A 56,458-nucleotide genomic window follows, 5' to 3' on the forward strand; every position below is an offset into this window, starting at 1 on the left:
TCAGCAGGCTGGAGCAATTGCTTCCCTGGAATTGGAAACCCAAGACGCTAAGTGCTCAAGCGGCCTGAACCGCGGCCTTCACCGGATGCTTACGTCTTCCCTCAGTCCTGGCCAGCCATTGCTCGGAGCTGGATGACAATCTCGCCGCTGAGCGGGACACGAACACCGGATAAGAGATCCAGAAGCAGACGTCCAATTCTCGATCCGGCCGAGGCATTCGACTTAAGGAAACCGTCGATAGACCGCATTGCAGCCTTGGGATTTGCGAGTTGAAAACCTCTTTGCGCCACGACCTTGCTCCAGGCCTCCGCAATCCAGGGCAGAGAGAGCGCCAGCAACGTGCCAGACGGATCGAATGGCGCGAGCTCCACCAGTCGATAACAGGAGATATACAATTCGAGTGGCACCATCGGCGTACCGGACATGGTCATGTTACGTATGGCGCCCATGGCGCCCCAGTAGGCATGCTCTTCTGAGGCCGATATGGTGCCACTACGAAAAGCCTCGAGTTCCTGCTCGTCAATGATTGGCAAATGCGCGTTCGCCTGGGTTAGGACCGCGTCAGCCTCTTCAAGCCGATCTCGCATGACAAGCATCGTGACGAACACCAGCGTGACCTTGGAGATTACCGACCGCCAGCCGAGGAGTTCTTGCTCGTCGAGTCTAGGCACGCGGCCTCGAGCAACATTCACAAGGTCGAGCTCACCGCCATCGTCGGCACTGATTTTCCATGCGCGCGCGGCGACAAAGTCGATCAACTTCTCATCAAACGATGCCGTTTCAAGGGATTTCAATGTCGATTCAAACTCCCCTTCCAGCAGAGCTGCGTCCACGACAGTCGGAATCCGTTCATCCCACCTGCTCGACGTCAGCATCGATCCGATCCCAGCGTCGATACCAAATAGTCTTTCGACACCTTCGAGGATAAGCCACACGAGGTCTATGTCACCACGGCGCAAATCACCTACCTGGCTGTCTGGATTGGGATTGCTGTTCATACCAGGCGGCACGGCAGCATCGACTATGCCGGCCTCACCGCGAACCTTCGAGTTCAGCCAGGAGATCGTATGTGGAACGAAAACCTTGAGAGCAAAATTTCTCAAGCTTCCTTCGGAAGGGGCGTCCTCCAGTGCGAACAACGCGTCGCGGAGGAGCATGACCGGCTTTTCTTTTTCGCCGCCTCGATATCGGGCGATCGCCTCATCTACGCTTAGTCCGATCGCCATCAGGGTCATGTCGGGCATCTCCGCCGCCCTCGCCTGTTCTCCCGCTCGCTCGAAAAAAGATGCGTCGGTCGGATGTCGTCCGAGTTCGGCCGCGCCTATACCTAGCTCGCGAAGAAAATAAGCCATCTCGACATTGCTTGCGCTGGGCGAAGAGATCAGGAGTTCGCCGACCTCAATCTGCTCGGCGTACCTTTTAAGATGAAAGAGTATCCTGGACTTGGCCCTGTCTAGTCTCCACGTCTGTCCACTTGTCTGCTGTTTGGCAATTTCGATGACGTCGAGGGCCCTCTCAGAATCTTTAAGATCCTCGTCGTAGATTACCGCCGCGGTCTCCCATGCGGCCGCGGCCATCTCGTCATCGCCGAGCGATAGCGCCTTAGTCGCCAGCGCCTCGTAGCGTTGGGCCATCTCCGTCGTGGCGGACCCGCCGGCGGCGACAACTGTCGTCCAGGGCTTTTTAAGCGCGAGCGCTCGATCTAGGGCAGGATGATCGAACGAAGAAAGCCAGAAGTCCCTCTCCTCTGCTGATATCGCGGACAGCTCGTCGAGCAGCCTATCCAGCGTTTCGATATTCTTTACCGTCGAAAACTGCCAGCCGAACATCATTTGAAGCCCGTCGATTAGCCTTGGAGTTTCCGGGGCGTCGTAGGCTTTTTCGGCCGCAAACCCTTCCTTCCGTGCTTTCGACAATCGTCCGATCATTCCCGGAAACAAGTCGAACGAGCCTGCTATCAGCAAGAGTTTGCCGAGCAGACCTTCGACAAATCTTCGCGCCTCGGGAAACGATTCCGCCTCGACGTCGAACGCCGCGTACGCTTCCGGGGCTCGTGCTGAACCGCTTGCTGCGAGGAGCAGCACCTGCATCATGCGGAGCTTGCAGGAAAGTTCCGCGCTCGTTGGGAAGATCGGCCGCGTCAGGGAAAAAGATTGCAAAAGTGGAAGGGCGGTCGCAAGCATAGGCAATTCCGCGGCCCCAGTCGTAACGACCGCCGCAAATATCGCTTCGATAGCGCCCCTCTCTTCGCCGGCCATCGCATTCAGAAGAGCGCCGTCCATCTCTAATGCTTCGAGACCTGGTCCCTTGGTTCTGAATCTAGCGATGGCGGAGTGCGCGGCTTTGGCCGCATCGGGGCCGAGAGCAGCCGGTCCGAGATTGGTTACGAGCGAAGATGGACGGTACCGATCGTTGCCGACGACGTCGATCCACGGCCCGAGAAGGCGCTCCAGAGCGCGTCCAGGCAGCGAAACCGGAACCTCCAATTCGCCCAACGTTCTAGCAAGTTCGCCGTTGAAGTCTCCGACGACCAGCGTCAGACGGCTAAGTAGCACCAGGTCGTCTTGAGGAAGCTCTGCGAAAAGCCGTTGACGAACGTCTGCACGCTCCGCCTCGATGTCCTCGTCTTGTCCCATAATAGCGGGAAGCGTTGCCAGATCCGTATTGGGCCACCCTTTTCGCTTCAGGCCGAGTATGAGCGCATGAACAAGTTGGGGATGCCCGCCGCCGGCACCATAGTATACGTATCGACCGAATGCCGATTGATGACCTTCGTGGATGGCGACCAGCTCCTCCACCTCTTCGATTGAGAAGGACGTGATCTCTTTCACCGCCGCGTCCGCCAGTTGAAGGTTTCGCCGTAGGGAAGCGGGCGGAGCCTGAGATGATGTAAACAACAGTTTCAGTCCGCTTGAACTTCGCCCCGACCAAAGTAGCTCGATAGCCCGGCGGACCTCAGGAGCTCCCAGATTTTCGACGTCGTCGAGCATCAACGCAGCGGCGTCGGAGAGGCGAGCGTCCGCGGCGGCACGACGAAGCTGTTGCGAAGTCTGGGCCGCGTCGAGCCCTCTAAACCGGGCAACCTGCCAGTCCGCCAATCCATCAGCCGCTACCATCGATGCAATCGTCGTCTTCCCATATCCGGCGCCGGCATGAAGCCAGGCCACCCCGAATTCGGCGAGCGCGTTCTGACAGGCTTTGACCAGGTCACGACGAGGAGCTAGTTCGGATACGCTAAGCGGGGACAGAGGCTCGGTCGCCGCGCTCGCCTCTACCCGACGACTGATCCCGGAGAGTGCCGCCAGCTTTTGATCGAAAATCTCCCTCGGTACCGAGACAGTGGTGGTGTCATCAAACAGACGAACGAGGTCGGCACGACGGAGCGCCCGGTCTTTTGAGACGATGACCTCCAAAACGCGCTGTAGCATTCTGGAGACTATCGATCGGGCGCTGCTCGAACTCTGGTTTCGCCGATCGCACCACGCGACAATGAGGTCCTCGAGTTGTTCCCGGAGGCCATCCAAGCTGGGCTCTCCGCACCGCCATTCGATCCGTGAGAAAAGGCCCAGACGGAGTTCTTCATCGGACGCCCCCCTTATGAAGGTCTTGGCACGATCGGAAATTTGCAGTGATAAAAGCCGCTGGCGCAGCGGTTCTGGAGCCGCGCCAAGAGCGGCTAGATGCCAATATGCAAGTCCCGACGTGCCGTTTATACGGTCTTCAAGGCGTCTTTCGAGCCCGACCTCTGAGGTTGTGAGATACTGGATGTTCACGATCCTGCCTGGATTTCGATCCTGTAGATCGAACAGTGCGTCGATCGTTTGCGCGACACTTGCGGTGTTGAGAGTGATGGCCTCGCCGGTTGCCTTGACTTGGCGAGCGTTCAAAAGATCGTGCACGGCCACCGAATAGTCTTCGGCGACCTCAAGATGCAGAACGGCGTCGTCCTGAAGCGAAGCCCAGGCTAATGCGCTCGCATAAATCTGGTAAATGTAGCCCCGAAGGCTTTCCACGGCCTGCCGGCCGGTGTCGCCGGCAACATCCGCAAATGTCATCTACCATACCTCGAATCGGATTCACCCTGCCCCGCAGGTGTAGCCAACAGCAGAGATTGGGCAATCTCGTGATAGTAGAATTGCCGTTTGATGAAACCTGCGACTACATCGACGATGTGCATCAACTGCTCGAAGCTGGGTTCGTAGCCGCGATGAGCCGACGCGTTCCCGGCGTCGGTCATCGCCTGGACCGCATCTTTGTCGGCCACACTCATCATTCCTCGCTCTACCAACGCGTCTATTCTCAGAATTGCCGGCTCCGTGAGCGTGCACGCGGCGTTGAAACGCGTGCGTACACATAACTTTTTGTCGTTATCCCGATCCCGAATCCAAATATCCGCCAGTACACACACGAGGTTCTATCCCGACTATCGACCATTAAGCAAACGGGTAGACCGCTCCCACGCCTGACTTTCGCTAGGGTCTAAGGACAAAGTTCATTCTGTTGACGCAGACAGATCATGGCCGCGGCGAGATGAACGAATCCCATGTAGCTTTGGGCGGTCTTGTCGCGTCGCGTAGCGACGCGCATGAAGTCCTTCAGCCTGCAGAAGAAGTTCTCGACGGCGTGGCGTCGTCTATAGAGTTCCGGATCGACCGTGACCTGGACGCGGCGGTGCCGCCGCGTCGGGATGGAAGCCGCGGTTCAGCGGCGCTCCAGCGCCGCTCGGATGATCGTAGCGAGGTCCGCCGCGTTGTGCAGATCGCTTCCGGCGCCGCCGCCGGAACCATCGAGGTGCTCGCCGTAGATTACGATCTCTGCGGCCATTCCACCTAGGTTCATAGCAATCTGGTCGAGGAAATACCTACTGGAGAGGAGCCGCTTGTTCTGCTCGAACACGGTTCCACCGCCGACGCCTGAGTCCTGACTAAAGCCTTTCCTTACGACGACGCCCGTCAGTGTACCGACGTCCAATGCAAGCCCGGCCGCGGCATGTCCCGCCTCACGGACGGCGATCCGCTCGCGCAGCTCTCCTTCGATCGGGCTAACCGGCGGTAGGTTCGCGCGCAGATCGTCAATGCTCGGCTCGTCGCCGCGACGGCGCGCGCCCTTTGCAGCGTGAGCAAGATCGGCACCGGTGACCCCGTCGCATTCCCGCGCTGCCGCGTCGAGCTCATTGTCGGTTACGCCATCGGCGAGATGGCCGCGCAGAGTGGCGGCCCGCGCCCTGGCGTCCGGCAGGCCGACCCTAATGTGAGTGCCAAGCCTAATCGAGATCGTGTGCGCACGGTGTGGTCGCTGCGACTTGCTGGAGCACAAAGCTTCGGTCGAACGGTTCGGCGTCGGAGTCAGCGTCTCACGTTTGAGACGAAGGCTAGCGATGGGATCCGAGCGTTTGTGCCACACAGACGGCGATCAGTGTGGAACACGGTTTCCATGTCTGGATACATCTGTGAACGAGATGGAAACGCACACATCCATGGATAGATCGATCTCACATTTTTGATCGTTGGCTTCAGGTCGGCCTTTCCTTTTGGAAAAAACATCGCGACGGCGTCACCGACAGAAGAGCTTGGCGTGTTGATTTCTGCACCCACTGGATCTCGATCCTGCCTTCGCGGACGACGCGATATCCCCTTCATCGTTGGCTGTGCGCCGGAGAAAGGGGCAACACGGCGCCGAAACGTCGTGCGGGAAAGCATTGGCCCAGCTCAAGGCTTCGATGGTCAAGAGCGGGCTCTATCGATACGCTGACATGACCGCGCTCGCGTGGCGCCCTCTCAGTGAAAACCCGGCTCTCGCCGAGCGGCTTCGCGATCGTTTCCCGCTCATCATTCTTGATGAGGCGCAGGACACCCATGGCGAACAACTCCGGCTGCTGGAGCACGTCTTCAAGCAAGACGGGGCAGCATTCCAACTCCTCGGGGACAGCAATCAGACGCTCTATGAGGATGATGGAACGGCGCCAGCCTATTGGACACCGGGCCCCGGTTGTATCCCTCTCGATACGAGCCGCAGGTTCGGTGGAGAGATCGCTGGTTTTGCAAGCCGGCTGACTGCTCGCCAGGCTCAGACGATTGTAGGCTTGGGCATACGGCCCGCGTCGAGGGTGATGTTTCTGTTCGACCAGGGTAAGATCGGCGGGGTTCTCGGAGCCTTCGCTGAAGAAGCGCGCGCGCTATGGGGCGACGATTGCAGCAGGCGCGATGTCTGGGCGGTCGCATCGCGTCACGATCTGCCCGGCAAGAAGGGGGCGTGGCAGCCGAAGAGTCTCGTCGACTATCATCCAGCATATCGCAGCGAGGGTGGTTCTCGCGGGCAGGCCAACCTCCTTTGCCGACAGCTTCAGAAGGCTGCGGTGCACCATGCCGCAGCACGCCCTCCCGCGGAGGTCAGCGAGATGCTCGCGGTCGGCATTGCCGGTTTGGCGCGTGCCCATGGGTGGAAAGCGGCGAATGATCGTCCGATCACTGCGCACAATGTTTGGGCGGCACTATCGCGTCGCGCCCTCGCTTTGCCGCGCGCAGTACGGCGAGTTTTACGGGACCATGTGCTTGCCGGCGATGCCGTGTGGGATCAGGCGGCATGGTTGGTGTTCATGGAACAGTTGTTGCCGCTCTTCAGTCCGCATCCTCAGGGCGCTGAAGCGGAAATCGCGGACTTTTGCGGTTTCGTCGCCGAACAAAAGGCCGATCCCACCGACCCCGAACGCCGCTCCACGAAACAGGTGCAGTTCGACGAACTTACATTGCGGCTGGGATCGATCCACTCGGTCAAGGGCAAGAGTGTCGACGGAATTCTCGTCGTCGAGAGCGAGGTATGGAAAGGCAGCGGAGCAGACCAGCAGTGCATCGATCTGACCACGGTCCTTCCCCGTGCCTTTGGCGTTACTGACCAGCCATTTACGGGTGTAGGACTAACGGCCGCGACGAACGTCTTCGTGGATGTGACCAGGCCGCGCGAGTTGCTTGGCCTTGCGCTGCGGAAATCGCATTCGGCGGCAGTCGCGCCGGCAGCGCAAGCGCAGGGATGGAAGGTCATCGACCTAACCACAATTTTGGGCAAATTTGACGGCAATCGGTAGATGTTTGTTCGCTTATTCTCGGGTACATGGGAGTTCGTCGGTGGCGGGTCGCCTTGGAGCCGACCAGATCGAAACGCCTTCGTGCAGGCGGCGACGCAGGCGATGCTGTCGGCGCTGAAGCGGTCGGATGTCGACTGGCGGGGCGCTCTAGGGCCACATCAGGTCTTTTCAAAGGCTCAAGCTGACGCACGTTCATCCGATCGATGGTTCTGCCGAACTCTGACAGAAGCAAAATATGAAAGTGAAACAGAATGAGAAGCGAGATACTTGCGGTCGTCTCCGTATTTGGTCGAGTGAGATTCTATTTGAGCAGTGTGCTTGGAGAAAGCATCAAGACGGACGACGACGTCATATATTGGGCAATCACGCCATTTGGTGGCGTATTGTCGGGCCTAAACAGGGACGGTCTTGACAAGATTCTTGCTGAATTGAAAACCCTTGAAGATCACCTCTCTCTAAAACTAGAAGATGATCTAGAGCTGATTGCGACCAACTTCGACGAACGGATTGGTCTTCGTACGCTCGACGTTATCCTCGATGATGACGGGTTCCTATATCGCGTTGAAGCCATGATAGACGGCCTGTGGCACACGACGGTGTTCCGGAACGTGCTCGCCGCGGTCGAGGCAAATTTCGAGCTCCCGGAACCGCTGGATCGCTACGACAAATAGGATGAGTTCAACTTTTGCGTGTTTCCCACCATTTCTGGCGTGATGGGAGTGCGTTTGAAGTTCATCAGCTCGATGATCCCAGGGTGCTCTAGGTGCAAAGCGGCACCAGGCCCATGATCAAGCTCAAGCAGCTCCATCGCGTCCAAGGCTCGGTCGAATTGATCGAGTTCTACGGCCAGTGGAAATTGAGATCGAGTTTCCGCCAAATACCTCTTCAAGGCCGATGGGAGACCCATGTCACAACACTGCTGCAAACGTACGATTCGTCGCTTCAAGGCCCTATCTGTGTCTTCGTCCATCATGTTGAAAACTTCCCTCCATGCGTCCTTGAAGGGTGGGCGTTAAAAGATGCCGGCGCAATATGGGCATCCGAGTGGATGGCATCGATAGATAAGGTTATGTTACTACCGACGACTGCCGTCCGAAGCGCGAAGGGATTAATATGCGCCGCCGGCACATCATCTTCTTAGCGGCCTTGCTTGCGGCGCCGATGGTAACCGCTGCAGACTGGAAGCCTTACACCAACGGCCGCTTCGGATATAGCGTCGACCTCCCGGCCGGCTTCAGGACAATCCTTGTGCCGGAGAACGGCGACGGCATCCGCCTCGAGAGTACGGACGGTCAAACGAAGCTTTCGGTCTGGGGGAACAACATTACAGAGGGCGGCTTCTCCGAAGAGAGCGATCTTCGCAAGAAGTTCCAGATCGACGATGGCTGGAAGCTCACCTACGGGAAGCGCGCAGCGTCATGGGCGAGTTTCTCCGGCACGAAGGGCGACCGCATCATCTACATGCGTCAGATCGCCTTATGCGACGACGCGATGGGCAACTTCACGCTCGAGTACCCGGCCCGGCAGCAGAAGCGGTACGGACCCCGATCATCGACAGGATGGTGAAGACGCTAAAGGCGCCGAAGCACTGCGAGTGATTGCAGTTGCCTCGTAACCGGTGTCCCGCTCCCACGTTGTCCTCGCCGCCCTGATCTGTGATCGGCTTTCCATTGAAAGCAACCGGAGTTTCTCCATGGAGACTACATTGGAGTTTCTCACAACCAGGAAGTCTGGACGTGAGAGCCACGGACATTGGCCTGATAAGGTCAAGGCGCAGATCGTATCGGAAAATCTTCGGCCTGGTGCGAAGGTGAATGAGGTCGCCGAACGCTTTGGATTGCGGGCGAACCGTCTGTCGACTTGGCGGACGATGGTGCAGCAGGGCAAGCTTATTCTGCCTGCACCTGAGGATGCGGTGGAGTTCGCAGCGGTAATCGTCGAACCGCCTGTTTCGGAACCGCCTATCAAGAAAGCCAGCCGTCCCGAGATCATCGTCTGGTCTGTCACCATTCGGCTGGAAGAAGGTGCGTCTGCCGCCCGCATCGCCGCTGTCGCGCGTGCCCTCTATGCTGCGCTCGAACGTGTCGAGTTGGACATGGAAGCGCTGCTCTGGTCGGACGAAAGTCGCAGCGGGAGGGTTCCGGTGGAAGCGCCGAGCTTGGAGCCCGCGTTCGATCATCGCGAGATCGAAACCGTCTAGGGTCCAGAGGGAGCTGCAATTGGCGTTGGAGACGCTCTTTGTCCGGCTAGGCGCATCGGAATTTTGCTGAACGAAGATCGCTCGCGAAATGGTGCTTACAACTTAAGAACGGCGCGATTTCGCGGGATAACAACGCAATCGGAAGTAGTTCCAGTTGCGGACGCCGGTCGCCTCTATATATTCACCTTGGAAGGTACGATTCACTTGGCAAACACGATGAATCTCACAGTAAATTTAGCTCCGATCTCGGTGCAAGGCGACTGCAGCGTTCTGATCGGTCGGCAGAGGTACGATGAGCAGCGGCTGGCGGAGCTAAGGTCGGACTTCCGAGGTACGCATGTTTTCCGCCGTGACGGACCTGACAGCATGATCGACATTCCGGTCGTTCCCGACGCCGCACCGCTCGGAAACCTCCGTGAGACGATCGACCTTCGGCGTTACCAGCGACTTTGGCCGATGCTCCTACAGGAATCTCTAATCCAGCTCCTGGGAAAACGCCCAATCCAGTCCAGCAAGCCGCTGAAGTTTCTGGGAGCCCGCAGCCCGCTGATCGAGCACCCGGACCTTCCCGAGTGGCTGCGTCGAGTGTCCGTGACGGAGATCCACACCCGGCACATCACCGTAGACGGAAAGCAGATCTACGGCATCGTATGCGACGTTCGCGCCAAGTCCTTCATCCTAGCTACGTGCTCCGAGTTGTTGAAGTTCGGCGTCACCATCTTGGGGCGCTATGTGCAGATCGAGCAGCCGGCGATCGACGAGCGGACGATGCCGAAGCGCAAGCTGATTGGCCGCGTCCGGAGCATTCAAGGGGACGACCTCCTACTTGACGACTGCGAGGCTGGTTTCGAAAAGGTGGCTGCAAACGAGGCTTTTCTCGAACCTCGCAAGGAGAACTTCGAGGACTGCGTCCGCCAGGTCCTGAAGCGCGACGCCGAGAGAGTTCTCGAGCGGTCGGCACGGGCGTCGCAAAACCTCGCAGCGGGACCGGGCAAGCTGGAGCATATCGACGGCATCATCAGGTATCTGCGGGAGAAGAAGCCGGCCGCGGTTCCCGGCTGTCATTTCGTCATCGATGCTATGCTCAACACGAACGGCCACATTTTTCCGCCGGGCGAGACGATGGACAAGCCGTTCCTTCTGTTTGATCCGAGCGGGAGCCGCAGAGAGGACTGGCCCGAGAAGGGATTGAAGGACCACGGCCCGTACGACGAGCAGGTTTTCAGTCCGAAGAGCTTGAAGATCGCAGTGGTGTGCCAGTCGAGACTCGAAGGCCGGGTCGATGAGTTCCTGGCAAAATTCCTGAACGGCATGCCGAAGGTGTTCCAACCGGGCAAGAGCTTCGCGCGCTACGGAGACGGCTTCGTCAAGCGCTTTCGCCTTAACAAGCCCGAGGTCCATTTCTTCCTTGCCGATGGCAACTCCGACGAGGCCTATGCCGTAGCCAGTCGCGAAGCGCTCGACAAGGCCCGCGACAGCGGCTTCGAGTGGGATCTCGCGATCGTCCAGATCGAAGAAGAATTCAAGTCGCTCGCCGACGGATCCAACCCTTACTACACGACGAAGTCGATCTTTCTTCGGCGCGACGTCCCAGTGCAAAGCGTCCGACTGGAAACGATGTCGCTCAGCGACAACGACCTCGTGTTTCCAATGAACCACCTGAGCCTGGCGACGTATGCGAAACTCGGCGGAACTCCATGGCTTCTTGCGTCGAGCCAGACGGTGGCGCACGAGCTGGTCATCGGCCTGGGATCGAGCACGTCATCAGAAAGCCGGCTTGGCTCGCAGATGCGGCATGTCGGAATCACGACCGTCTTCTCCAGTGATGGCAGCTATCTGCTGAGCGACCGTACCGCAGCGGTACCTTTCGAACAGTATCCTCAGGAGCTCAGGAAGACGCTCAGGAAAACCATCGAGGCCGTTCGCGCGGAAGACAACTGGAGAAGCAGCGACAAGGTCAGGCTCGTCTTTCATTCGTTCAAGCCATTCAAGGATTCGGAGGTGGAGGCGATCGAAGCCCTCACGACCGATCTGGGTCTCGGCGACGTCAAGGCGGCCTTTCTCCATATCGCCCCCGATCACCCGTTCCTGATCTTCGATCACGATCAAATGGGTATCGCGGCCCGCGGGGGCAAGAAGGGAGTTCTTGGCCCTGCCCGTCAGCTTCATATTCGTCTGAGCGACGCCGAATCCTTGGTCGTGTTTGCCGGCGCATCGGAACTGAAGCAGGTGACGGATGGAATGCCCCGTCCTGCGCTCCTAAAGCTTCATCCCAAGTCGACCTTCAAGGATATGACCTATCTCGCGCGCCAAGCTTTTGCTTTCTCCGCCCACTCCTGGCGAATGCTCTCTCCCGAACCGTTCCCGATCACGATCCGCTATTCTGACCTCATTGCAGACAGGCTCGCGGGCCTCGCCTCCGTAAAAGGATGGGATCCGGACGCAGTGACGTTCGGGGCCATTGGCCATAAGCCATGGTTTCTGTGATGATTGGTCTGGCAACCATACGCCAGGAACTGGTGCGAATCCTTGCCGAAAGCGAGGGCGCCATCCATGTGGAGGCCTTCAGTCACTGGATCCGGGACGATGACGCGGCGCTACGAGACAACGTGTCCAAGGCTTCGTCGACACCCGACCAGAACTTGCTGCCAGATCAGCTCGCTGCTCTTGGATATGGCAAGGCCGCCAATCTTCTCAACCAAGAGCAGGAAGACCTTCTGCGCAGAGAACTCGCTCACTTTTCCGGAAGGCGATTCTTTAGCGCGGGACGACCGCTTCGCGTGGAAATCGATGGCATCGCGCTGCTCGGCATCGCTTTTGCGGCCAGAGAGCTGCCTGACAGTACCTGGCTTGTCGAGCTGCTTGCGAGGTCCGCAAGGGAAGTCGGTGACGCCGCGTGGAACCTCGGTTTGATTTCCGCGGCCAACCATGTGCTGGGGGCCGGTCAACTTGTCGCCGAACCTGCGGACCTTGCATTCGCTCTGGCCCTGCGTGGTTTCGGGACGGTTACGGACGAGGTCGTCGCCAGTGCTTGGGACACCGCATCGCAACTTCCTTTCGGGCCGGGCGTCGGCATCGATCGGCTTGCGACAAGGCTGGCCGCATTCGACGGCGTCGTCGCGCTAAGCACACATGTTCGAATCGCTTCACCAGGCCTGACCGATCTGCGTCTCGCTCTCCGAGGCGTTCCAAGAGCAATGAAGCACTGGGCCTTCGAAAGCGCGCCGCGCACTCCGCGTTCCAAGATCGCAACGTGGCACATCGAAAACGAGTATCATGTCCAGTCGCTGCTTTGGACAATCCTAGCCCCGATATTTCCCGACCTCGAAGACGAGGAAAATCTTCCGTCGGTGGGCCACAAACGCCCGCGCGTCGATCTTGCCGTTCCTTCGATCCGGACGCTGATCGAGGTCAAGTTCATGCGGGGCGGCTCGCAATCGGACTTCGCAAAGGTCATTGAGGAAGTAGCCGCCGACGCCTCGCTTTATCTTAGCTCATCGATCCCATACGATCGCATCGTCGCGTTCGTATGGGACGACTCCTCGCACTCCGAGCAACACCACGAACTGCAGGCCGGCCTCGAACGGATCAAAGGCGTCGAGGCGGCCATTGTCGTTTCTCGACCGGGCCGGATGGCGCGCACGAAATGATCGGTCACAAGTATTAGTCGGCACTTCCATGAGAGAGATGCAACCGAACCGCTAAGCCGAGTGCAGTAAATATCAGTGAAAGATCGCGTGAGTTCAACTTCAAGTGAATCCGATTATCGCCGATCACTTTCTGAGATAGCTATTCGTTCCATCGTCACACCTCCGTCTGTCCACGTCCGGGCTTCCTAGGGCCTAGAGCTGATGCATCCATCACCTGCGCAAGCGTCGGCCCCCTCTCGACAACGATGTCCACCAGATCATCGAGGGCAATCATACAGATCAACCCGCACTCCCCCTCGATCATTGTGGGCCGACCTCGGGAGGCTGACGTCGTCAAGATGAGGAGTTGTCGCCGCGCTTCGCGGACGCGAAGCGGAATTCCGCTGGCCTGAACGATTGCTTTTTTCACAAGCGTTCGTCCATCGGGCGTACCACGAACTTTCACACTACGCACGACAAGCCTCCAGTCGGCATCATCGGCTGTGTATTCCGGTGTCATCGCGATGCCTCCTTCAGAATACGCCGGACGTCCTCACCCGTGACAGACGCCTCCTCGACCAGAACGTCCGCGATCTGCTCGACAGATGGTCGAAATCTTCTGATGATTTCTCGGCTTCGCGCCATCTCCCTAAAAAGCACCCGCTCTACACGTTCGGCGACTTCAGGATTTTTGCAGCGAAGGGCGTCACGCTGGGCAATCGTTCGCAAGTTATAATGCGCAATTCCCTCACCCATCCCAAGTTGAAGTTCCAGTACGGTTGCGACGTCGGTTGCTACGTGAAGATCAGAGCTCTCGGCCGCGCCGGCGCCTTCATAAGCGTGACCAAGAATTTCCTCTTCGGCGGCCCGACCGGCGAGTGTCATAGCGATATGATCAAGGAACTGTTGCCGATGCCAGAAGCTACGCTGATCAATCTGGAAGATTGCGGCACCGAGAGGCTGCGGCGGCCTCACTTCCCATGGAACCGCAACCACCTGCAGGACACCAACCCCAAGGTGGGCACCGACAACGGCGTGACCTGCTTCATGAATAGCCACCATCCGCCGCTCTTGTCCGACAATCAATTTAGGCTGCGGTAAGGCGCCCAATACTTCTTGGACAGAGATGATGCCGTTACCGCGGCGCGCAGCGCGTCGGGCATCGCGACCGGCCCTTTCGAAATCGGCACCCGTGAAGCCCGCCGTCGCCGCAGCAATCTGATCAAGGTCTCCTTCAGATAAGCCGCTTCCGAAATATGTTCTTGCGAGTTCACGTCTCGCGTTGGGATCGGGCAATGGAATCTCGATGTGTCGATCCAGCCGTCCCGCCCGTCTCAAGGCAGGATCAATACGGTCAGGGTGATTGGTCGCTCCGACGATAACGACCCCTTCTTGGCGTTCCGAACCGTCGATAAGCTCCAAAAAGAGATTGATGACCTGATTCCAGTATGTCTCATGTTCATTGCCGAAAAGGCGGCTGCGGTCGCTAATGCCGTCGATCTCATCTACGAACAAAATAGTCGGTCTCGCGGCGATCGCATCGGAAAAGCTGCGACGCATGGCAGAGAGAACGTCGCTAAGATACCCCGATGATTGCCAACGCGCGACCGATGTTGCGATCAAACTCGCTTCACACGTACGAGCCAAGGCCGCCGCGAAGGTTGTCTTGCCAGTCCCAGGCGCCCCGCTCAAAAGAAGGCCTCGGTCGACGTCGGTCCATTGAAGGGTTCCGTTCCTCCAGTCATGCAGGTCTTTGGCTAGTGACAGGCCCCAGGATTGGGCCTCTCCATAGCCGACCATATTTTTCAGCGTTGGCCCGGTAGGTACGGACGTTTGTGCTGTTGTCTCGGCAAGCCTCTGAACCACGTCTGCTGCTGACCTTCCAGGTCGGAACGCCGAGAACATAAGGGAGATCGGATATTCCAACATCTTCTTTGCATCGGCTAGATCAATGACCTGCCCTGAAAGCGATTTGGCGGCCGCAATGAGGTGTGCCGGTCGCACTGCATCGACATCAACGATCCGGTCGCATGCAGCCGCGACGTTGCTGGGAACGTCATAATCGTAGGGCCACAGAATCACCAGGACAGATGCCCGCCGGAACATGTTTGAAATTCCCTCGACCTCGAGTTGGCGGCGTCTACTGATCTTTGGTCCGGTCACTACGGCTTTCGCGAGTTCTGGAATGCCGGCGAGTAGGATTGCGGCAGCAGCCTCATATTCCTCCACTCTTGATCCAACTGGCAGGCGAAGAACGGCCACGACTTGCCGCTGCGATACGTTCGGGATGAACATTCCACTAAGCCTAAGAGCCTTTCTCAGTGCGATCCCGTAAGTTAAGCGTTCAAGCGTTACCGTTCGGCGACCGATTGTTCGAAGATCCATGACCGCCCCCTCACCGCTGAAACCGACGAATGACCGTCTCTGGGCACAGCATCGCATCGTCGAGTTCGACCGCGATCAGTCTATGCAGGACCATCCAGGAGACGCCGGTCATCGGCTGCACCTCCCGGAACACTCCGAACGACTCCGCGATTGTCATCGAGCCGACCTCCTCCAGAATAGAAAGCAGTCTCAGGCGATCGTTAAGCGGTGTCCTCGTCCTTGCGTAACGCAGCATGTCGCGCGCGTTCGCCAAACGATAGCCAGCCTGAATTTCGGCACGCGACACGCCGCGATAGCGATGACCGGCAAGGGCGGCCCCTTCTCTGATTTTGGGGAGCTCTAGCTTTTCAACCGCATCCAGGCAAAATTTTAAGCCTCCCTCGTATTCGACAAAGAAGTCCGGCACATGTGGTCCGAGTTCCGTGTCGAACTGCAGCGGGAGGCAGAGCCACGCGATGACATTCGGGTCAACGTCAAGGATGCATCCAAGATCTCGAGCGAGGCGCGAGCGGAACATGGGATCGGCGGAGCAACGAACTGTGCTCCTTGGATAAAAAATCTGCTTTGAAGCTTGTTCATAGGCGGCATTGAGCGCGGCCCGGATATCGATGTGCGAATAGCTCATCATGATCGTCCTGGAATAACAAAAATAGAAGCCGGTTGCCGCTCGGGCGGCTTTCCGTTCAACCTATTCGTGCTATGTGCCGGATCGTAATCATGGCGAACAAAATAAGAACAAATTCAAAAAAGTCAATTCCAATTCGTTTCAAGCCTGTAAAAATCCGGTATCGGCTCTTTAGAGGAACCGTCCACCTCAGTACGAAGACGTTACACCTCTACCGACTTCAAGCCCGACATGGTGCGCAAAGCGGAAATCATTTCAGGAAGGGGGCCGTGAGCCGACTGGCAGCTATGAGCCCGAAAGCCTGTAAAGTAGACGGTTTTGCGTCTCTCGGATCTTCACCACTGGCAGGGTCAGCATCACAGCGTCGATTCTGAGACAAAGGCACAAGATGTGCCAACGGAGCTGGTGCTTGGGGTGTGCGGGGTACGCCACACTAGGTGACGCGCGCCATACAACTCTGACTGATAGTTGATTGACTCGAATCATCTTCGGCTGTGGAATCGACCTCGTCCTGCGTCTCGGAAAGACTGCGGACACGGGGACCTATGGCAGATAATATCATCGACAAGGTGCGCGCTTCGCGTGATGGACACCAATACCACGAAGCATGGCTGGCAAGGCGCGCGCTCGGATTACTGTTGCCGCGCGACGAACTTTGCGGCATCGCAGTGGAGGGGCTTTCTGTAGAAGATCAGAAAGGTGCCAGCCAAGCCACCATCGAGATCGCGGATGCCACGTTTTACTACGGCCCTGCGCCAAATTTTGGCGATGCCACTCGCATCGAAATTGCACAATTCAAATACTCGATCGCTAAAGAGACTACTAGGTTCCTTGCCTCTGATGCAGTCAAGACGTTTGGAAAGTTCGCGAAATCGGAAGCGGCATTTCTCTCCAGGCCAGTTCAGGGAAGTTGGGCAGGCAAGGTCTATTACGCGATCTACACAAACCGCCCCATCGGTCCCGAACTGATCGAAGCCATTTCCGCTTTGGTGGCCGGAACCGTGCCTTCGAAAAAAAAGGTTCGCGCTCAATATGAGCAACTCTTGACGGTAATTCCCCTCGATGGGGAACAACGCAAGGCGTTCGCAGCTAAGGTGTCTCTCGTTGGCCAAGGCGGTAATCTGAATGCCATCGAAAAGGGAAACGCAAGGATCATAGCGGATTGGTCAGCGTCGAACGATGCTCTGGCACGTGCGAGGCTCGGCGAACTCAGGCAACTTGTGCGCAACAAAGCCGGTCATGTCGGCCAGCAGAATAACCTCATCACCAACATCGATGTATTGGCTGAACTGGAAATCGGCCAGGAAGCTGACCTGCTCCCAACTCCCCAGGCCTTTGCCGAACCCGGCCCGATTGTTGAACGTGAACAGTCGCAGCAGTTCATCGATGGCTTGGACAGTTCGGCCTTGTGGATCGTTCACGCCGCCGGTGGCGTCGGGAAGACCGTGTTCGTACAGAGCGTCGCATCCCGCCTAAGCGCGACCGATGAAATAGTGGTTTTTGATTGCTTCGGCGGCGGCGCATACCGTTCACCTCTGGATGTACGCCATCGCCCGGAACGGGGTCTGATGCACATTGTCAATGAGCTGGCTTGTCGAGGCTTGTGCGATCCGATCCTCCCCGGCGCCACCGACCCAACCGAAGTGGTGAGGCGGAGCATCCATAGGTTCGCCCAAGCGATAGACGTCCTGCGTCGCGTCCGACCTACGGCGCGTTTGATTCTCATCCTCGATGCGGCAGATAACGCCGCGATGGAGGCACGCGACCGCGGACAAGCGTCGTTCCCGCAGATGCTGCTGGAGAGCCTTTCACTCATATCCCCGCCTATCGACGGTCTTGTGTGCATCACCACGGCCCGTTCCGAGCGACGTGCATTGGCTATCGGCAGAAGCCTCTGCAACGACTTCGCCCTTGCCCCGTTCTCGGTTTCGGAGAGCCGATCCTTTATCAAGGAGCGTCGTCCCGAGGCCACGGCCACGCAGATCGAGGCGATTCACCGTCGGTCAAACGGTAATCCTCGTGTGATGGCGAACCTCATTGAGCCCGATCGCCTTTTGGCCGACGTTGATACCGCTACTACTGGCATCGACCTCGACGATCTAATCCGACAGCGAATTGAACAGGCGATCCGGCTGGCCGATGACAAAGGCAGCACTCGCCAGGAGATTTCAGCATTTCTCTGCGCCTTGTCGGTGCTTCCCCCACCTGTCCCCATCGATGAGATGGCAGCGGCATTTGGAATTTCTGTCTCTGAGGTAGAGAGCTTTGCCGCAGACCTCTCCCCGTTGTTGGAACGCACGCGACACGGGCTCATTTTCCGCGACGAGCCTACCGAAACGCTGATACGACAAGCCTATGGCCAGCAGCTCTCGCTTCTTGACGGCGTCATAACGCGACTGACGAGCGCACAGGCCTCCTCCGTGTATGCTGCCCGATCGCTTCCCGGCTTGCTCTTCGCGATGGGAAGAACCGACTTGTTGCGCGCCTTGGCATTCGATGCGCGATTTCCGCCCGAACTCGATAGCGATCTCGCTAAGCGAGCCATTCGCCTCAACAGGCTGCGAACAGCCGTAGGGGCAGCAGCCACGGATCGGGACTTCAGCGCAACGGTCGATCTATTGGTAGAACTGTCTTCGCTCGTAATCGTTGATGAGCGTGGTGAAGATTATTTACTTGAGCAGCCCGACCTTGTGGTCGGACTCGGCGATCCGGAAGCACTACGCCGCCTTTTTGAGGCACGCACCGGCTGGCCCGGTACACGCCACGCGCGTTTGGCCACTGCCTATGTCGCGGACGGCGATACGGCCGAGGCGTTCGGGCATGCCGTAAGGGCAGATGACTGGCACCGATGGCACTATGATCAAGATGAGGAAACACGCAGGCATAGCGGGCCGGACCATGACGACTATGCTTCGATCGCATTCTATCTCTTTGCCAACGGCCGTGCGAAAGACGCGGCACGCTACATTGCTCGCTGGAAACCCTATTACGGGTTCCTGATTGCAAGTCGCTTGTTTGAGCATTGCGCGGCGACAGAAGCATTCGGGAACTTGGCGAAATTCGGCGATACCCTGAATCAAGTTGTTTCTTTCGCCAACGCTCCCCCGGCATTAATCGCCGCTTCACTCACTTTCTTTCCCGACTTTCCATCACGCTCGACAGCACGAGCGCTGTTGAAGAAAGTTGCGGCGAAGCTGAAAACTGCGAAAGACCTGCCGGAGGAATTTGCGGAAACGCGACATAAAGATACTTATACCAAAGCGTTGATGCGATGCGCCATCCGTATGGCCAATCTCGGCATGGCAAGGGAACTCGGCCGCACATTGTCAGTCGCGGCACCGGACCGTTATCACATCTGGTTGCTGGGTGAGGAATGGCATATCGAACAGCTTGTTCCGTTTGCGTTGGGCCTCGCCGCTCGTTGCGCAAGTGAGTCTCGGACTGCTGAGTTCTTCGATTGCCTGCCTCAGGAACTCTGGGGACTGGTTGAAGACGACCCCCGACCTTCGACCGAGAAGGCACAACGAGACCTGCTCAATGAGCGTCTGAAGGACCTGGCAAAACCCAAAAATGAGACGACTCCTGAAATCGAAGAACGGCGCAAGAAAAGCACGCTGTCGTCTTCGGCACGGCATCATGCAGCAGACAGAATTTCCCGTGGCGTCACGCCCTTGCTTGCCCTAGTAAGGCATCTAACGGCGATGATCTCGGCCGTGAAACTTTCCGACAGGAAGGTTGCTACTTCCGCGTTCTTCGGGGCTTGGAAAGCATCTCAGTCTGCAGCAGTTGAACGCGGCTCTTACATCCCGAAAGAGCAGGTGCAGTTCACCAACGCGCTCTACAAAGGATGCGCAGTCGAACTGTTCACGGCACTCGACCTCCTCACGCCTGATTCCGCTGCGCAGTTGGCGGTATGCCTGGAGAACAGCCAAATACTGGCGCCTGAGATTGTCATTCATTTTATCAAGCGGCTGGCCGAGCGACGAGATTGCCACGCCAAAGCTGGCCAGTTGGCGGTTCTGGCTGTGCGATTGATCGAACGTGAAGATGACGTTCAACGTCGCAGCCAGTTATTCGCGCGGTTGTCGCGAGCGCTGCTGCGCGCGAACCGCCTTGAAGCGGCGCTGATTTTCAAACGCGGACTGAAGGAGCTCGACGCCATAGGCTCCGGAGACTACGACTTCGCCTATGAGTTGTTGGATTTTGCCGCCACCCTGCGCCACGGAACTTTGCCGCCGCCACTAGCGCTTCGGCTGGCCAAGATATGCGAGATCAACGTCTATGATTCGCACAAGTGGCATTGGCCACTGACAGCGAAGGCCTTTTCGAGGGTCTCGGGACCAGCCTACCTTGCGCAGATCGCTCGCTGGCACGACCGCGATAAGGTTGATCTGAGTCTGACCCTGCCCTCTGCCCTGACGCATCTCGTCAAGGATGGCGCCTTGCGCCCAGACGTCGCGGTATCACTCCTTTGGTTGGTCGATCCGCAACCTATGTGGCATTGGGGATGGAACGATCTCGTCATGGCGCTGCTTGATCAGGGTGCCAGCAATGCGATGCTGCATGAGGTGCTTGATCAATACGAGCATTCGTCCCCGGGGAGGTCGTCCAGCCGCTATCTCTACGAACTTCGCAAAGCGTTCGACGCCCATCCGAAGGTCGCCATGGCATTCACCGAACGCCTGACATCGTTCGAGCTGCGAGGTCGCTTGCCGAGAAAAATCGAAACTGAAAATCGGTCATCATCACCTGTACGTGGCGACCAGGACAGCATTCGCAGGAAAGAAGAAGCCAAGCAGCAGGCCGCATTACAAGAAGCGCTAGAAAAGGCGGATCCGCTTGATGCCGCATCGTTCGAGAGCTTCGTCGAAAAACTGGAAACACTCTCCAAGGGGCCGTTCAACAGGTCACAAGCTTACAAGACGCTTCGTGATCGCGTCGCGTACGCCGATCGCACGAAGCATCTGGAAGCGATCGTGGCTGCGCGCAACTTGGATTTGTCGGACAAGAATTCCATCTTGCAGGCAATTAAAGACGAGTGGGCGAAAGATTCGCCAACCCGACTGGCATCTCTTGCCGAGTATGGTTTGAGACTAGTTCGGGACCACGCGGAAGAGCTGCTCGGCAAGAAATGGGGCTTTGCTTCTGACCTCTTCAAACTGTCAGAAGTGACGGGCACGCCGACGGACGAGCTCGCTATCGCTTTGGTTGAAACGGCGACGACCCGAGAACTAAATGCCGCCGCCATGACGTGGCTGAGTACCGCAACCTTACTTTCAAAACGCGCCGATGCCTCGGCGCCGCGCTCCGCGCTCGAGCGATTACTTGATAGCGGTGCCGCCAGATTGGCCGATGAAATTGGCGATGGACCGTGGCGCAATGAACTTCACCCAAGCACAGACGCCGATGAGGTCGCCGCCGGGCTTTTATGGTTCGGTCTTGGCTCGCCAGTGACCAAAGAGAGGTGGCGTGCCACGCATGCGATACGATCGGTGGCGCGAAACGGGCAATGGAGAATCATCGAGCGCATGTTCTCATTGCTTGCAGCTCCCGATGCCGGAGCGTTTCAGGATCGGTCACTTCCATTCTTTAAACAGAATGCGCAGCTATGGTTCCTGTTGGCCATCGCCCGGATTGCCCTCGACTTCCCGCGCGAGATAGCGCGGTTCCGCCTCCATCTGAAGGCAATCGCATTGGATGAATCTTTCCCGCATGTCGGGCTTCGCGAGGCCGCGCGCGAGGCTCTGCAACATTGTCTTGCGGGTACGCGCAGTGCGGATGCCAAGAAGCTTCTGGTTCAAATCGCCAAGATCAATACTTCGCCGTTTCCCCTTGCCAAAACACGGGGCAGCAAAGTGCGAGATCTTCCTTGGGAACGTCCGAAAGATGCGCCGGAGCCAGAGCCTCATTTCTATGTCGATTACGACTTCGAAAAATACAAAATCGACAATCTGGCCAGGGTCTTTGGGCTCCCGAAATGGCGCATTAACGACCTGTGCCGAGAGTGGGTTCACACATGGGCGCCGAATGTGACCTCGATGAGCGATTTTTCGGGCAGGCAACGCCCCTACAGCCGGCATGGCTACTATCGACCAACCGAGGAAGCTTACCAATCGCACGGCACGTATCTCGTGTGGCACGCTCTGGCAGTTGTCGGCGGGAGGCTGCTATCTGAACGCCCGGTCACCGACGAGAGTTACTACGATGACCCGTGGCAGGACTGGCTCTCAGAGTACCGTATCACACGTAGGGACGGGTACTGGATTTCCGACGGAACCGGCCGCTATCCTTTGGTGGCGTTAAATGATCTGAAAACCGGCACCGGTTCTGAGATCGAGCGCAACCTGCCGATCAACGACAAGGCATTCCTCGCGGCGCTCGCTGGTCTTGGCGAGCCCGTGGCGGAGGGCGTTCTCGTGCAGGCTTCGTGGTCTTCACCGGACGGTGTGGATTGCAGCGTTATGTCTGGGCTCGTTAGTCCTGCACGAGCCGATATGACGGCTCTCGCCGTTGCCACGTCTCCTCCTTTTCATATGTGGCTTCCGTTTCATGAATCATATGAAGATGAGGACGACCCGAGCTTCCGTCGCGATGGCATGGAGCCCTGTGAACCGTGGGTTACGCATATACAGCGATCGGAAAACCTAGACGAGCGCGATCCGTTCGGGGCTTCTTCTGCGCTATCGACATATCGGCCAGCGCAATCCATCATCACCCTATTCCAACTTACCGCCATCGAACCGTGGTCGCACGCATGGTCAGCAAAGGATGGTTCGCTGGCATTCCGATATGATGCGTGGGGCGGTTGGCAAGGCGAAGGCGAAAATGAAAATCGACATGCCGGACACGCGCTCTATTGCGACCGGGGATTTCTTTCCAAACTCCTGACCAAACTCGATCGATCCCTTATCGTCCTAGTGAAGCTCCGCCACTATCAGGAAAAGAAGCGATACGGTGAAGAAGCAGGTGAGGATGGAAAGTTCAGGCACTCGTTCATGGTTGCGATTCTCGACAAGCACTTGAATGCTCGCTTCATCGAACCGACGGCCGCGCAAATAGAGGCCGTCTCGAAACTCGGCCAGTACGACATCCACGATTTTGCCAAACGGCTCCGGACAATTGCTGAATTGGCGCAAGGCAAAAGCCCGAAAAAGGGCGCACGTCAAAAAGCTTGATTAATTTGCGCATCCGGCTTCGCCCGTTGGGCTCTACTCGCTTCGCTCACCGAGGCGTACAAGATCCCGCTTGGCGGGAAGCGTGTCTCTGCGTAAAAGAAGGGTCCGGCTGTCTTGAGCTTGCCACCGTGGGAGGCGCGAGGCCGCCATCTGGCTCGTTGGAGGAGATCGTCTGCTTTCAGGCAAAGGCAAGCTCTGCCTGGATGTCCGCGATGGAGGCGCAAAGGGGAAATCATTTCCGCAAGGAGGCCGGTGAAAGAAGCGGCTGCGCGGTAGGGGGTCTGGGGTGTGCCTCAGCACTGAAGTTTGCTCCCGCATGCCGTAAGAGTGCCTTGGACCAATCTCTATCGGATTGCTAAGACTCCGAAAACCCACAACCGCCGCCCAAAAGAGGGAAACTGTGTTCAATACGTCAAATGCCTGCGGATGCTAGCCACTCGAATCTCTGAGGTGGGAAGAGTAACCAATGCACAAAATCAGCTATAGCTCGTCGGAATCCTCAAGTGTGCCGGGCAGATTTGCCCATTCCTTCACCGGCCTCTTTACTCCACGATCATAGGTCAGGATAAAGCGCCCATCGGTGTCTTCTACGATCTGAGGTGTTTTCTTCGCGGCGTCCAACAATGCACTGGGTTCGGTTTCCGCTTGCAGCCGAGTCCATGTATTGCTCATTCGGTTAGTGCCCTTGTAGCCCGGTCAGAGCTATTAATGTTTTGACGCCCGTTTCAATATACGGTTTTCTTCCGGTCGGTGCAAACTGATCTTTGTGTAGAGGATGCTAATCCAGCCCGACCAGTTCGACTACCCCAGCAAACGAATGCTGCTCCTGGACACGACCATCCTGAGCGCACGTGCTAAAATTCGTCCGCCCGTTGGGTTAAGGCAATGGCTAGAAGACGTTTCCAGTCTTGCCCGCTTATGCATATGTTTCCCGATCCTCATCGAGATAAAGCGCGGACTGTTCATGTCCAGAGATGCCGCTACAGTCGCTCGGGTCAGAAAAGTGATCGAAGACATAGAACAGTCCGACTTTGTCTATCTGGCTCTGGGACGCAATACCGAGGACATCTTCGCGGCAATGATGGCCACACCCGCACTGAAACGGTTCTGGTACCCAGATCCTAAGCAGAAACATCAGCGAGTCAGCCACGACCTGATGATAGCCGCGATTGCGATCACATACGGCACGCCCATCATGACCACCGATGGCGACTTCACCGAAATCCATGAACACTTCGAACTTCCTGGTGTGTACAATCCTTTGAAGGAAGAATGGTTGGTGTCGCCCGAGCCACACATCGAACTGCCGAGGCTTCGATCAGCTCCACCGGAACCTAATTTCTGAGTTGGTCGCAAACCTACCCAGATAACATCTATCGAAGACCTTCCGATACGGCAGTCTTGCGCCCGTATGTGAGCAATAAGGCCTTTCAGTTAACACTGTTCACGGGAACAAATCTTTTGCCGTTTCCAAGGTGACCAAATCAAACGCAGCCAAATGCCCAGATCAGTCAGCGCAGGGACAAACCAGACCGGCGAAATCACGCCGCTGAAATAAAATCAGGTATTTAACTATATGTTTGGCGACCCCTGCAGAAGTGGGAAACCCTAGATATTTCATGGCCTTGTCCAATGGTGGGACCAAATGTCGCCCCATTGTAATCATTTGGGAATTTAAAATCGCTTGTCGCACCATTTTCCACATTTTGAGACGCCCCCCAAGGCGGACGCACCGTCCGTAAATGGGAGGCTGGTGACCGTGACATTCCCGGCCCTGTAGCCGTTCTGGTCAGAGCGGCCATGGAAAGCGATGCGGTTCGTGGCTACTTTGGCTTGACGATCAAAGGCGATCAGGCGACGTGAGCGACCTTCATGATGATCCGGATCCTGTAAGCCTCGTGCCGTCTGGCATCATCGGCTGGGCGCCTCGATGCTACGCCGACCCGGGTGGAAGTAAAGCGGTTCACTTCTCAGGAGCCGCCGCAATCTTCTGCAACACCGCCCGCGCCAATCCAAGCGCCGTCCATGCGCTGAATGCCGCAGCCCCATATCCAAAGGCCAAGTTTTGCGCGGTTTCGGGCAGCGACATTTTCCAGAGCACGAGATGCCCGCAGCCCGAACCGAAAATTACGGAAACAGCAAATCGCTGCATGGCGCCGCGCCGGGTGCGCGGCGGGTTATAGATCAGGCCCAGCATCGTCCCGCCGATCACGCCAATGATTTTCGCCATCAACTCGGTCATTGGCTGCTTTCCCAGAACGGCGGTTTGCGCCTGGCGGCTCCCCCAGGGATAATATTGCGAACACAAGCAGCGAGGCGAGGATAACTAGGAGCCAGTCCATCGGCCAGCCCCTTGCGGCCTAATCTGCCGCCAATGATCAGGAGCACTAGCCAGTTGCATGTCTCCAGCCCCACCACATACATCCGATGATCGAACTGCCCTTGCAGCAGACCGATTTGCCCCAACGGATCACCCATGGAGTATATCAGGCTCAGCAGCAAACTGAGCCGGAATACGTTAAAAATTGCGATTTCCCAGGCCGTATTCGCGCGGGCGTAGAGTGCAAGACACACCGCCGCGTCACAGCAAAGCGTAAAAATCGGCGCCGACGACCAACCTGTTCTGGCGTAGGCCGTCGACAGCACAAAGCTGGCAGCAGCCACCTCGATCCAGCGCCGCCCGCGCGGGAGGCCAAAGCAGGCCGCCCATATAGCGCCGGCGGCCAGAGCAAGAACGTGCTGCCAGAAACCCATGGCTACCTGTCCCCGCCGCCCTGCACCGTCACGAGGCTTGCCGTGGCCGTTTCCGTGGTCGCATATGCCGAAACCGCAACAGACGAAACACCCGTGACAGCCTCCGAGAGCGCTACACCGGCTACCGCCGTGGGAATGCGCAGCTCGCAGCCGTTTGCAACGCAAATGCGGGATAGATCCTGATGGAGAAACACCACATCCGCCAGCAAGCCCCGCACGCGGCCCGGAAGCTCATGAGCCCGGTGCACGATCTCCTTGGATTTCAGCGCCCGGGCCATGCCAGCGGAAACGCCAGCCTCGACGATGGCGGTCAACTGGTGCAATTCCTGCACCAGTTGCAGGCCTGCGGCGTCGATCCGCACCATGCACTCTTCGCCTGCCGACGCGACGGTCTGCTTGTTCGTCATATCCTGCTCCATGGCTGTAAAATCGGTCAAATCTCGGTGACGCGCAGCCATGTGCTGGCCGCATAGAGTGTCGTTGCGTTTACGGCAGACAGGCAGCGCAATTGGATGGTTTTGTCCGCGGATAGCCCGCGCAGCGTTGCCATGGCGATGGGCTGATGCGCGCCATTGCCAGCGCCAGATGTTGGGTACATGATCGAGGCTTTGCCCATCCATGCGCTGTCAGTCACGTTGTAGAACTGCAAGCGGGTATCGCCGCTGCTGCCCACATTGCCCGCCGCCGCCGCCATCAACTCATATGACCGGCCTGATCGGAGAACGACATTCTGGCTGCTGGTGACAGAGATGTTGCCAGCCGTGTCAAATGTCGTCCCGAAATTGATGATGGTGTTCGCCACCACGCTGTCCTGGTCGATGGAGCCGCCAGCGAAAAAATAATCGTTCGGCCTCGCGACCAGATTGCCTCTGATAGGATAGGACTGCGTGCCTTGCGCTTGCGCCGGCATGAGACCCGCGCCGCCCTGGCTGGCGGCGCTGGCGCCAATAGCGACAAACTCCGCATAATTGCCGTTGGAACCCAGAAACGGGACCATGCAACCGGTATTGCTCAATCCCGCGGCCCTGGTGGTGTCCACCAGAAGCCCTGTGGCGGCGTGAGCAATAGCGGCGCACATTAATGGCGAAGCCATTGAGGTCGAGTGCACCGCCACATCATTGATCGCCATGGACATGCCGCTGGCATAAACGCCGCGCCAGTTGAAAATCGCTGGCAGCACTGGTCGCCACGTCGCGCCGGTTGTGCCCCACGAAAATGCGGTGTTGGCGGGAATGGCAGCATTGGCCATGGCAATCATGCCGCCGTTGGTCACGACAGGCTCATCCGCCGCATAGGCGCGGGTCAATTGCCATGGCAGCGCCACGCCGAACCACACGCCATCGCCCCGCAGAACGCGCCAATGATCGCCAGCCGCTGGCGCTGGCGCAGGGCCGGCGCGGCCGGGCGCCGAAGAGGTTGCGCCTATAAATGAGGAAACGCTGTTCCACCCTCCAAAGCTGACCATGTCACGCCACCCACACCGCGAGTGTCAGCGCCGCCGCTCCATTTGGCTGAAACCACCAATAATCTGCCGCCGCCGCCGCCAGATTATGCAGGGGCTCATAACCGGCCAGGTCAAACCACCCCTGCGCATCATTTTTAGCAGCCGGGCTCGTACTGCTCGATGTCGGCAGGATGACGCCCGAGGCAAGCTTGTTTCGAAATTGAATACCGATCGCGCTCGTTGCGCCACTCGCAATCAATGTCCATTGCCCGGCCGGGCAGTTCACAACACTCTGCGTCGTCATTGTCCCTGCTCCTCGTTCAGCGGGGGAGGTCCATAGGCCGCCCGCACCTGGTCATAAAAATTCCCGCAGAAATCCACGCGCCGGTCAGCGGCGTCAGCGGCTGCCTGCCATTGGTCCTCGCGATGCCGGGCCAGATCATCCGCGCGCGGCAATGCCGGGCGCGTGAAATGCTCCCTGCAAATTGCGGGGCGTTCCGGCAGATTGGTCGAGGCCTGCGCCACGGCCCGCGCGGCGGCGGCGTGGGCGATTTCAGCGCGCGCGGCGCTGTCGGTGACGCATCCACTCAATATCCCGGGCAGTGTAGCGAGCGCCATCAGCGCCATCGTCGGCGGACTGCGCCGCAGCGATCGTCTTTGCATCGTCTTCGTCCTGTTGCATGAGGGCTGCCACATTGCGCTCCGCCATCTGGCGCAGCGTCTCGGCCCGCGCCAGATCCTCCGCCAGCTTTTCCGCCTCGGCCCGGGCGGCTGCCAGATCGGCAACGGCTACAAGATCCTCCTTGGCAGCGTTCACGGCTTCAGCGACCCGGCCATCAATCACCTGCCCGATCAGCGGCAGGCGCAGCCCCTCGTAAGACGTGATGACAATCAGCGCCGAAATGGCCGCGCCGATCAGCAGCGCAGCCGGGATTTTGATGATGTCAGAGAGGCTGGTGGACATCACAGACCACTCACGCAAAGCTCAGCCTCGCCCATGCGGGCGGCATCGCCGTTTTCTCGACGGTTGACGAGACCCGTCACAACGTTGCCCCCAGCGCGGTTAAACCGGGTCATCGCATCGCAGCTACCGCGCCAATCCTGGCGCCGCGCCAGCGTGGCTGCTGTCGAGGTGCAGACAGCGCCGGTCCCGACATTGTATGCCAGCGAGATCGAGGCGGCGCGCCACGAGACCGGCGCAGCGTCAAAGGTTGCGATGCAGCGCCGGAGCGGAGCTTCGTAATCCGCCTTCAGGCGCTGCCACAGCATCTCCTCACATTCCTGTTTGGAATAGCTATCACCCATTTTCACGCCCTTGGTCTCGCCGTAACAAACCGTGGCAACGCCAACAATGTCGCGATAGGCGGACGTGCGCAGGCCTTCCCACGGCTGCACCAGCGCAGTGCCGGCCAGCACAACGGCCACCCCGCCGGATGCAGCAATGGCCCGCTTTGCCCGGGCCGTGGGCTTAATCTTGTTGATCGGCATCGGAAATACCCATGTCCTGTTTGATGAGGCGGAGGATCGGGATCAGCGCGAAAATGCCCGCGCTGATCATGAGGCAGGTCCACGGGTCCAACGCTTGCTGCAATTGCGGCACCAGAAATGGCGCAGCCGACAGCAGCGACGAAAACGAGGAGACGAGAACGACAGCACTACGCCGCGCCACGCGCCGCCAATGCGGCACGAGCTGCGGCCTGCGCGAAGGCAAGCGGTTCATAAGATTTTACCTATTGATTTGCCGAGGTGCGTCTAATTGCGCACGTTAATAGACCACCATGATAGCGCCGGTTGAAGTGCGGTAATTCATTCCCGCCGTTAGACCAGCAGCCGTGGCCGCAGCGTTGTCCGCATAGGTGGATAGATTGAGCATCGACGGCCGGTTGATTTCGGCACGGCCTGTACCAGAGCCCTGCACACGCAAGGCTTGGTTGGAGCCCGTGGCGCAAAGGCCAAGAACGGACGTGCTGTTGATCAGCGACATGTTGGCGGTTCGGCCAAGCCACAAGAAGGCGAGATGCGATCCCGTATCAAAGTTGGTCTGCGCCGAGTATACTACCCCGGCTTTACACCACCTATCGCCACGGCCCATGATGTGACAGTAATCAGCCTCAACGCGCACTGCTGTTGCTGCTGCGTAGACAATGAAAAGGTTTTCGTCGGTCGCAATGCCCGTTGTCAGAGTCACAGTATCGCTGCTGACGGTATAGTCCGTGTTTAGCGTTAGTTCGGTCGTACCTTTGACCACCTTAATGTACGATCCGGCTCCCGAAACGCACGAGAAGGTCTTTTGACCAGAGGTGGCATTCCCCTTCTTCGTGCTATACAAATCGTAATCCGATTGAACATCTACATCGACCGAAGACGTTGGTGCCGTCAGATGCACACCAATGGCGTTGCATCGCGGAATAACAACAGCTCGAATGCGAGAGCCATTTAGAGGCGCGTAGGGCGTACTGCTTTCTGGCGTGGTCATAATCTTGCACCAACGCGCCACGCCGGGGCCAATATCACACGCCTCTGTGGCGAATACCTCCAAGCCAATCGGCAACGTCCCGGTACTGTAGCGGTTTGCGGCTTCGCAATACCAATCCACCATGCTGACTCGATTTGCTGAGATTCGGTAATCCTGATTGGTCGAGTTGGCGATACCCGGCACTAGCTGAATGCCAGTTTTTCCATCGGCAATCTCGTACACCCGGATGCCGTTGATTTGTGCAGGCCCGCGAAGACCAAGACCAGTACTGGAGCTGCCAGTAATGCGCAAACCAAACCGACGAATTTCAATGTTCTCGAAATAGACACTTTCCGAGTATGTAGCGGCCACAGACGACGATCTTACTTTCCAATCAATACCATCTGAGCCTAAGTCATGCAGTACGATATCGCGAACAGTGACACGTACAGGTAATCCGTAATTATGCCCGATGCCATACGAGCCGACATCGTGGATATACAGTCGGGACAGCTCAATGTCCTGATTGATATTGTCCATTGAAGTGACAGCAAACCACACACCTTGCGCGGTGTTGTTTGCGCTACCGTACCCTTGGATTTCAAGGTCGGATACTCGGCCGTTCTTGTAGTCGTAAAGCGTAATTATTGCGCCAATTCCCGCCGTGGTCACAGCGATCTTTGCCTTTCGGCGCGTGGTAGCTTCATCACCAACAAGGCTAACACCGGCTGGCAGCGCAATAATCGTCGTCAAGGTGGACGATGCAACAAATGCGCTGCTTTGGACCTCGCAGCAAGTGATGGTTTCCGTCGAGGTAGCCACATTATCGCGGCCAGTCACATAAATCGTGCCGCCACCCAACGAAACCACATAGTCACGCGCAGCACGAAGGGCAGGACCACAATCGACAGCCCACGCAGACGTGAAGTGCCGCATATTCACTTTGCCATACGGCAGCCATCCCGGCATATCGCTGATGGCGGTCGCCGCAGACGACCTTTGGTACTCCAACCCTCCCGCAAATATAACAGCTCCGTCATTCAATGACGAAATAGACGACAGCGCCGACACTGCGGCGGCACGGGTCAAAAAACATCTCGGCACATGCAGCAGGAGACTGGCAGCCTCATCTGCAGCGGCGACCGCTTCATCCCTCGCCGCCTCTGCCTGCGCCACCAGATCGGAGATATCTTCATCAATCAGCAACCTGAAACTGCTGTCGCTGGAATCGATGATACCAAAAACCCACATGCCGGCGGAAAGTGCGCTGGCATTGGTGCCCTGGTTGGTCTTAATTGAGTATGCCGCGCTGCCACCATTGAAAATCACGGTGACAGGCTCTTCGCTGGTGGCCTCAAACAGCTGCCAGCCGATCAACTGATAGGAGGAGACACCGACGCGCGTGGTAACTTGAATGGCATTGGCAGTGCCCGCACCCGTATCGACGCCCCAGTTGATGCCGACAGGCAGCGGCGCTTTCCAGCTCCAGCCGCCTGTGCCGGAAGCACCGATCTTCTTCCAGTAGCCATTGTTTTCCGGGCTGGAATCGCTCCAGACAATCGCAACTGTTCCGGCAGCATGCGCCAAATCCGCATCAATCTCGGCCTTGGTATCAACCGAAAAAGTAGTGCCGGACACATTGGTGAGGGTTTTGATGGCCTCTTCCATTTCTGCGCCCCACAACTGCGCATCGAGCGGCACCACCTTGCGGGGATCACCATTGACTGCATAACCGGCAAACACCTGCCGCGCCTGTCGCGTGAACATGCGGATTTCCCTCTGGTTTAGAAAATTGTCTGAAAGGTGCGAGGCGTCAGCTGCTGCCGCCGCTGTTGTCGCTGATGAATTGCGAGAAGCTGAGCCCGCCGGATGCATTTCCATTGGTGGTGATGGCACGAACCACCCACACCACGTTCCCGCCGGATGGCCCGAGCGGGATCGATTCCGAAAAGCCGATGACGCCGCCCGGCACATAGGTGTAGCTCTGCACGACAGAGCCCCCGCGCAACAACTGCACGGCAGCCACGCGGAAATCGACAACGCGCACGGTCACGCTGAGAATAGCCGTCTGCCCATCGGCGGACGTGCCGCCGCTGACCAGTGTTGGCGTGTTGGGCGTGCCGTTATCCACTCCAACAGTCAGGGATGCAACATCGGAAAAGTCCGAGCCCTCCCCATCCTCGAATACGCGCAACCGCGCGTCGATCTGCTGCCCCAGCAGCGATGACGAAAGCACCGCATAGGCAATGCCGGACGCCTCGGTCATTGAGCGCCAGGAGGTTGGAACATCATCGGTATAGCTGCGGTAATTCGCCTCCACCGTATCCGGCGATCCGCTGACAGTGTAGGGAATGCGCAGATGCCGCGTGCCGTCGGGCGCCGTGGTCTGGATGGCATAGGTGGGCGCGGAGGGTGCGGCGATATCCGCCACATAGTTGAGCGTCGGCGTTTCTTCCGGCGCTGCGGCCTCATCGGTTTCCACGTTCCATGCCGGAAGGTCCGGCCAGATGGTGAGCGGCAACGTCACCTTTCCATCCGAATCCTCGAAAGCAATGGGGTCGATCCAGGCGATCTGCGCCTCATCGTCATATTCTGTCTGGATGCTGCAAAAACGCTTGCCCCAGGCCGCCAGCCCCACCATTTGCGTCACCACGGAAACCGTGTCCGCCCGGGCCATCAAAAACTTGCGCCGGGCAATGCGCTGCGCCTGCCCCGCATCCGGGCAATATTCCAGCTCCACATCCAGGTATTTTTCGCCGTAACGCGCCACCTCATCCTCAACAATGGCCCAGGCAATGCCGTCCATGTTGATTTCGGAGATTTCAAAATCGCGGTTCTGGCAGCGGTATTTCACCCGGCAGATGTTGGGTCGCTCTACCGCCTCCGGCCCACCCTGCCACGTGTCCTCGATGATATCGCGATCAGTAAAGGCGATTTCCGCCGTGGGCTGATCCTCGATCATGTCGAGATAGATCAGGCCATCGGCATCGAGGCGGATTTCAAGGCCGGAGCTGTCCAGCATCTTTTGCAGCGTGTCGCTGCGCTTGTCCTCGTAGGACCATGTTCCCCACAGCCGCGAGCGCTTCTTGTTGCCGTCCTTCGTCGCCACCAGTGCATCGCACTTTGCGGCGGTTTCGATCAGCTTTGTCCAGTTATAGAGCGCCGGGTCATAGAGGCGGCTGTCACGCCGCATCACATGGATAATTGCCCAGGTGCTGTTATCGTCCCACGTCCAGGTGCTGGAATCTGTTGCGCTGTGGCCGGATTGATCGGCCTGATAGACCCGCGATCCGCGATAAACCAGCTCCAGCGATGGCGTTCCGCCCTGATAGAGCGAGAGGTATTTCTTTTCCTCCAACCCAGGATTGTAGAACGTCACCAGATTTTGAAAAATCCCCAGCAGCCGGTGGCTTGAAGTCCAGTTATCGGGAAACGCGGCAATCAGCGCTGGCCACGCCGCCGCATCGGTCGTGCCAAGCTTCGTTTCCACCTTGGCCCAGCTGCCGCTTTCGCGCGGCCAGGGCGGCGAGGTCACATCGCCCGTGTCCTCATCCACCACCACCTCGTAATTGCCGAGGTAGTATTCCTCGATTGCATCCACCGGCCCCACGGCATGGCCAATCACGCGCCAGCGCGTGTCGCCATCCGTCATGCCGAAGAATTTCAGCCCTGCCGAGCGATCGCGCCCGATGGTTTCGCGCACGGGGCTTTCCTCGGTGGAATAAGTGCTTTTCATGTCGGACGGCTTTACCGAGCCCGCACGCTGGGAAAGTCCGGAAATGATCGTCCCGGCAGCCGCCAGCAGGCCGAGGCCATTCACCGCCACGAAATTCGCAATCGCGCCCGGCACGCCGATGGTGTAGAGCGCTTGAAAAATTACGCTGCCCAGCACTGTACTGATCGGATCGGCGTGCGCTGGCACAGTCAGCGCCAGCAGGGACGCCGAGCCCAGAAGCCCAATTTTCACGAATTTCATCGGATAGACCAGAACGCCTTGTAGGACCGGATCATCATCGGGCGCGTGCCATAGGGTTCGCCGCGCCAGCAAAACAGCCCGTGTTGAATGAAAATGCCACCCACCACCCCGGCCAGCCGGGTTTCAATCAGCCCGACATCGCCGGGCTGCGGATCACCATAGCCGGGCTGAAGGCCAAATTCCTCCAGCACATCGGACCACAGCGCCAGAAGGGAGCCGCGCCGGGCAATGAGCGCATGTGCCTCATCCTGGCTTTTCCAGCGCGGACGCTTCACCTTGCGGCCATGCACCCGCTCCACCCAGGCCGCCGCCCAGCTGGTGCAATCGCTTTTGCCCCACTCATAGGGCAGGTCTTGCGCCGCCTCGATATAGGCCCGCAATGCGCCGTCGATATCCGCAATCATGCCTTGATGATCTCCTGAATATCCACGCCCGCATATTGCAGCCCCTTATCCCCCGGATAGCGCCGCAACTGGCTGGAATAGGTCCAATAGCCGCCAAAGGGAAAATTCTGGCTGTGCCATAGGCTCTCCACCGTGATGGAAACGGTGCGCGTGCCGACGCCCTGCCGGTAGATTTTCGGTGCTGAAACATAGCCAGGGAACAGCTTCTTCAGTCCACCCGGCCACATTTCGAATGTTTCCTGGTCGATCAGCGTGAAATAGGCGTTGCAGGCCCGGCCCTCCATGTCGCGGGCGCTGGCCTTGACGCTTTTCACAAAATCCGCATTGGCGCCGGAAAGAACGATGTCCACCTTTGCGGCCTGCCCAAAGCGCGGATCGGTTACCGTGCCCACCTGCACCAGCTGGCGCCCCAGCGGATCGGAGACACCTTGCCACTCATAGCCGCCCAGCGTCACCCGCCCGGCCCCGCCATGCACCCGCCAGATGCTGGAATCCGTCAGCTCAATTTCAAAAAGCCAGAGCTTTGCCACATGCGGACGGCGCAGAAATTCCACGTCCGTTTCGGTAAACTGTGTCATGGCTCATTCCGTGAAATAGTCGCGGACATAGTAATCCTCGACCTCGTAAAGCGAGATCACCGTTTCCGGCATGTAGCCGGTATCGCGGGAAAGGCTGGCCGCATCCGCACTCATCATCCGCATGGCCATGACCGGCTCCAGCGTGGCAACATCATCCGTCGTCACGGCCCGCCGCAGCTGCGGCCAGATCCGGTACCAGCCCGGCTCGACAACCTCGGTCACCATGTATTTGCCGAAATGGCCGTTGAAGCCGAATTCATCGCCCATATCCAGCACATGACCCCAGAAGGCGGGTCCGAGCTTGACAAAGGTTGAATCCAGCGCCGACGCCTCAACCACCGGCACCAGCGGGTATTGCGCCGCCCAGTTCCGGTCATTGGCCCAGGGCTGCTCATTGTCCCATGGCATGCCATCGCGGATCTGCAAGGGCGTGTAGTTCGCCCCCGCATCCTCCAGGCTCATCACATCGGCATCATACCATGGCACACGGGTGGCATTGGCTCCGCCGTGCATGGCCGTGATCCAGCCCCGCAGCCGTCGCGCCGCCTGATCCTTGCAGGCCGGTAGCGTGAACTGATAGGCCCACCCGCCATAGGGCGAGGCCAAGGTCTGCATGAAGTTTCCGACAGAGGTTGTGCTTCCCGCGCCGATTGTCGGCGGCCCGGCCAATGGCTCCCAGGCGCGAATGCCAACGCCAACCGGCCAATCCAGCAAACGCGCCATTATACCGTGCCCCTCAACTGCTTGGTTCTGCTTGCCGCCACGGCCCGCTTTTCAATGCTGCCGTCCAGCTTCTTCAATGCCGCCTCCATGCGCGCCACCGCGCCCATGTCCGCGCCGCGTGCATCGATGCTGTAGAAACTGCCGCCCCCGCCGGAGCTTTTCGTCTTGCGCGGATCGTAAATATCCACCTGCTCAGTGGGGCTTTTGCGGAATGCCACCACCTGGCTATCGATGCCGCCTGCCCCGCCCGGCAGAATGCTGCCGCCGGTGGCAAAGCCCGTCAGCCCGGAAAACAGCCCCTTCAGCAGGGAGCCACCCACGCCGCTGCCAAAGTTCATGGTGCTGAACAGGCTTTGCGCCAGCGAGGAAAATACGCTCTTCGCCACATCGCCCCAACTTTTCGTGCCCTTGATGGCATCGGCCAGCCCGGAACCGATTGATGAAAACGCACTGTCCATGTTTTTCGCCAGCCCCTGGCCGGTGGCGTCAATGTCAGACAGCGCAGTTTTTGCCGCTCCCGCCACGCTGGTGGCGCTGGCCACCACGTTGGATTGCTGCCCGGAAATACCATTGGCCAGTCCCTCGCCGATATAGCCGCCGATATCGGTCATGAGCTTTGAGGGTGAGTGGATATCGAAATAATCGGTGACGCTGTTTTTGATGCCCGTGGCAATGCCAACCACGCCCGCCTTCACATTTTCCCATTGGCTTTTGATCCCGCTCCACAGCCCGGTCATGATCTGGCTGCCGATTTCCAGCATCTGGCCGGGCAAGGCAGCAAACACCTGCACCACTTGTGAGCCGAAGTCCGACATGGCCGTCACAATGGATTGAACGCCCGAAACAATGGCTTCCCGGGCGCCGGGAAAAACCGTTTCAGCAATGTTCAGCCACAGCTCCGAAAAATTATGCGCAATCTGCTGAACAGACTGGAATGCCCCCGCAAAATCGCCCGTGAACAACGCCACGATACCGGAAACCAATGCTTGCGCATTTTGCTTAAGCGTATCGAACGAGGCCTTGACGATCGAAATCGCGCCTTCCACTACCGTTGCAATGGTGGGAAACTGCACCCGAATTTCATCCCAGCTCGCATAGATGGCCGCACCGGCAGCTGCCAGCGCAGTAGCACCTACCACCACCGCCGTGATCGGCGCGCCGAGTGCTGCCACCACGGCCACCACGGCACCAAGCGTCACGGCAATCGGCCCGGCCGCAGCCGCCACAGCCGCAAACACCACCCCAGCCCGCAGCAACGCCGGGTTCGCTTGCGAAAGACTTGCCACCAGATCGGCCAGACTGGCCACGATATCCGTCATCACCTTCAGCAATCCGCTGTCGGCAATTGCAATCTGGAGGCTTTCAAAAGCGCCGGAAAGCTGTTCAAGCTGCCCGTTAAACCCCTTCATACGCGCCGCCGCCTGATCGGCAGCAGATGCACCGGCAATTTTGGCTTTGAGTTCGTCAATGCCCTTACCGCCCGTTTTCATCAACAGAATGGCCGTGCGCATGCCGTCCACGCCGAAGATGTCGTTCATGTTCTGGGAAAGCTCTTCCTGGGACAGTTGCCCCATCTTGCTTGCCAGCTCTTCCGCCACAGCAGACATGCTCTTCATAGAGCCGTCGGCGTTGTAAAACTCAAGGCCCAGCGCCTTCATGGCGTCCGCTGCGCTTTTGGATTTCGGGTTGAGCGAGGTGAGGAACGACTTGAACGAAGTCCCGGCATCCGAACCACTGGAAAACGCCGAACTTGTTGCCGTCAAAACGGCATTGAAGTCCTGAAGGGAAACGCCAAGCGCGCCTGCCACGCCGCCCGCCTGCGAAAGCGCCAGCTGATAATCCGCAAATCCGAATTTCGATTGCAGCGTCACGCCGGTGATTTGGTCAACCACCGTGCCAAGATCCTTCGCCTGCACACCGAAACTAGCCATCACATCAGTGGCCGCGTCCGCAGCTGAGGCGAGATCCGTACCCGTGGCGGAAGCCAGTTTCAGGCTGGCATCCGTCGCACCGCCCAGGATCTGCCCGGCGCTCAAGCCGTTTTTCGCCAGCATCTCCATGGCGTCGGCGGCTTCCGTAGCCGAAAAGCTGGTATCCGCACCAAGCCGCACGGCAAGCTGCCGCATCGCGGAGATTTCATCGCCCGTTGCCCCGGTCGCCTCCCCGACGCGGTTCATCCCCGCCTCAAAGTCACCGGCAGTTTTTAGCGTCAATGCGCCAAAGGCGGCTATTGGCGCGGATACCGCCGCCGACATGGTATTGCCAACTTCGGCGAAGCCTTTGCCAATGCTTTTTAGGCTTTTCATGGCGCTGGCAATATCCTTCTGGAAGCTGGCGGTATCCAGCCCCAGAGTGACGCGCAGCGCGCCAATCACCGCATTTGCCATACCCTTACCCCTTCGCCCAGGCCGCCACCTTGGCCAGCACATCGCGCCAATGCGGCGCCGCTTTCGGCTTCTGCTCTACCTTGGGCAGCAGCTTTTCCAGTTTCGGGAATTTGGTGGCTTTTTCCGGCGCATAGGCCGTGAGAAATGCCACCGTGTGCGCCAGCCACGCATGCTGGCTGTGCTCGAATTGCCGTCGGCGCTTGCACGCCGCCAGCACATGCATGATTTCGCGCAGCGTCAGCGACCAGAAATCACCCGGCGGCTGTCCTGCTTCCACCCATGCCTCAAACAGATCGCCCCAGTTCAGCGGCGAGGCGCTTTCGTCCCCGCCGCCTTCGGCTTTCCCGCGCCACCATCCTCCTGCTGCGGCATGGAGGCTTTGACGACGTCAACGATCAGCGCGCCAGCCGCCGGGATGCCGATTTCGGAAATCAGGTCTCCGGCCTCCTGGCTGGTCACGCTCGGCTGGCCACGCAACAGCGCCGCACGAAACAGCGATCGCACCCGCGACATGTTGAACTTTCCTGCCTCGCCCTCCGCAGAAAACTGTTGCAGGATCTCGCCGGTGGTCTGCCCGAATTCGGCCTCCAGCTCGCACCACTCATTGGCTGCCAGCCGGAATTCGTATCGTTCGCCATTGATTTCGCGGGTGACGATGCCGCGCACGGAATTGCTCATCGCTGGAACCCTCAGGCAATGACGTTTGCAGTCGCCGTGGTGGTCACGGTGGTCGAGAAGTCGTCATTCGCCCCCATCACATCGGCGGTGATCGGGTCACCGACATTCCCGGAAACCGGCACATACGACGTGCCTGTTGCACCGCTGATCGCGGCGCCAGCGGCCTTCCACTGCACGGTGATGTCGCTGGCACCAGCCCATATGCCGGGATCGAGTGTCAGCGGCACGCCCACCTGCGCCGTTCCCGTGATCGTAGGCGCAGTGATGTTGCGCGGGGCGGCGGCAGTAGTCATGATCGGTTCGCCGGAAACCTTGAATGTCACCGTCGCCGTCATCTTGTCATCGGTGGGCGCCGCTTTTTCATAGGATTGCCGCAGGCCGTAAAACAGCAGCTGCACGCCATTCGGAAAAGTCACGCGGCAATACTTCCGCTTGCCCTTTGCGGCCATCAGCGCCAGGTCAGAGGCAGAACCCGGAACATAGTTCATCTCGAAAGACATTTCGCCCGGGTCAGTCAGCCCCTCGATAAATTCGCGCGTGCGGCTGGGGCTCTGCATATGCGTCACGTCCACGGAATCCGTGCTGTCGGACGGCGGCGTTACGTCATAGACCTCGGACAGGTAAACAAAATCCGTGGGGGTAGCCGCATCCGCCATTTCAAAGGTGATGCCATAGCCAATGCGGGCCTGCGTGTCGGGCATGGTCCTGCTCCTCAAGAGTGCCAGATGATGAGATCGGTGGAGCGGCGAAAGACGAGTGCCGCGCCGCTGGTGGAATCCGGTTGGCTATCGCGCCGCCCGTCAATGAATGCGCCCTGCAAGCGCACGCCGTCATAGGTACCGCGCGCTTTTTCCAGTGCGTCGCTGGCCGCAACGGAAATTGCCTTGGCTACGGCAGCGCTTTCGGCATAGGCGTCAAGCTGCAGGCGGCTTTGCTCAAGACCCGTACGACCGGCTGACGCATAATCCGGGACGCCGGAAATCAGCTGCAAAATCAGGTAGGGCCGCGCAGCGCCCTGCGGCACACGCCCCCAATGTACGCGGTTGCCAATAAGCGCCGCCAGCCGCGCATCCGCCAGCAGCAAAGCCGTGACCGCCTCTTCCATGAAAAGCCTATTTGATTTTGGCCGCCTTGCGCGCCAGCCGCTGGGCGGCTTTTTCAATTTCCGTCCAAAGCTCTTCCTTGATTGTCTCCAAGGCGCGGTCTTTGTTCGCGTCCCAGGCAGGCCGCAAATGCGGCTCTGCTGCCTGATGCTCATTGCCAAATTCGGTCTGGACACCCGCCGGATCGCCACCGGGACCGGCATAGACCTCGAACTGGCTTTCTTTTTTGGATACCTTCCGCTGCCGTCGCGTCAGCTTTGTGCCGACGCCATAAGACTTCTTCAGATAACCCTTGCGCTCCGGCGCATTTGCCCGCCCAGCATCCGCAATCGGCGTTGCGGCCTTGGTCAGCGCCCGCAGCGCCACGCGCCGCCCGGTTGCCTTGGGTAGCTCGGCAAGCGCTGCCTGCAATTCCCGCAGACCCTCAACCTTGATGGATGCACCTGCCATCACTCAGCCACCGCCGTGCAATCGATTTCCAGCACCACCCGCCTGCCAATTTCGCGCGGCGGCGCAGTGACTTCATAAAGCGCTCCATCAAATTCGACTCGATCTTTTACAGAAACATCAGAGCGATGGCGAATGTGGAACGTGAGCACTGCCGTTCCCACCATCTGCTGCGCGGAAAAGCGCTCTTCGCCACGGTTGGGCCGCTGCTGCGCCCATACCGTCGCATAATCCACCCATTCGAACAGCGGCTGATTGAACGCATCGCGCCCGGTCTCGGTCCAGCGCAGCAGTGTCAGGCGACGGTCCAGTTTTCCCGCACGCATCAGAGCCCCACGCGCCGAAACGGCATCAACAGAGATTTTACCGCCAGCGAAAACGGCAACTGCGAAACCGCCGCCCCGATCACGCTTTCCTCCCGGTTTTCATACCAGCCGCCGATCAGCAGCTTGGCCGCATGGATAATCCCATCCGGAACATCGGAGGCAGCAGGCCCGTAACCGGCGGTCATCGTCACGCGCACAGCATCGCCCCGGTCATAAAGCGACGGCGCCGGAAAGGCATCGGTCCACCGCAATACGGTTCCGCAAGGCGTCTCCAGGCGCTCATAGAAAGTCGGATCGACCATCTGCTCCACATTGTCCGCATCGGAATAAACGACCGCCACCTCGGAAACATCGGGAAACGGCAGGCGAAACACGCGGCCTTCCCAATCGTCATGATCCACGCGCCATTGCTGGCTGATCATGCAACGCCCCAGGATGCCGGAATATCCGTCCAGATGGCTTTCCGCCGCCAGGATCAGCGCCTGCAGCAAGCTATCCTCTTCTGTCCGATCTGGCTCGATACGCAGATGCAGCTTCACATCCTCCAGCTCGAGAATGCGCACGGCAGGAGTGGTCAAACGTCTGGGAACAAGGCGCATGGAGAATCTCGTAAAGGAGAAAGGCAGGGCCGCATCCGGCCCCGCCAGGGGCTTGCCCAATCAGGCCTGATTGGCCTGCGGGTTGGAATCGCCATCACCTCGCAGCACCGTCGCGGCCAGCGGCGTGCCCGTGCCATGCGTGCCGGAGAAATCGGCCAGCAGTTTCAGGTAGCGCTTGTTGCCCTTGTAGCCAAAACGATAGACCGCGCCTGCCGCATGGGCTGCCACGAGAGACTTGATGATGCCGGATGAAATGCCGGTCACGCCCAGCATGTCCGCATCGGCAACGCTGGTATAGGTGCTGTCGTCATCGGAATGCGTCAGCTTGAATTCGATCTTGTTCGTGCTGTCGAAGGTGATACCCCCGATGCCGATATTCAGAATGATTTCCGCAGAATCATAGCCACGGAGATCGATGGCAGCCGGGGTATTGTCGGCGCTGTAAACGGCAGCTGCCAGGGCGGAAACTGCCGAAAGTTTAGAATGCAGATCCTGCATGGGACCAATCCTTGTGTCTGGAAAATCTGGATGCAGCTGCTACCGTGGCAGCAGCCGCGAGCGATTGGCTGTGATCAGCTGGTGGCGATCTTCAGCAGCTTGATGGCTTCGAAGTTGGCCACGCCGCCGCCAACACGCTTGGTGGTGTAGAAATGCACCTTCGGCTTGTTCGTGAAGGGGTCGCGCAGCACGCGGATGCCGGTGCGATCGACGATCAGATAGCCGCGGCGAAAATCCCCGAATGCAATCGGGAAAGCGTTTGCGGCAATGGCTGGCATGTTGTCGTCGGTGTAGACCGGCTTGCCGAGGATCGTTGCAACCTCTGCGGCCTGGGACGGCGCTTGCCAGAGGTAATTGCCCTGTCCGTCCTTCAGCTTGCGCACCGTGCCCATCGTCGCATCGGACATCAGCCACGATGCGTTGCCACGCATACCGGCCTTCAGCCCATAATAGGTATCAACCAGCGCGTCGGCAGGGTTGGACGAAGCAAACCCGCCGGCATTGCCGGACGCGATGTATCCCAGCTTGCCCCAGGCATAGCTGGCATTGGCAACCGTGTCATAGGAGAGAATGCCGCGCGGGCGCTTCACGCCATTGCCAGAAACGAAGGCGGCCCCTTCCATTTCGGCAAAGGTAATCTGCACTTCATCCGCCAGCCAGGCGCCGATGTCGACGATGCCGTCATCCAGCATTTTTTGCGTCGTCGCCGGGTTGGCGTACATTTCCATGACGGTGAAAACCAGCTCACGCAGCGTCGGAGTTGCCGTTTCCGTGCGGGCCTCCTCTTCGCCCACCCAGCCGGCGGCAGCCCCGCCCACGCTGACATATTTGTTATAGGCATCGGTACCGATCGGCATGACGGTTGCGATCTGACGCATGGCCGAGGCGACGGACAACACGCGGTCAATGGTGCGCTCGGTCTCCTTCGGCACCAGATAGCCCCCGTCCGGATCAGACTGCGTGGTCAGCGCGGCCTTGACCTCCAGATCGGAAAGGCCGTTCTCCACGCCCTTGCGGAACCACTTGTTGAAAGCGGTGAAGTGTTCGCGCTCTTCCGCCGTCACGCCGCCGTCGCCAGCTCCACCCAGCTTTGCCGCCGCCATCATGGCGTTGACATCATCGAGCGCCTTTTGCAGGCTCGAAATCTCGTTGTTGATGCGGTCCACCTTTTCCGTGGTAACAACATCGGCGAACCTGCTCTTGATGCCCTTCAGCTCTTCTTCGTGAGCGGCTTTGAACGCCTCCACGGTCTTCTTCAGTTCCGCAAAAATCTCCTGCGGGTTCCCTTCATTGCGCACGCCAAAGATGCCGCGCGCGCGGTGGTTCAAACTCATATTCATGGCTGTTGCCTCAGATTTTGAAGATGTCGATAGCCTGCCGTGTGGCGGCAATGAATTCGCCTGCATCGCGCGCGGCGTTGGGGCTTGCATCGCGCCGGGCCCCGGAATGGTTCAGTTCAGCCAGCATTTCACCGCGCTGGCTGCGGCTGAAGCCCGCTTTTGCAAGCGCGGCCTCAACCTGTCGGCGTGCCCGTACGCTTTCCCCGGCCCTGGCGCTGTTTTGCACCGCATCCGAAAGCTTCAGGCCCTCATCGATTTTGTCCGCAAAGCCGTTCTTGACCGCTTCCGATGGCGAGAGAAAGGTTTCGGCATCCATCAGCGCTTCGATGGTCTTGCGCTTGGCGCCAGTACGCGCTTCGTAAATGTCCGCCAGTGCGGCGTCGAATCCGGTGAAGGCATCGGCAGCCTTTCGAAGATCATGCTGATTGCCGATCACCATCCCCCAGGCATTGTGCACCATGATAAAGCTGCCGAGACCCATGTTGATCTCATCGCCCGCCATAGCAATGATGGAGGCTGCCGAGGCGGCATACCCCATAACATTCACCGTCACCTTCGCCGGATGCGCCCGCAGCAGATTGTAGATAGCGATTCCTTCAAACATGTCCCCGCCGGGGCTGTTGATCTGAACGGTCACATCCTGTTCACCAATGGAGCGCAATGCAGCCGCCGCCCGCTTGGCCGTGAATCCGCCACCACTCCAATAATCCTCACCGATCACATCGAAGATGGTAATGGTGTTTTCGCTGGTTGCAGCCGCTGCATGGGGCGTATCAGCCCATTGCGCCAGCACATCAGACGGGGCGTCCCAGCTAAAATTCTGCGGTCGCTGCAGGGCGGGCGCTTCAGGCAGGTTTCTGAGTGACATTGGTCGCCGCTCCGGTACTTGTCGTCGTGGGTTGTGGCAGCTCATCGCCGCCGTCGATATTGGCCATCTCCGAGAGGCTTCGTGCCTCATTCGGCGTCATCCAGGCGCGACCGCCGCCACTGCCAAGCGCCTTGCTGAGAAATTCCGCCTGATCCTTCATCGAGCCACGCAACAGCGCCCGCTCATTGAATTTCGGCATGTATTCCTGCTTTTCCGCCTCCGTCAGACAGTCGCGGTAAATCGCCTGTTCCCAGTTCACGAACTGCGGTGCGAGGCAGTATTGAACGAAGAACAGCGCAAGCGCCTCGATGCCGGAACCCCAGCTGGTTTCGTCCATCATCAGCAGCGGACGCGGCACCCCGAAAATCCGCGCAACTTCTTCAATGAGACGCCGCAGATTTTCGACTTGCTGACTATCTTCCAATGTCTGCTTGAATGGGTTGGCTTTTAACCCCTCTTCTAGCAACAGCCACTTTCCAGCCATGTCCGGGCCGGATCGCTCTTCCAGCGATTGCCGAATTGACGCCCGAACCTCCGAAGAAAGCTTCACATCGGTCTGCAGGCTTCCGCCTGCCATCATGTTATTGTCAAAAAGCTTCTGCACCGCCTTGTTGATGCTGGCAGAAAGCAAAACGGCACCTTTGGCTTGCTCAAGTTTTGATTGCCCGACAACGCCGTCACTCAAATCGAGATCGCGAATGGCCAGTATTTCGTCCTGCTGAAGAGTGGATCTGGTGCCATTACGGTTGGTCAACTCATAGGTCAGCGACCAATCCTGATTTTGCTTGGCCTGCACATGGAATTTTGCCAGCGGCTGCAATTGCAACACCCGCCCGCGTGACCGCACGATCTGGGCATAAGCCACGCCATTTTTCAAAAGCTGCGCCTGCATCAGGCGCTTGAACTCATAGGGCGTCTGCCAATTGTTCGGCGTCCGGTGCAGAACGGAAAACAGCGGGTGGTCAACCGCTTTCCCTTTACTTTCGTCCTGATAGTTCAGGTGCAAGGGCAGCATGCCGATGCTTTCACAGTGCAGGCGAACAGCACGGTTTACCGCGCCATTCCGCATCACATCTCCGCCGGGCGTCCCATCCATGGCGGCTCGCACCGCTTCCAGGAAGCGCGGATCGCGAACGCCATATTCACGCCCGCCATCCCCTTGCTGCGTGGCGTTTCGCGGCCCACCGCCCAGCATGGCACCCAGTCCGCGCAGCCAGTTCATCAGAATACCTCAATGCCTTGGGTCTCGTAGATCGAGCTGGTGTCCTCTGCGCTCATGGCGAGGCCAACGCCCATCACTGCGGCAACGATGCCGTCAATCTTGTCATTGGAGCGCCGCTTGTCTGGCACGTAATTCAGGTTCACATCGAACCGGATGCAGCAATGCCCCGCCATCCACGCCAAAATCGGGTGGCCGCCATGCTCGACCTTTTCCGCAAAGACCAACCGTTCCAATTCCTTGGTCGGCGGCCCCAATGTCTGATGCCCCTGCCGCATTTCAATTTGCAGATCGGCATCCATGCCGTCTGTCTGCAAATCACCAGCGAGCTTGCGGGCATTCCAGGGATCGAAGCCAAAGGCCTGCACGTCAAAATGATCGCATGCCTGCTTGATAGCTTCGGCTACGAAATTCTGATCGACGCTATCGCCCGGCGTTGTGTGCAGCGCGCCACTTTTGACCAGATCATGCCACCTGATCCGCCGATCCCCTTCCGCCCGCTCATCAAGCGTTGCTTCCGGCACCCAGAACAGCGGGATCAGCACCCAGCGGTCATGCTCTTCATCGGGCGGCAACACCACGACAAGCGCGGTAAGGTCTCGCGTCGATGAAACGTCACACGCTAAATAAGCCTTGCGCCCTTTGTGAATTTCCCAAAGCCGTGGCCAGCTCTTGGCATCCCGGGTGCAAGCCTGCCATTTTGAACGCGGCAGCCAGCCCGCAATCTGATCCACCCACTGATTGAGGTGATAGCACCGGAAGCGCGCCTCCTGCGCCGGCCGGCCCTTCGCCTTCTTGAACTCAGTGCGCAGAAAATCCAGTGTCGGCGTGAGGCCAAGACTGGGGTTGGCCTTGCGCCAAGCGGTTTCGTCCGTCCAATCGTCGTCTTCTTCAAGCGCAAAATGAACAACCAGTGTGGTGGGATCGTCCATATCGCCGCGCATGATCGCGACCGATTCCTCATACCACTCGTAGCCGGTCAAATCCTGCTTGCGGCCTGCCGTAGACGCGAAAAGCTCAATGGGCTGCAGGCGCGTGCCGGAACTTTGCCGCAGCGTGTCTGCCAGTTCCCGCGTTTTCCATTCGTGGATTTCGTCACCCACTGTTACCGTGGCAGACCTCCCGTGCTTTCCGTCGGGCGAGCCTGTCAGCAATTGGCAACTGCTGTTCGTTTCTGTGACGTAGATCGACTTGTCGAACAATGCGATGCGGGCATTACCAAACCGATCTTCCAGCAGACCATCCGCCTCGCGGATGATTTCTTTCATCTTCTCGAATGGTACCCGGCCCTGATCTTCATTTCGGGCAAAAACATACCCCTCCGCGCCCGGCAGCTTTTCCAGCACAAAGAACAGCACACCCAGCGCCGCGAGAAATTCGGACTTGCCGTTTTTTCGCGGTATCCAGAGGTCCAGCCGCCGGAAGATCCGCACATGCTCCACGGCCTGGCGGTGCGTCTCCGGATCCATCACCTCGATTGGCTTTTTCCAGCCAACCAGGAGCCGAACCGTGATTTCCTGCCACTTGACCAGCCGGAACGGCTTTCCCTTAAATCGGTCATTGGTCAGCCGGAAGATTTTCGGCCAGCGCTCGACAATCTTGTTTGCCTTGCCGTGATCGAACCATGCACCCGGCACCGCCGATGCCCGGCTCCATCCAGAAATTGCCCAGTCATAGGCCGGATCGTCCGCCACATCTGCCAGCCAATCCGGCAGAGGTTGGGCCAGCGGATATCTGGCAGTCATGAGAAACCCTCAATTTGGCAATTGCCCGGGCGGCGGTCCGTCCGCATCGTTCATCAGCCCAAGCGGATCTTCAAAGTCAGATGGCTCTTGCTGCCGGTTTGCCTGATTGGCCGAGGCCGGATGCGCTCCGCCCAGTGGCAAGCGCCCTTGCGAACTGTTGAAGCTTTCCACGCGCACAAGATCCTGGTCGCGAACGGGCGTGAAACCAAATTCCGCCTCCAGCAATCTCAGCGCCGTTTCCGCTTTACCCATAAAATCAATGTTTGGATGGGTGCGAATGACGGTTTCACCGTCCCCCTTTTTCACTTTAATGGCCGCGCCGCCTTTCGGCAGGTCTTTGCGCAGCTGCTCGCCTGCCGCCAGAAAGAATTGCTGCCACATGCAGTACCGCGCCAGAGCGTGCCGGTAGCCTGGGCGGCGGCGGCCTGCCGCCTTCAGCACCTCGGACTGTTGCTGCCAGATCTTGATAGCCACCTCGTAGTATTTCGGGGCGCCCAGAAAAATATCCGGCATCGGCCACGGATCATCCGGCCCAACCGGCACAGCAGCAGCGGCTTTTGCTACCGCCTCGATCTCCTTTTCAACGGCATTTCGCCGCCGTCCCGGAAACCCCTTTGCGGCTTGCGTCAACGGATCGTCTTTGCGCCGTCCCATTTTTGAAACCTTACGCCGCACCCATGTCTTATGAGGTGCACAGAAAAAAAGTTTTCCCCCAAAAATATCGCGCCCATTTTTGCAATGTGGGACCGCCGGTCATCTCGCAAGAGGCGTGGGACTTTTGGGTGGGGGGGTAGGGTTGGCACTTTTTGCCTCATCGCATCGCATGCCTGCCGCCAGGTCGAGGGCCGCTTTACTGTTCAGCCAGAGGTCATTGATGGTCAGACGGCCTGCCGCATACAGCAGCTCCAACCGCTGCTTGACGCTGTCGTGATGCCATCGGCAGCAGGACTGCCACATGGATGTGTTCCAGAACTTATCAGGATCGCCGTGGTGCGGATCAACGTGATCAACCACCGCAGCCGCTTCCGTCCTGCCTTCAGCCAGACACCCGATGCACAATGGGTGTGACGATAGGAAGGTGCTGCGCGCCTTGCTCCAGCGGTGGTTATAGCCCCGCTCCGATGCGCTGCCACGCCACCTATCTGCCTGCCGCTTCTGATCTTTGCGATTTGGCGTGCCATTGGGTCTAAACAGCTTTGCGCGCTTCATGCTTGCCTGTCAAAACATGCTAAGTTGAACTGACAACTGCTTTTTCCTGGTTTCCTTTGGAAACTGCCATGCGCATCGACTGCAAGAGCACGCGCCTTTAGGATTAGCTTTTAGCCATCTTCGCGCGACTTCGATATCTATTACTCCATGGCCTTTTTCCGCCATGACATGCAAAACCCAATCATGATCATTTCCCTCATCAATCAGAGTTACTGCTATCCAATACCCAGTAGCATCAACATGCTGATTGTTGTTTTCCATACCCTATAAACGCAAAAGGCGACCGCATCGGGCCGCCTTTCATTCATCTCATAGCTTTCGCACTGGCCGTGAATCGCTTTGCCTTTTGGCTTTGATTCACGGCTGGGGCCGACCGGCGTACCGACCTCAGGCCATTTGGCCCCGCCTGTTACGGCGTTTTCAGAGGCTCACTTCAGGATCATCAGCTTGTCCAACGAGGAGATGACTCTCACAGCTTTTCGCAGAACGCAAGGGGAACAGTTACCGGAACAATGCCGCCGAACATTTCCAGCGAAACGACCACATCACCCTTTCCATCCGAGCGGCATGAAACGATCTCACCCTTCATGCCGACAAACGGCCCATCGAACAGTTGCACACGCTCTCCACGCTGGAAGCTTTTTCCAGTTTTCACCTCCCAATCATAAGCGCCCTGATCCGCCAATGCCTTGAATCTTTTCACTTCTTCGCTTGTAATCGGCAGAGGATTTTCAAAACCGCCAACCAACGAAATGAAATGCTCCACCACCCGCAAAGCCGCCAGAACATGCCCGTTCATAGGCAGTTTTACCAGCACATACCCGTGAATCACCGGCATCAACTGGCCAGGGATCAACCTGTGTCTGCGTCGTAAATCCGGCCCCTTGCGCATGGGCACCAGTGCTTCAACGCCAAAGGCGCCCAACTGGTTTTCCACAGCCTTTTCCTTGCCAGTCATCACCCGCGCTGCAAACCAGCGCTGATGCACATGATCGCCACTGCTCATCAAGAGGCCGATTCGCGCCTGCCGATCTGCCACGCCATTGTCGCTGCGCACCAACACACCCACCGGAAAACCAACCACCGCCCTATGCTGCATCATCGTTCGTTCCTCGCGCCGCCGCCTTGAAGTTTTCCAGCGCTGCCGCTGCAGCCGCCACCAGATCCGTGCATACTTCCCCAATCGCCGGGAAATACAGCCACTCATGCCGCCCGCTGTCTGGCCACACGGGCCAGCCGCGCGCCTTGTGCAATGCAGCCCAGGCCATAGCCTTGTCGCTGTTTCTGTGCACCTTCTCGAAGCCTTCGGCAGCCTCGATCACAGCGCCTACCACCGTGCAGCCCTTGGCGTTGCCCGCCTGAGTGTCAATGAAGGAAACCTTTGGCCATCCGTATTTTTCCAGCCGCTCCAGCCGCAATTGTTTCGCCGCCTCGCCACCTGCCTGCATAACAGCCGCCTGATATGCCGACATACACGGCATTGTCTGGCTCACGGGACCGAGCAGCAACGTCAGCCGGTTAGCCATCCATGCCTTGCTGAACGGAGTTGCGAACTGACTGCTAGCCTTGATGCGCTTGGCCTCCACGACAGCACGAACCTTCTCCGCCTGCACGCTATCCAGCTTTTCCCAGCGCTTTTCGGAAAGGTAGACAGCCGCCGAGCACACCTTGCTGCGCCCTGACGCCTTCACAGCCGCCACGTAAAGTTCAGCCTTTGCCACGGCCTGACGGCGATCCGCAGCAGAAAGCCGCATCCATGCCTTCAGCGCATCCGGCTGACTGTCGGAAACATAGGTTGGCCATGCCGGGAACCAGCGCTTGAACTCACGTTCCACGGCTTTTGGATCTTTCCCAACCCCTTCCTCGCTCGCGCTCGCGCCATCTCTCTCCCTTACAGGTTCTATTACAGGTTCCCTTACAAGGTTACTGTCCAGATTCTGGACTCGGGAATCGCCATTTTCTGGACTCGGCTCCCCCGCATTTCTGGACTCGGCTTCCGCATTCCCGTGTCCAGTTTCTGGACTCGGCTTTTTGCCAGAATGCTCGGAAAATTCCGGCTCGAACGGGAAGTAGTAGCGGGTGCTTTCCTGCTTGTTCGTGCCTGCTTTGCGGCGCTGTTCACGCGCAATCAGGCCCGCCTCTTCCAGTTGGTTTAGATAGACATTGAGCGTGGAGCGCGGCACCTCGCATTGCTCCGCAAGATAGTCCTGCGAGGGAAACGCGCCGCCCTTGGATGGGTTGTGGCAATCCGCCAGATAGAGCAACACAACCTTAAGCCCAGGCTTGATGCCGCGCTGCTGAAAGGCCCAACTGGTGGCAACGTGGCTCACACCCGCCCTCCCAGCCGCACCATTTCGCGCAGCTTGCTCCGGTTGAAATGCAGGCGCAGCATCACCGTGTTGGCCATGTCGCCGTTCGGCATATGCTCCGCTTCACCGGCTGCGATTTCGGCTTGCAGGGCTTCCATGAGGTCGCCATTGTTGATCAGCCTCAGGGATTGCCCAACCTCTGCGAAATGCCGGCAGAAGAAAAAGCGAGGCTGCCGCAGCATCCATGCCGCGCGCTGCGCGGGCGTTTCAGCCACCTCCATGGCGGCCAGTCGCGCATAATCGTCCATCACGCGCCCTCCATTTCTACGATGTGTGAAATCTTGCGGCCAGGTATCCAGCCAATTCCCGCGTCTGAAGCGCGGTAAAGTGCTCGAACCGCTACAGTTCCGAGTGCCGCCAAAACCGTACCCGTCCCGGGTGAGGCCCCAACAGTACCGTCTGGACGCTCGAATTGGACCTTTGGTGACACGAACAATAAAGCGTCCATGCATGGCGCATACGTCTGAAACCACGGAGCCGAGGTCCGATCAGGAAAAAGCGCAATGCCATTACCGTGCCTAACGAAAGCGTTGAGCCACGGAATCAATCCGTTTCTTCCGCCAAATGGTGGGTTCATCCAAACCATACCATGCCAAAAAGGCGCGTACTTTAGACCATCGTCATGTCTTGTCAGCCAACATCTGGCAGGAACATGTCTGCGCACGCATGGTGAAGCAACATCCAAATCAAAATCACAGCCAAGTGCATCAAAAATGTATTTGGGCGTATACCATTCGTCAGTTCGCCCAACGGCCTCCCAATAAGCCATTACTCGCCCTCCAGTTCTACGATGTGTGAAATCTTGCGGCCCGCCAGCACCGCCGCCGTTGCGGCAAGCGCCGTGAGGCCCTTGTCAGTGATCCGCCATTGTGCATCATCCAGCCGGGCAATCAGTTCGCCTGCGGCCATGTCTTCAATGAGCGCCACAGCCACGCTGTCGCGCACGCCAATGCCCCGCCGCAGCGTGACGGTGTCAAATCCCTCTTCGCGCTCTGCCGCGAAAATCAGCGCGCGGGCCAGCTCCTCGCTCACGCGCTCATCCAGCGTCTTGCGCGGTGTTTTGCGCGAGAAATCCTCTTCAGGCTCAGCAAAGACCAGCGGCGAAATGCAGCCGCCAGCACCAGGCGCCAGCGGCTCCGCCTGCTGGAACTTCGCCCAGTCGACGCGGATCATCTGCGGGAAGCCGCCGCCATAGCTGCCGTCTTCATTCCGCTCCCAGATGAACCATGCGGTGTTCATCTGGGAGGAGGCCTTGTTGCCCTCCCGGCCGTCACGGTGCATCATCGGCAGGCGGCGGGTGAAAACATAGATGCGCGACGGCGGGCATTCGTCCATCGCAAAGCAGCGGTCTGGATCTTCAAAACCGGCCAGAAAATTGAGGTTCAACAACATCGCCATCTTGCGTGGCTGATGCTCCCGCAGCGCATGGGCGATGTAGGCGTTGGCAATCCCATAAGGCGGGTTGGTGACGATGTCGAAGCCATCGCCCGCCCGCACCGAGGCAAGAAAATCGCCCACGGCCTGCACCTCGCCATATTGCGTGGTAATGCCGCGATCCTCAAAATCGGCAATGGCCACCTCATAGCCCGCCGCCTCCAGGGGTCGCAGAATGGCGCCCTTGCCCACACTGGGCTCCAGCACGGCAAGGCCAAAGCTTTCCAGCGCCAGCAGTGTGTGCATGGCCTCAACGGGCGTTTCGTAAAGATCCAGCCCCCGCTCTTCATCCGAAGCGGTCTTGGTGCCGATTGCATGGCCCGCCGCCTTTTTCAGCGCCGCCCGGCTGGGTTCAAGCCCTTCGGCTATGCGTGTCTCGACAATGCGCTCCACAAAGCCGGGATCGGCCCGCGCCGCATCGCGAAGCTGCCGCGCTTCATGCAGGCGGCGCTTGTCAATGCCGACATCATTGAGGGAAAAATGGTCCGCGTCCTGGACCTTTTCCTTGTCTGGTCTGCCGCGCAGCAGCGCGCCCTTGGCCTGCGCCTCGTCCACGGCATCCGCCATGGCAATGGTGCAGATCGTTTCAATCTTCAGCGCATCGGCCTGCATGCGCCGGGCCTTTTCAATCATCGCCCGGCTGGCCTTCACACGCTCACCGGTGCGGGCAGCGGCCTTGGCCTCGTCATAGGCAATGGAGGAAAGTTTCAATGCCTGCTGCACATCGCCCTGATCAAACAGACAACGCGCCCGCTCGATCACCTCCGGCAGTTCGGCCATATTGGCAGGCAGAATGGCGGGGGCGTTCATGGCTCACCACCCCGCCCTGTTCGCGTCTTCCAGCAGGTCGCAGACTTCCTGCTCCGTGAGCTGCAAATCCTGCGCAATGGCCGTGGTATTCATGCCGCGCTGAAAAAACGCCTGCACCACCAGTTCCATGCGGCGGCGCTTGGCAGTGAGCCGCACCTGATCGTAATTTTCCAGAAGGCCGCGCGCGCTCATGATTGTGCCCCCTGGCACTCGATGTTCCAGAGCTGGGCGGTCAGTCTGGCTGGTTGCGGACAAGATTCCCAAGAAAGAATTTCAGAAGAATCCGATGCGCAAAAAGCTGCGCCACATGCAAACCGACGCACGAAACCCCCGAAAATCAGCGATTGATTTTGGGATTGCGCATCAGTTTCAAGCGCTGCCGCCCCACACTGCGGGCAGGCATGCACTCGTCTCAACTTCTGCACATGCACCTCACCCACGGTCGCCTCCCTGGGCCGCGCCGCAGTGGCTGCAATGCCGTTCGATGATTTCTGCCGTGGTCAGCGTTTCGCCACAGGCGCGGCACACGCCAAAATCCCGCTGCGACGGCTTTGCCGCCGCCAGAGTGATTTCGCGAAAATGCCGCCGGTTGGCGCGGTCGAGAATGTCTTGCACCGGCGTCATGCTCAGCCCCTCGCCTTCACGAGGATTTCTTCCACCTGCCGCACCAGCGGCAGCCCTGCGCGGATGATGTCTTCCCGTTCGCGGGCGTCGATCCGGTTATCCGCCGTGGCATCAGCCACAACGCCCGCCAGCCGGGCAGCACTGAGCGAAAGCGAAAGCGCATCACGCTCCGTCAGCCTTGCCGCGCCGTCCGCCCCCTCATCCGGCACCAGCCGGTAGCCCAGGAGCCGCGCCATTTCGGCCAAAATCACCGGCTGGCCGGCGCGAAGATCGGCCTCAACGGCAATATCGATCGGAATCAGCGATTGCGCATGATCCGGCCCAAGCGCCGCATATTTCGACAGCGCAGAAACACCAACGCGGGTCAGGGCGGCAAAGCTGGTCACGCCACCGCCCAGCACATAGGACGCCTCTGTCGCGCCCTTCAAATTGCCGATCTGCCGTTCACTGAGCGAACGCATTAAAACCTCCGGAAACAGGTCAAGGAAACAAAACGGCCAAAGGATTCCATGACGCACCCCACGCGCATGCCTTACGCATGAGCAGGCGAACGGAGACCGGAACCAATGACGGAAAAAGGAAAACGGCAGACCGGGGAGTGCGGCCCCGATCTGCCATCATGCCGCCGCAACGCAATCCCAGGCGCGACAGCAGAAAAGAACCGGGCGGCGACGGGCACGAGGCACCGCCCGGCCCCAGACTGCGGCAGAGAGCCAACCGCAGCCCGAGAGGAAACCATGCGCGCCGCAGACTGCCGGTTGCAGCCCGCGACGCGCCGTGCAAGGTTGCGCGCGCAAACAAACCGCAACCAAGGACATGAGACCTATGAACGACGAAAGACTGGAAGACGCGAAATATGTTGGCGCCTACATCGAATCGATGGAACTTGCGCTGCGCGTTATTCTCGCCAGCCTTCCCGCCAAAAACCGCGCCTATACCCTCTCGCGCCTGAACGATTTCTACGAAAATCACCAGCTGCTGGTGGAAGACAACGCGACGGACGAAAGAATGACCCGGCGCGACGCTGCCTTCGACCTGTGGGAGGCCCTGGCGGAAACCGCCGAGGAGGAGCAAAGCATCATGCGCTCTTACAATCAGCCTCAGGACTGACAGCGTTTTCAAGCACCTTGAGGCGGGCTTCCATTCGCATTTTGTCAGCCTTTTCGCGATCCAAAGGCCGTCGCACGAATTCCTTGTCATACCGGGCGTTGCGCTGTCTCTGCTCACGCAACTGAAGCGCGGGCAAAATGATGGCGAGAACGGCGCGAGCCATAAGGTTTCTGATGTGTCTGCGCATGTCTTACTCCTGTTGGGGTTGGAAAAAGAAAAGCTCTCCGGCGCATGTGGCCCGCCAGCCGGAGAGCAGTTGCCGTGCGCCGAGGACTGGAGGGAGGAGCGCACGGGTTGGGGAGAAAGGTTGGGCGCGCTCATTCGGCGGCCTCAATGATTGGCTGGACGGCGTCAACGCCCTCAAAAACGGCGGGCTTGTTAGCCTTGAGCCAGTCGATGCGATCTGCATGCATGTCTTCAGGCGTTACGGCGCCATTCGTCAGGCGCATGATCTTCTGAATAATCGGCGCGTCCGGGCTATGAGCGCCGCTTTCATAGCGCTGATAGTTGCGTGCGTGGCCTATGCCCAGCGCTTTGGCGCAGGCATCCAGGGTCATTTTGTGCGTTAGTCGCCACTCTTTGAGCCTCATGGCTCAATATATGGCTCAATTAGCCAAATATTGTCAATCAGAAATATGGCTTAAATGGCCATTACCAACAATGGCCGAAACAGCCATAATATTTAAAAAATTTGGAAACCCCATGCGTACGAAAAAACCCATTCCGCCGAATAACATTCGGGCGCTTCGCACTGCGCGCGGCATGTCCATGGATGCGCTCGGCGCCAAGATCGGCACGGACGCATCCACCATCAACAAACTGGAAAAAGGGCGCACACGGCTGGACGCCGAAAGGCTAAGGCTGATTGCGGCCGCGCTGGAGGTGGACCCATCTGCAATTTTGGAAGACGGCCCAGAACAAGCGGAGCCAGCACCGGCGGCGCGACAGGAGCCAGCACGCCAACCGGAAACCCCCATGCTGCGCATCATGGGTTCAGCCGCAGGATCCGTCATGCAGGGCACATTCCAGATGACGGACGGCCCCGTTGACTACATCGAAATGCCCCGAGCCCTGGAGCACGCCAAAGGCATTTATGCGCTTTACGTGGTGGGAAATTCCATGGAGCCGATGTTTCGCCATGGCTCGATCTGCGTCGTCAGCGAATTCCGTCCGCCGCGCGTAGGCGATGCCGTAGTGATCCAAGAAAAGAGGGGCGAAAACGCCCCGCTTCAAGCTTCGATCGGCATTCTCGAATCACGGACGAACGGCAAGGTAATGCTGAGAAAGCTCAATCCGTCGGCCATCATTGAGTTTAAGAGCGAGTATATCAGCACCATTCACAAGGTTCTGGATTTCAACGATTTGCTGGGTGTTTAAAAAGCCTACACTCAGCAAACCCACCTCATCTGGCGCACTTCTGCATAAGGTAAGCAGCATCTTCGAGTTCGTCAGCGTAGGCGCTCAAGACCTTTCTCGCCTCAGCATTTCGCCGGTCTAGCGCCTCAAGCGCTTTACGTTCTTCGCCGGCAAACTGGGAAATTGCCTTGCTCAAGTCTACAGCTTTTGTTGCCTCAGCCATGGAGCGCACTCCGGTTGCCGCATCGACAAGGGGCTTTGCCAGGTCCTTGCACAGTGCCGCTTGAGGCTGCGAATGGGCTATCGCGCTTGTCGTGAGCACCGCGAACAGGGTGATAATATGGGCTCTCACGGCAACCTCACTTTTTGTAAGCAATGCCGGTGGCGATCAGCGCTGACCAGCAATTTTTTACCAGCGCCGCCGGATCGTTATAAACCTGCACGGAATGCACAGCATTATAGCCCCGAGCCTTCGCCTGCTGCTTCATCAGGTTGAGGGCATTCTCCCTGCTCGGCTCCGGATCCCACATCTTGTTGCGGCAAGATGTGCCTATCACGCGCTGGTCTTCCTTAGCCAAAGCAGGCCCAGTCTGCGTTATCTCGACCTCTGAGACTTCTGCGACAGACGCGCGCCCTCCAAGCCCGGTGTGAACCGGGCCGACATCGTTATTTTGAGCGATGGACCCGCAGCCGGAAACGCCAGCCGCAACGACCAGCACCAGACACACCTTCAGCCAATTCCCCTTTACCTTTTTCACAGCAGCCCCCTTTGCGCGCCAGGCGCTAAATTCCCCAAAGCAAATACAACCTTAAAAATCAGCCGCTTAAACGCAATGGCTTATTTAGCCATTTTTCGGCTTGACATGAAATGGCTTATTTAGCCATATTAGCGCCATCCACCGAGCCA

57 protein-coding genes are annotated in these 56,458 nt (G+C 58.6%); 10 read left to right on the forward strand and 47 right to left on the reverse strand.

Annotated features, from left to right (window positions below):
- Window positions 1–101: 101 nt before the first annotated feature.
- The 3 genes from T424_RS0114895 to T424_RS0114905 form a co-directional block, all read right to left on the reverse strand.
- A complete protein-coding gene (locus T424_RS0114895) occupies window positions 102–4,055 on the reverse strand; it encodes a hypothetical protein (RefSeq protein ID WP_027488442.1) in 3,954 nt (1,317 codons plus the stop codon).
- On the reverse strand, window positions 4,052–4,408 hold the full coding sequence (locus T424_RS23195) for a DUF4145 domain-containing protein (protein ID WP_330217734.1): 357 nt from the start codon (window positions 4,406–4,408) through the stop codon (window positions 4,052–4,054). Before T424_RS23195 ends, T424_RS0114895 begins: the two co-directional genes overlap by 4 nt.
- 293 nt (window positions 4,409–4,701) lie before the next feature.
- On the reverse strand, window positions 4,702–5,403 hold the full coding sequence (locus T424_RS0114905; protein ID WP_027488443.1) for an ATP-dependent metallopeptidase FtsH/Yme1/Tma family protein: 702 nt from the start codon (window positions 5,401–5,403) through the stop codon (window positions 4,702–4,704).
- A gap of 244 nt (window positions 5,404–5,647) precedes the next feature.
- Between T424_RS0114905 and T424_RS0114910 the strand changes: the two genes are divergently transcribed.
- The 6 genes from T424_RS0114910 to T424_RS21825 all read left to right on the forward strand — a co-directional run bounded on the left by T424_RS0114910 (window position 5,648) and on the right by T424_RS21825 (window position 12,931).
- Window positions 5,648–7,081, forward strand: a complete 1,434-nt coding sequence (locus T424_RS0114910; protein ID WP_269076447.1) for a UvrD-helicase domain-containing protein — start codon at window positions 5,648–5,650, stop codon at window positions 7,079–7,081.
- Window positions 7,082–7,386: 305 nt separating this feature from the next.
- Window positions 7,387–7,752 carry a hypothetical protein gene (locus tag T424_RS0114915; protein ID WP_154664938.1) on the forward strand — a complete coding sequence of 122 codons (366 nt, stop codon included), beginning with the start codon at window positions 7,387–7,389 and terminating at the stop codon, window positions 7,750–7,752.
- Window positions 7,753–8,194: 442 nt separating this feature from the next.
- Window positions 8,195–8,647, forward strand: a complete 453-nt coding sequence (locus tag T424_RS21145) for a hypothetical protein (RefSeq protein ID WP_245269578.1) — start codon at window positions 8,195–8,197, stop codon at window positions 8,645–8,647.
- Window positions 8,648–8,774: 127 nt separating this feature from the next.
- Entirely contained in the window at window positions 8,775–9,281 is a 507-nt protein-coding gene (locus tag T424_RS22620) for a transposase (RefSeq protein WP_154664939.1), read from the forward strand.
- Window positions 9,282–9,647: 366 nt separating this feature from the next.
- A complete protein-coding gene (locus T424_RS21820; protein ID WP_245269580.1) occupies window positions 9,648–11,768 on the forward strand; it encodes an argonaute/piwi family protein in 2,121 nt (706 codons plus the stop codon).
- Window positions 11,756–12,931: a PD-(D/E)XK nuclease domain-containing protein gene (locus tag T424_RS21825; RefSeq protein WP_051559025.1), complete on the forward strand. Its 1,176-nt coding sequence runs from the start codon at window positions 11,756–11,758 to the stop codon at window positions 12,929–12,931. Before T424_RS21820 ends, T424_RS21825 begins: the two co-directional genes overlap by 13 nt.
- A gap of 495 nt (window positions 12,932–13,426) precedes the next feature.
- On the opposite strand, the gene T424_RS0114950 is transcribed toward T424_RS21825, so the two are convergent.
- Together T424_RS0114950 and T424_RS0114955 are read right to left on the reverse strand one after the other, a co-directional pair.
- Complete coding sequence (locus T424_RS0114950) at window positions 13,427–15,295, reverse strand: AAA family ATPase (RefSeq protein WP_027488449.1); 1,869 nt, start codon at window positions 15,293–15,295, stop codon at window positions 13,427–13,429.
- Window positions 15,296–15,305: 10 nt separating this feature from the next.
- The gene (locus tag T424_RS0114955) at window positions 15,306–15,923 is read right to left on the reverse strand and encodes a hypothetical protein (RefSeq protein ID WP_051559028.1); all 618 of its coding nucleotides are present in this window, start codon (window positions 15,921–15,923) and stop codon (window positions 15,306–15,308) included.
- Window positions 15,924–16,465: 542 nt separating this feature from the next.
- Between T424_RS0114955 and T424_RS0114960 the strand changes: the two genes are divergently transcribed.
- Entirely contained in the window at window positions 16,466–23,095 is a 6,630-nt protein-coding gene (locus T424_RS0114960) for a hypothetical protein (protein WP_027488451.1), read from the forward strand.
- Window positions 23,096–23,575: 480 nt separating this feature from the next.
- On the opposite strand, the gene T424_RS22625 is transcribed toward T424_RS0114960, so the two are convergent.
- Window positions 23,576–23,767 (reverse strand): hypothetical protein, encoded by a 192-nt coding sequence (locus tag T424_RS22625; protein ID WP_154664940.1) that lies wholly within the window; start codon window positions 23,765–23,767, stop codon window positions 23,576–23,578.
- A gap of 145 nt (window positions 23,768–23,912) precedes the next feature.
- On the opposite strand from T424_RS22625, the gene T424_RS0114970 reads away from it, so the two are divergent.
- A complete protein-coding gene (locus T424_RS0114970; RefSeq protein ID WP_161712591.1) occupies window positions 23,913–24,440 on the forward strand; it encodes a type II toxin-antitoxin system VapC family toxin in 528 nt (175 codons plus the stop codon).
- A gap of 618 nt (window positions 24,441–25,058) precedes the next feature.
- Here the strand turns inward: T424_RS0114970 and T424_RS0114975 are convergent.
- From T424_RS0114975 to T424_RS0115150, 37 genes are all read right to left on the reverse strand, one after another.
- Entirely contained in the window at window positions 25,059–25,337 is a 279-nt protein-coding gene (locus T424_RS0114975) for a DUF6107 family protein (protein WP_027488453.1), read from the reverse strand.
- A complete protein-coding gene (locus T424_RS0114980) occupies window positions 25,334–25,849 on the reverse strand; it encodes a hypothetical protein (protein WP_027488454.1) in 516 nt (171 codons plus the stop codon). Before T424_RS0114980 ends, T424_RS0114975 begins: the two co-directional genes overlap by 4 nt.
- A gap of 2 nt (window positions 25,850–25,851) precedes the next feature.
- The gene (locus T424_RS0114985) at window positions 25,852–26,256 is read right to left on the reverse strand and encodes a hypothetical protein (RefSeq protein WP_154664942.1); all 405 of its coding nucleotides are present in this window, start codon (window positions 26,254–26,256) and stop codon (window positions 25,852–25,854) included.
- A gap of 26 nt (window positions 26,257–26,282) precedes the next feature.
- On the reverse strand, window positions 26,283–27,314 hold the full coding sequence (locus T424_RS0114990; protein ID WP_027488456.1) for a hypothetical protein: 1,032 nt from the start codon (window positions 27,312–27,314) through the stop codon (window positions 26,283–26,285).
- 1 nt (window position 27,315) lies between these two features.
- On the reverse strand, window positions 27,316–27,597 hold the full coding sequence (locus T424_RS0114995) for a hypothetical protein (RefSeq protein WP_027488457.1): 282 nt from the start codon (window positions 27,595–27,597) through the stop codon (window positions 27,316–27,318).
- Window positions 27,594–27,884 (reverse strand): hypothetical protein, encoded by a 291-nt coding sequence (locus T424_RS21175; RefSeq protein WP_210164400.1) that lies wholly within the window; start codon window positions 27,882–27,884, stop codon window positions 27,594–27,596. The genes T424_RS0114995 and T424_RS21175 overlap by 4 nt, the downstream gene beginning before the upstream one ends.
- A complete protein-coding gene (locus T424_RS21830; RefSeq protein ID WP_027488459.1) occupies window positions 27,847–28,257 on the reverse strand; it encodes a hypothetical protein in 411 nt (136 codons plus the stop codon). Before T424_RS21830 ends, T424_RS21175 begins: the two co-directional genes overlap by 38 nt.
- Window positions 28,257–28,781 (reverse strand): lysozyme, encoded by a 525-nt coding sequence (locus tag T424_RS21185; protein WP_037067895.1) that lies wholly within the window; start codon window positions 28,779–28,781, stop codon window positions 28,257–28,259. The genes T424_RS21830 and T424_RS21185 overlap by 1 nt, the downstream gene beginning before the upstream one ends.
- A complete protein-coding gene (locus tag T424_RS0115015; RefSeq protein ID WP_027488460.1) occupies window positions 28,762–29,013 on the reverse strand; it encodes a DUF7940 domain-containing protein in 252 nt (83 codons plus the stop codon). The genes T424_RS21185 and T424_RS0115015 overlap by 20 nt, the downstream gene beginning before the upstream one ends.
- A 45-nt stretch (window positions 29,014–29,058) precedes the next feature.
- A complete protein-coding gene (locus tag T424_RS0115020) occupies window positions 29,059–31,515 on the reverse strand; it encodes a hypothetical protein (protein WP_027488461.1) in 2,457 nt (818 codons plus the stop codon).
- Window positions 31,516–31,561: 46 nt separating this feature from the next.
- The gene (locus tag T424_RS0115025; protein ID WP_027488462.1) at window positions 31,562–33,724 is read right to left on the reverse strand and encodes a hypothetical protein; all 2,163 of its coding nucleotides are present in this window, start codon (window positions 33,722–33,724) and stop codon (window positions 31,562–31,564) included.
- On the reverse strand, window positions 33,721–34,128 hold the full coding sequence (locus T424_RS0115030) for a DUF6950 family protein (protein WP_027488463.1): 408 nt from the start codon (window positions 34,126–34,128) through the stop codon (window positions 33,721–33,723). The genes T424_RS0115025 and T424_RS0115030 overlap by 4 nt, the downstream gene beginning before the upstream one ends.
- The gene (locus T424_RS0115035; protein WP_027488464.1) at window positions 34,125–34,706 is read right to left on the reverse strand and encodes a hypothetical protein; all 582 of its coding nucleotides are present in this window, start codon (window positions 34,704–34,706) and stop codon (window positions 34,125–34,127) included. Before T424_RS0115035 ends, T424_RS0115030 begins: the two co-directional genes overlap by 4 nt.
- 3 nt (window positions 34,707–34,709) lie before the next feature.
- Window positions 34,710–35,429 carry a hypothetical protein gene (locus T424_RS0115040; RefSeq protein WP_027488465.1) on the reverse strand — a complete coding sequence of 240 codons (720 nt, stop codon included), beginning with the start codon at window positions 35,427–35,429 and terminating at the stop codon, window positions 34,710–34,712.
- Complete coding sequence (locus T424_RS0115045; RefSeq protein WP_027488466.1) at window positions 35,429–37,816, reverse strand: phage tail tape measure protein; 2,388 nt, start codon at window positions 37,814–37,816, stop codon at window positions 35,429–35,431. The genes T424_RS0115040 and T424_RS0115045 overlap by 1 nt, the downstream gene beginning before the upstream one ends.
- A gap of 4 nt (window positions 37,817–37,820) precedes the next feature.
- Complete coding sequence (locus T424_RS21190; RefSeq protein WP_051559031.1) at window positions 37,821–38,093, reverse strand: hypothetical protein; 273 nt, start codon at window positions 38,091–38,093, stop codon at window positions 37,821–37,823.
- Window positions 38,094–38,119: 26 nt separating this feature from the next.
- The gene (locus T424_RS0115055; RefSeq protein ID WP_027488467.1) at window positions 38,120–38,494 is read right to left on the reverse strand and encodes a GTA-gp10 family protein; all 375 of its coding nucleotides are present in this window, start codon (window positions 38,492–38,494) and stop codon (window positions 38,120–38,122) included.
- An 11-nt stretch (window positions 38,495–38,505) separates the two neighbouring features.
- On the reverse strand, window positions 38,506–39,195 hold the full coding sequence (locus tag T424_RS0115060) for a phage tail tube protein (RefSeq protein ID WP_027488468.1): 690 nt from the start codon (window positions 39,193–39,195) through the stop codon (window positions 38,506–38,508).
- A gap of 11 nt (window positions 39,196–39,206) precedes the next feature.
- Complete coding sequence (gp17, locus tag T424_RS0115065; protein ID WP_027488469.1) at window positions 39,207–39,599, reverse strand: tail completion protein gp17; 393 nt, start codon at window positions 39,597–39,599, stop codon at window positions 39,207–39,209.
- 7 nt (window positions 39,600–39,606) lie between these two features.
- Window positions 39,607–40,047: an HK97-gp10 family putative phage morphogenesis protein gene (locus T424_RS0115070; protein ID WP_027488470.1), complete on the reverse strand. Its 441-nt coding sequence runs from the start codon at window positions 40,045–40,047 to the stop codon at window positions 39,607–39,609.
- A complete protein-coding gene (locus T424_RS21195; RefSeq protein WP_051559033.1) occupies window positions 40,047–40,370 on the reverse strand; it encodes a phage head closure protein in 324 nt (107 codons plus the stop codon). The genes T424_RS0115070 and T424_RS21195 overlap by 1 nt, the downstream gene beginning before the upstream one ends.
- The gene (locus T424_RS0115080; RefSeq protein ID WP_154664944.1) at window positions 40,370–40,969 is read right to left on the reverse strand and encodes a head-tail connector protein; all 600 of its coding nucleotides are present in this window, start codon (window positions 40,967–40,969) and stop codon (window positions 40,370–40,372) included. The genes T424_RS21195 and T424_RS0115080 overlap by 1 nt, the downstream gene beginning before the upstream one ends.
- A gap of 60 nt (window positions 40,970–41,029) precedes the next feature.
- Window positions 41,030–41,467, reverse strand: a complete 438-nt coding sequence (locus T424_RS0115085; protein ID WP_027488472.1) for a hypothetical protein — start codon at window positions 41,465–41,467, stop codon at window positions 41,030–41,032.
- A 74-nt stretch (window positions 41,468–41,541) separates the two neighbouring features.
- Window positions 41,542–42,807, reverse strand: a complete 1,266-nt coding sequence (locus T424_RS0115090; RefSeq protein WP_027488473.1) for a phage major capsid protein — start codon at window positions 42,805–42,807, stop codon at window positions 41,542–41,544.
- 10 nt (window positions 42,808–42,817) lie between these two features.
- Window positions 42,818–43,675, reverse strand: coding sequence for a head maturation protease, ClpP-related (locus T424_RS0115095; RefSeq protein ID WP_027488474.1), 858 nt, complete (start codon window positions 43,673–43,675; stop codon window positions 42,818–42,820).
- Complete coding sequence (locus T424_RS21200; protein WP_051559034.1) at window positions 43,653–44,897, reverse strand: phage portal protein; 1,245 nt, start codon at window positions 44,895–44,897, stop codon at window positions 43,653–43,655. The genes T424_RS0115095 and T424_RS21200 overlap by 23 nt, the downstream gene beginning before the upstream one ends.
- On the reverse strand, window positions 44,897–46,363 hold the full coding sequence (locus tag T424_RS21205; protein ID WP_245269585.1) for a terminase large subunit: 1,467 nt from the start codon (window positions 46,361–46,363) through the stop codon (window positions 44,897–44,899). Before T424_RS21205 ends, T424_RS21200 begins: the two co-directional genes overlap by 1 nt.
- Window positions 46,364–46,648: 285 nt before the next feature.
- On the reverse strand, window positions 46,649–47,293 hold the full coding sequence (locus T424_RS0115110; protein WP_027488476.1) for a P27 family phage terminase small subunit: 645 nt from the start codon (window positions 47,291–47,293) through the stop codon (window positions 46,649–46,651).
- 99 nt (window positions 47,294–47,392) lie between these two features.
- On the reverse strand, window positions 47,393–47,848 hold the full coding sequence (locus tag T424_RS22215) for a hypothetical protein (RefSeq protein ID WP_027488477.1): 456 nt from the start codon (window positions 47,846–47,848) through the stop codon (window positions 47,393–47,395).
- Between the two features lie 469 nt (window positions 47,849–48,317).
- Entirely contained in the window at window positions 48,318–48,950 is a 633-nt protein-coding gene (gene nusG / locus T424_RS21215) for a transcription termination/antitermination protein NusG (RefSeq protein WP_051559037.1), read from the reverse strand.
- Window positions 48,937–50,178, reverse strand: coding sequence for a helix-turn-helix domain-containing protein (locus T424_RS21840; RefSeq protein WP_051559039.1), 1,242 nt, complete (start codon window positions 50,176–50,178; stop codon window positions 48,937–48,939). Before T424_RS21840 ends, nusG begins: the two co-directional genes overlap by 14 nt.
- Window positions 50,175–50,468, reverse strand: a complete 294-nt coding sequence (locus T424_RS0115130) for a hypothetical protein (protein WP_154664945.1) — start codon at window positions 50,466–50,468, stop codon at window positions 50,175–50,177. Before T424_RS0115130 ends, T424_RS21840 begins: the two co-directional genes overlap by 4 nt.
- The gene (locus T424_RS22220) at window positions 50,465–50,986 is read right to left on the reverse strand and encodes a DNA N-6-adenine-methyltransferase (RefSeq protein WP_084268534.1); all 522 of its coding nucleotides are present in this window, start codon (window positions 50,984–50,986) and stop codon (window positions 50,465–50,467) included. The genes T424_RS0115130 and T424_RS22220 overlap by 4 nt, the downstream gene beginning before the upstream one ends.
- The gene (locus tag T424_RS21225) at window positions 50,986–52,461 is read right to left on the reverse strand and encodes a hypothetical protein (RefSeq protein ID WP_154664946.1); all 1,476 of its coding nucleotides are present in this window, start codon (window positions 52,459–52,461) and stop codon (window positions 50,986–50,988) included. Before T424_RS21225 ends, T424_RS22220 begins: the two co-directional genes overlap by 1 nt.
- Before the next feature lie 3 nt (window positions 52,462–52,464).
- On the reverse strand, window positions 52,465–52,653 hold the full coding sequence (locus T424_RS0115140) for a hypothetical protein (protein WP_027488479.1): 189 nt from the start codon (window positions 52,651–52,653) through the stop codon (window positions 52,465–52,467).
- A 240-nt stretch (window positions 52,654–52,893) separates the two neighbouring features.
- Window positions 52,894–53,085 carry a hypothetical protein gene (locus T424_RS21230; RefSeq protein ID WP_037067898.1) on the reverse strand — a complete coding sequence of 64 codons (192 nt, stop codon included), beginning with the start codon at window positions 53,083–53,085 and terminating at the stop codon, window positions 52,894–52,896.
- Between the two features lie 2 nt (window positions 53,086–53,087).
- A complete protein-coding gene (locus T424_RS0115150; RefSeq protein ID WP_027488480.1) occupies window positions 53,088–53,546 on the reverse strand; it encodes a hypothetical protein in 459 nt (152 codons plus the stop codon).
- Between the two features lie 364 nt (window positions 53,547–53,910).
- Here T424_RS0115150 and T424_RS0115155 point away from each other — a divergent pair, with 364 nt between their 5' ends.
- Window positions 53,911–54,195 (forward strand): hypothetical protein, encoded by a 285-nt coding sequence (locus T424_RS0115155; protein WP_027488481.1) that lies wholly within the window; start codon window positions 53,911–53,913, stop codon window positions 54,193–54,195.
- Here T424_RS0115155 and T424_RS22630 read toward each other — a convergent pair.
- Window positions 54,164–54,382 carry a hypothetical protein gene (locus T424_RS22630; protein WP_154664947.1) on the reverse strand — a complete coding sequence of 73 codons (219 nt, stop codon included), beginning with the start codon at window positions 54,380–54,382 and terminating at the stop codon, window positions 54,164–54,166. The two genes, T424_RS0115155 and T424_RS22630, sit on opposite strands and share 32 nt — an antisense overlap.
- Before the next feature lie 130 nt (window positions 54,383–54,512).
- On the reverse strand, window positions 54,513–54,752 hold the full coding sequence (locus T424_RS0115160; protein ID WP_027488482.1) for a helix-turn-helix domain-containing protein: 240 nt from the start codon (window positions 54,750–54,752) through the stop codon (window positions 54,513–54,515).
- 31 nt (window positions 54,753–54,783) lie between these two features.
- On the opposite strand from T424_RS0115160, the gene T424_RS21845 reads away from it, so the two are divergent.
- Window positions 54,784–55,572 carry an XRE family transcriptional regulator gene (locus tag T424_RS21845; RefSeq protein ID WP_161712593.1) on the forward strand — a complete coding sequence of 263 codons (789 nt, stop codon included), beginning with the start codon at window positions 54,784–54,786 and terminating at the stop codon, window positions 55,570–55,572.
- A gap of 25 nt (window positions 55,573–55,597) precedes the next feature.
- Here T424_RS21845 and T424_RS22635 read toward each other — a convergent pair whose 3' ends face one another.
- Entirely contained in the window at window positions 55,598–55,774 is a 177-nt protein-coding gene (locus T424_RS22635; RefSeq protein ID WP_154664948.1) for a hypothetical protein, read from the reverse strand.
- A 136-nt stretch (window positions 55,775–55,910) separates the two neighbouring features.
- Window positions 55,911–56,309: a hypothetical protein gene (locus T424_RS22640; RefSeq protein WP_154664949.1), complete on the reverse strand. Its 399-nt coding sequence runs from the start codon at window positions 56,307–56,309 to the stop codon at window positions 55,911–55,913.
- Window positions 56,310–56,458 lie beyond the last annotated feature (149 nt).

The sequence above is a fragment of the Allorhizobium undicola ORS 992 = ATCC 700741 genome (assembly GCF_000621665.1).
Lineage (GTDB): Bacteria > Pseudomonadota > Alphaproteobacteria > Rhizobiales > Rhizobiaceae > Allorhizobium > Allorhizobium undicola.

Bases quoted from the DNA above. Each gene is read 5' to 3' on its own strand.
- T424_RS0114895 (WP_027488442.1), bottom strand. From the start codon at position 4,055: ATGACATTTGCGGATGTTGCCGGCGACACCGGCCGGCAGGCCGTGGAA.
- T424_RS21145 (WP_245269578.1), top strand. From the start codon at position 8,195: ATGCGCCGCCGGCACATCATCTTCTTAGCGGCCTTGCTTGCGGCGCCG.
- T424_RS22620 (WP_154664939.1), top strand. From the start codon at position 8,775: ATGGAGACTACATTGGAGTTTCTCACAACCAGGAAGTCTGGACGTGAG.
- T424_RS21820 (WP_245269580.1), top strand. From the start codon at position 9,648: ATGATCGACATTCCGGTCGTTCCCGACGCCGCACCGCTCGGAAACCTC.
- T424_RS21825 (WP_051559025.1), top strand. From the start codon at position 11,756: ATGGTTTCTGTGATGATTGGTCTGGCAACCATACGCCAGGAACTGGTG.
- T424_RS0114950 (WP_027488449.1), bottom strand. From the start codon at position 15,295: ATGGATCTTCGAACAATCGGTCGCCGAACGGTAACGCTTGAACGCTTA.
- T424_RS0114955 (WP_051559028.1), bottom strand. From the start codon at position 15,923: ATGATGAGCTATTCGCACATCGATATCCGGGCCGCGCTCAATGCCGCC.
- T424_RS0114960 (WP_027488451.1), top strand. From the start codon at position 16,466: ATGGCAGATAATATCATCGACAAGGTGCGCGCTTCGCGTGATGGACAC.
- T424_RS22625 (WP_154664940.1), bottom strand. From the start codon at position 23,767: ATGAGCAATACATGGACTCGGCTGCAAGCGGAAACCGAACCCAGTGCA.
- T424_RS0114970 (WP_161712591.1), top strand. From the start codon at position 23,913: ATGCTGCTCCTGGACACGACCATCCTGAGCGCACGTGCTAAAATTCGT.
- T424_RS0114975 (WP_027488453.1), bottom strand. From the start codon at position 25,337: ATGACCGAGTTGATGGCGAAAATCATTGGCGTGATCGGCGGGACGATG.
- T424_RS0114980 (WP_027488454.1), bottom strand. From the start codon at position 25,849: ATGGGTTTCTGGCAGCACGTTCTTGCTCTGGCCGCCGGCGCTATATGG.
- T424_RS0114985 (WP_154664942.1), bottom strand. From the start codon at position 26,256: ATGACGAACAAGCAGACCGTCGCGTCGGCAGGCGAAGAGTGCATGGTG.
- T424_RS0114990 (WP_027488456.1), bottom strand. From the start codon at position 27,314: ATGGTCAGCTTTGGAGGGTGGAACAGCGTTTCCTCATTTATAGGCGCA.
- T424_RS0114995 (WP_027488457.1), bottom strand. From the start codon at position 27,597: ATGACGACGCAGAGTGTTGTGAACTGCCCGGCCGGGCAATGGACATTG.
- T424_RS21830 (WP_027488459.1), bottom strand. From the start codon at position 28,257: ATGTCCACCAGCCTCTCTGACATCATCAAAATCCCGGCTGCGCTGCTG.
- T424_RS21185 (WP_037067895.1), bottom strand. From the start codon at position 28,781: ATGCCGATCAACAAGATTAAGCCCACGGCCCGGGCAAAGCGGGCCATT.
- T424_RS0115015 (WP_027488460.1), bottom strand. From the start codon at position 29,013: ATGAACCGCTTGCCTTCGCGCAGGCCGCAGCTCGTGCCGCATTGGCGG.
- T424_RS0115020 (WP_027488461.1), bottom strand. From the start codon at position 31,515: ATGTTCACGCGACAGGCGCGGCAGGTGTTTGCCGGTTATGCAGTCAAT.
- T424_RS0115025 (WP_027488462.1), bottom strand. From the start codon at position 33,724: ATGAAATTCGTGAAAATTGGGCTTCTGGGCTCGGCGTCCCTGCTGGCG.
- T424_RS0115030 (WP_027488463.1), bottom strand. From the start codon at position 34,128: ATGATTGCGGATATCGACGGCGCATTGCGGGCCTATATCGAGGCGGCG.
- T424_RS0115035 (WP_027488464.1), bottom strand. From the start codon at position 34,706: ATGACACAGTTTACCGAAACGGACGTGGAATTTCTGCGCCGTCCGCAT.
- T424_RS0115040 (WP_027488465.1), bottom strand. From the start codon at position 35,429: ATGGCGCGTTTGCTGGATTGGCCGGTTGGCGTTGGCATTCGCGCCTGG.
- T424_RS0115045 (WP_027488466.1), bottom strand. From the start codon at position 37,816: ATGGCAAATGCGGTGATTGGCGCGCTGCGCGTCACTCTGGGGCTGGAT.
- T424_RS0115055 (WP_027488467.1), bottom strand. From the start codon at position 38,494: ATGAGCAATTCCGTGCGCGGCATCGTCACCCGCGAAATCAATGGCGAA.
- T424_RS0115060 (WP_027488468.1), bottom strand. From the start codon at position 39,195: ATGCCCGACACGCAGGCCCGCATTGGCTATGGCATCACCTTTGAAATG.
- gp17 (WP_027488469.1), bottom strand. From the start codon at position 39,599: ATGGAAGAGGCGGTCACGGCTTTGCTGCTGGCGGATGCGCGGCTGGCG.
- T424_RS0115070 (WP_027488470.1), bottom strand. From the start codon at position 40,047: ATGGCAGGTGCATCCATCAAGGTTGAGGGTCTGCGGGAATTGCAGGCA.
- T424_RS21195 (WP_051559033.1), bottom strand. From the start codon at position 40,370: ATGCGTGCGGGAAAACTGGACCGTCGCCTGACACTGCTGCGCTGGACC.
- T424_RS0115080 (WP_154664944.1), bottom strand. From the start codon at position 40,969: ATGCGCCTTGTTCCCAGACGTTTGACCACTCCTGCCGTGCGCATTCTC.
- T424_RS0115085 (WP_027488472.1), bottom strand. From the start codon at position 41,467: ATGCAGGATCTGCATTCTAAACTTTCGGCAGTTTCCGCCCTGGCAGCT.
- T424_RS0115090 (WP_027488473.1), bottom strand. From the start codon at position 42,807: ATGAATATGAGTTTGAACCACCGCGCGCGCGGCATCTTTGGCGTGCGC.
- T424_RS0115095 (WP_027488474.1), bottom strand. From the start codon at position 43,675: ATGTCACTCAGAAACCTGCCTGAAGCGCCCGCCCTGCAGCGACCGCAG.
- T424_RS21200 (WP_051559034.1), bottom strand. From the start codon at position 44,897: ATGAACTGGCTGCGCGGACTGGGTGCCATGCTGGGCGGTGGGCCGCGA.
- T424_RS21205 (WP_245269585.1), bottom strand. From the start codon at position 46,363: ATGGATCCGGAGACGCACCGCCAGGCCGTGGAGCATGTGCGGATCTTC.
- T424_RS0115110 (WP_027488476.1), bottom strand. From the start codon at position 47,293: ATGGGACGGCGCAAAGACGATCCGTTGACGCAAGCCGCAAAGGGGTTT.
- T424_RS22215 (WP_027488477.1), bottom strand. From the start codon at position 47,848: ATGAAGCGCGCAAAGCTGTTTAGACCCAATGGCACGCCAAATCGCAAA.
- nusG (WP_051559037.1), bottom strand. From the start codon at position 48,950: ATGATGCAGCATAGGGCGGTGGTTGGTTTTCCGGTGGGTGTGTTGGTG.
- T424_RS22220 (WP_084268534.1), bottom strand. From the start codon at position 50,986: ATGGCTTATTGGGAGGCCGTTGGGCGAACTGACGAATGGTATACGCCC.
- T424_RS21225 (WP_154664946.1), bottom strand. From the start codon at position 52,461: ATGAACGCCCCCGCCATTCTGCCTGCCAATATGGCCGAACTGCCGGAG.
- T424_RS0115140 (WP_027488479.1), bottom strand. From the start codon at position 52,653: ATGAGCGCGCGCGGCCTTCTGGAAAATTACGATCAGGTGCGGCTCACT.
- T424_RS21230 (WP_037067898.1), bottom strand. From the start codon at position 53,085: ATGACGCCGGTGCAAGACATTCTCGACCGCGCCAACCGGCGGCATTTT.
- T424_RS0115150 (WP_027488480.1), bottom strand. From the start codon at position 53,546: ATGCGTTCGCTCAGTGAACGGCAGATCGGCAATTTGAAGGGCGCGACA.
- T424_RS0115155 (WP_027488481.1), top strand. From the start codon at position 53,911: ATGAACGACGAAAGACTGGAAGACGCGAAATATGTTGGCGCCTACATC.
- T424_RS22630 (WP_154664947.1), bottom strand. From the start codon at position 54,382: ATGCGCAGACACATCAGAAACCTTATGGCTCGCGCCGTTCTCGCCATC.
- T424_RS0115160 (WP_027488482.1), bottom strand. From the start codon at position 54,752: ATGACCCTGGATGCCTGCGCCAAAGCGCTGGGCATAGGCCACGCACGC.
- T424_RS21845 (WP_161712593.1), top strand. From the start codon at position 54,784: ATGGCTCAATATATGGCTCAATTAGCCAAATATTGTCAATCAGAAATA.
- T424_RS22635 (WP_154664948.1), bottom strand. From the start codon at position 55,774: ATGGCTGAGGCAACAAAAGCTGTAGACTTGAGCAAGGCAATTTCCCAG.